The organism is Motilimonas thetidivivens (genome assembly GCF_046452435.1).
Classification (GTDB): Bacteria; Pseudomonadota; Gammaproteobacteria; order Enterobacterales; family CBDFNC01; genus Motilimonas.
Genome location: NZ_JBKFDK010000015.1, coordinates 1 through 57,671 on the forward strand (window position 1 = coordinate 1; position 57,671 = coordinate 57,671).

Genomic DNA, 57,671 nt, shown 5'->3' on the forward strand with positions numbered 1-57,671 from the left:
CTAACTTCGGCTTTAGTTAAAGGTACTTCAAATAGATACCGTTTGGATAAGCAGCAAAATTTCGTTCTCAAGGGAGAATACGCAGAGTATATAGCTGATTTTCAACGTAGTTTAACAACCGTGAATCACTATGTCTCAAATCAGCGTCGCGCCTAACGACCTGCGGCCAAGGCCTACAAATTCTCGCTGAACAAGCATCTTGAAGTAACTTGGGTATATAGGGACATATTCACTGCGTTTTTGCGGATTATTTATACGCTATGGCTTGTCTAAGGCTCAGGTTAGCTAGGCTAAACTATCAGCCTAGCTACCACATGCTTATGCCAGCACCACAAATAACGCGATACCCAATGCCAAACGATAAATAACGAAAGGCAGCATCCCCATCTTTTCAATCACTTTTAAGAAGAAGGTGATACAGATAAGGGCGCTGATATAAGCCAACAAAGCCCCCACTATCATGGCAAACCAATCAACCGCCTCACCAGAGGTGATTAGCTTCAAGGTTAAATAACTTCCCGCCAAAAAAATCAACGGGATGGACAATAAGAAAGAGAAACGCGCCGCCGCTTGTCGTGTCATGCCTAAAAACAAACCCGCCGTCATGGTCACACCAGAGCGAGATGTTCCTGGAATTAACGCCATGGCTTGGGCAAAACCAATCAGCAATACCGTTTTCCAACCTAGCTGATATTCAGTTACTTGTTGTTTAGCTAATTTATCTGCCAGTAACAGCAGTAAACCAAACACTATGGTAGTGGTCGCAATCACGTAGCCACTGCGCAAGTAAGTCTCAATAAAGTCTTTGCCAAACAAGCCAAATAGGCCCGCCGGGATGGTGCCTAAAATTATCCACCAAGCAAGCTTACTGTCTTGATTATGTTGACGCTTTAACACCGAGCCGGTCCACGCAACAGCCATGGTGGAAACCTCACGGCGAAAATACTGCACCACCGCAATCAAGGTACCAACGTGCACCGCAACATCAAACGCGAGGCCTTGGTCTTGCCAGCCTAAAATTTGCGAGGGCAATATTAGGTGCGCCGAGCTAGAGATAGGTAAAAATTCCGTTAAGCCCTGTACAATGGCCAGCACCACTATTTCAAGCATGGTCATGCTAATTGTTCCTTCCTGACGTGTTCCAAATAAAAGGGATTTTCCACAGTTTTTGTGAAGATTTGTCGTAATTTTGCCAGAGCGTGCGGTAATTTTTTCCTAAAATAGGATGAACGCTCTCCGGCGCTAACTCAGCAAGCGGCCACAGCACAAAGGCATTATGAGGAATTTCCTCACGAGGCAGTTGCACGCCTTGATCTGTGATCAAGTCGTCATACAGCAATAAATCGAGATCTAAAGTACGCGGCGAAAATTTACGTGAATCAGGCGTACGACCATGTTCAAGTTCAATTTGCTTGAGGTAGCTAGCCACTTGCGCCGCTGATAATTGGGTTTGTGCGCCCACCACCAAATTATAAAATGCACTGCCGTTAAAACCGACGGCTTCGCTTTCAAACACAGATGAAATGCTTAGCTCACCAAACACAGCGGCCATCGCGTCTATCCCCGCTTGAATATAATAAGCGCGGTCGATATTAGAGCCAACGCTAATATATATTTGCGCCATTACAAGGAGGTACCTTGGCCATTAAAGTTACCTCGGGTAATTTGCACGCCCACATTTGCAGCCATTGGCACCGCACCGGGTTTGCTTAAGGTTAACTGTAATCCGGGCACGTTAAACTCAGCCAAAATCATTGTCGCTACTCGCTCAGCCATGGTTTCGATTAACTCAAAGGTATGATTTTGGGCAAATTCAACAATGCGTTGCGATAACACGGCATAATCCAAGGCTAAAACTATATTGTCATCTTGGGCTGCGGGGCGATTATCAAAGGCTAACACCAAGTCAAATACCAGCTTTTGCTTAATGGTCTTTTCCCATTCATATACACCTATGGTGCACAAGACTTCCAAAGAGTTAATAAAAACGCGATCCATTTTGCTTTCCTGACTGTTTGATTTTTTTGGCCGAGAAGGGCTACCACCGCCCAATAATTAAGCGTATTATCGGTAGGCAATTTAAGAGCGGCGATAATAGCGCAAAAAGCCAAGAAGGAAAAACAGCATTTTATGACTGCCACCGTCATTGTCTTTATTTTTTTAGCCTACTTACTGGGCTCAGTCTCCAGTGCTGTTTTAATCTGCCGATTAAAAAAACTTCCCGACCCTCGCCTTCATGGCTCCAACAACCCCGGCACCACCAATGTACTGCGATTAGGCGGGCCACAAGCTGCGGCTTGGGTGTTGTTAGCCGATTTACTAAAAGGAACCTTGCCGGTTTATTGCGCTTATTGGGCCGGTTTTGAGCCCGTCTATATTGGCTTGGTGGGTGTCGCGGCTTGTTTAGGCCACATTTATCCCATTTTCTTTCATTTTAAAGGCGGCAAAGCGGTCGCTACCTCAATGGGAGCCATGTTACCTTTGGGCATGGATATCGCGGGGGCGTTGGTTGGCTGTTGGCTGCTAGTTGTAGCGCTAAGTGGTTATTCATCGTTGGCCGCAATTATCACCGCGTTGCTTGCGCCTTTGTTTACTTACCTTATTAAGCCTGAATATACCCTGCCCGTTTCTATGCTGGGCTGCTTAGTCATTTTGCGCCACCATGAAAATATAGCGCGCCTCTATCGAGGCACCGAGCTAAAGATTTGGCGTAAATTTTCGATGGACAAGCATGAAACTCAGCAAGAAACCAAATCGACGACAAATAAGCAAACGGATAAATCTCAATAAACGCCAACCGTTTGCTATCGGTTTAGTTCTAGCTTTAGTTTCAGCTATGTACCCGAGGCTATGCCAAAGGCGCTAAGGTATCAATCGGCCAACGAGGCTTGGCTTGAATGCTTAAACTTTCCACTTGCCCAGCCTTTAAACGCTGCATCCCCGCATAGGCAATCATAGCGCCGTTGTCGGTACAAAATGCAGGGCGCGGATAATAAACCTTGCCGCCACGTTTTTGCATCATCACATCCAATTGCTCACGTAATTGTTTGTTCGCGCTCACGCCGCCGGCAATAACCAAGGACTTTAAGCCGGTTTGATCTAAAGCACGACGGCACTTGATAGCCAAGGTATCAATCACCGCATCCTGAAACGCATAAGCAATATCGGCGCGGGTCTGCTCATCATCCCCTTCGCTGCGAATAGTATTAGCGGCAAAGGTTTTCAAACCACTGAAGCTGAAATCTAATCCCGGTTTATCTGTCATCGGCCTTGGGAAGGTAAAACGCCCCGGAGTCCCCTGCTCGGCTAACTTAGCCAATAACGGCCCACCTGGATAATCCAGTCCCATTAATTTAGCTGTTTTATCAAATGCTTCACCTGCGGCGTCATCAACACTTTCACCTAACACCTCATATTCACCTATGCCCTGCACGTTCACCATCATGCTATGGCCGCCCGATACAAGTAAGGCAAGAAAAGGAAACTCAGGACGCTCATCTTCTAGCATCGGCGCTAATAAATGACCTTCCATATGATGCACCGCTACAGCAGGGACATTCCATGCATATGCAATACTGCGACCTATGGTTGCTCCAACCAATAAGGCGCCAACGAGCCCAGGACCTGCGGTATAAGCAATACCGTCAATATCATCTTTAGTGCAATTTGCCTCGGCTAACGCTTCTTTAATCAAAGGAATGGTTTTACGAACGTGATCACGAGACGCTAATTCGGGGACCACACCACCATAATCAGCGTGCAGCTTCACCTGACTGTATAAACGATGAGCCAGTAAACCAAGCTCATCATCATAAATGGCCACGCCGGTTTCATCACAGGACGTTTCAATTCCTAAAATTCGCATTTTCACACCTCAAAAATAGAGTTAGCCATTCAACACATCAAAATTTGCATCCACATCAGGGCAAACACAGGCTAAAATTTGGCGCTAGTGTAACGATTCACAGCTTTTTTCTCCAGAGACAATTAATAGGGGGTTTACAAATGCCCCCTAATAGGATTAAAATTCCGCACCATTTTTAAACAGACTGGTCAATCTACGACCGGCTTCACACAACACCCTGAGGTGATGGGCATATGCCAGTAATAAAAGTACGTGAAAACGAACCGTTTGATGTTGCACTACGTCGCTTTAAGCGTTCATGCGAAAAAGCAGGTATCCTTTCTGAAGTTCGCCGTCGCGAATATTTCGAAAAACCGACTACCGTTCGCAAACGCGCTAAAGCTTCTGCAGTTAAGCGTCACTTGAAAAAGCTAGCTCGCGAAAACGCACGTCGCGTTCGTCTTTACTAATAAGGCGTTCGTAATGACCTTGAAAGAGAAGTTGCAAGACCAACAAAAAGCAGCGATGCGTGCCAAGGATAAAATCCGTTTAGGTGCAATTCGTATGCTAATGGCGGCCATTAAACAAAGCGAAGTCGATAACCAAGTTGAGTTATCTGACGAAGAAATTATCACTGTTATCACTAAAATGGTGAAACAGCGTAAAGATTCTATCGCTCAGTTTGAAGCAGCAAATCGTCAAGATCTAGCCGATAAAGAATCTGAAGAGCTGAGTGTTCTTCAAGAATTCTTACCTCAACCTCTTAGCGAGGAAGAAGTTGACAGCATTATCGCTGCTGCACTGGAATCTACCGGTGCACAAGGTATGCAAGATATGGGCAAGGTAATGGCGGCGATCAAAAGCCAAATTCAAGGTAGAGCGGACATGGGACAAGTAAGCGGCAAAATTAAAGCCAGTTTATCTTAATCTCATTCTAAGCTGATTGAACAAGCCGCGACTTTTTCGAAAGTGTGCGGCTTGTTTGTTTCTGACGTTTTATTTCTGCTGTTTTTACTGCTAGGTTATCAGCTTAACGCGATAATAGTGCAAACCAAAAGCACACCATATGGCTTGCTTAACATCAGCGGCTGATTGATTTCATTTAGTTTTTTGAGGGTTTATGGCAGGCAGGATCCCACGCGATTTTATCGATACCCTTCTCACTCGCACCGATATCGTTGATCTTATCGACAGCCGAGTAAAACTAAAAAAAGCCGGGCAAAACTATCAGGCTTGTTGTCCGTTTCACAACGAAAAATCCCCGTCCTTCACGGTTAGCCCCAATAAGCAGTTTTATCATTGTTTTGGCTGTGGTGCTCACGGCAATGCCATTAGCTTTGTAATGGAATATGATGGCTTAGAATTTCCCGATGCCATCGAAGAGCTAGCCAGTATGCATGGTTTAGATGTACCACGCGAACAAGGCACTGGCCCAGCCCCAACCCCCGCACAAATTCAAGGCAAAAAAGATCTTTACCAAGTGATGGAGCAAATTGCTCGCTTTTATCAGCAGCAATTGCGTGGTCAAGCTCATAGTCAACGCGTGATTGACTACCTTAAAGGCCGCGGCCTAAGCGGTGAAATTTGCCAACAATTTGGCATCGGCTTTGCCCCCGATGGCTGGGATGAAGTGAAAAAACGCTTCGCACCTAATCGCGATAGTCAGGCACAATTGATTGAAGGGGGGATGCTGATAGAAAAAGACGGCGGCGGTAGCTATGACCGTTTTCGTGATCGTGTGATGTTCCCAATTCGAGATCGCCGTGGTCGCGTCATCGGTTTTGGTGGTCGCGTACTGGGTGATGGCACGCCCAAATACCTCAACTCACCCGAAACCCCCATTTTTCATAAAGGGCGAGAGTTATACGCCCTTTATGAAGTAAAAAAAGCCCACAAAGACGTCGCCAAAATATTAGTGGTTGAAGGCTATATGGATGTCGTTGCCTTGGCGCAATTTGGCATCGACTATGCTGTCGCTTCCCTTGGTACCAGTACCACACCCGAGCACATGCAAACCTTGTTTAGAACCACCGACGAAGTGATCTGTTGTTATGATGGTGACCGCGCCGGACGCGCCGCCGCATGGCGCGCTTTAGAAAACGCCCTACCCTTACTTCAAGATGGTAAATCGTTGAAATTTATGTTTTTGCCTGATGGTGAAGACCCAGATTCCATGGTGCGACAAGAAGGTAAAGAAGCCTTCGAACAACGGCTCGCAAAGGCTACACCGTTATCTGACTTTTTGTTTGATAATTTATTACAGCAAGTGGATATGGGCAGTCGCGATAGTAAGACCAAGTTAGCCCAACTGGCCATGCCATTGATCGCGAAACTGCCTAATAACGTATTTAGCCATATGATGAAGGAAAAATTAGCAAATTTACTGGCTATCGATCTCGCTGGCTTAGAAAAATTATTACCTTCATCAGATACAACCGAGCAAGAAGTAAAGCCTAAACGAGCTCAGCAGCCTAAAGTGACCCCGATGCGAATGGCGGTGGCCTTGATTGTCCAATATCCACAATTGGCGAGTGATTTGCCGCCAATGCCAGAATTGGCTGAACTTAACCTAGCTGGCAGTGGCCTTTTTTCACAATTACTTGAAAAGTGCCAACAACATCCCCATATCACAACAGGTCAGTTATTAGAAGATTGGCGAGGCACAAAAGAAGGTCAACAACTGGCAAAATTGGCCATGTGGGACCATCATATTGAAGCACCACAAATTGAAGCGGTGTTTTTAGACACGTTAGATAAGTTACTCGCAACGTATATCGAGCAAAAAGAAGAAGCATTACTTGCTAAAGCACGAACAGGCCAGCTGAGCTTAGAACAAAAAAAACAGCTCAGTGAACTGATTCAAAGTAGAAAGTTATCATCTTCTAACTAGTAAATTTAGCGCAAAGGCATTATAATCGCGCCCTTGCATTTTTGCACCAATCCTTAAACCCTAATCGGATGGAGTCTATGGAGCCAACCCCTCAGTCTCAGTTAAAACTTCTGGTTACCAAAGGTAAAGAACAAGGCTTCCTTACTTACGCCGAAGTTAATGATCACTTACCCCAAGACATCGTCGATTCTGATCAAATTGAAGATATCATTCAAATGATTAACGACATGGGTATTCAGGTAGTAGAAAACGCACCTGACGCCGATGATCTTATGTTATCTGAAGATACCGCAGATGAAGATGCGGCTGAAGCAGCTGCTCAAGCACTTGCCTCTGTGGAATCAGAAATTGGTCGTACTACCGATCCTGTTCGCATGTACATGCGCGAAATGGGCACAGTTGAACTATTAACCCGTGAAGGCGAAATTGACATCGCCAAGCGTATCGAAGAAGGCATTAATCTTGTCCAAACTTCGGTTTCCGAATACCCAGAAGCAATCCATTACCTACTTGAGCAATGGGATCGCTACGAAGCGGAAGAAATCAAGCTAAGCGACATCATTTCAGGCTTTATTGACCCAAATGAAGCTGAAACCTTAGCCCCAACTGCGACGCACATTGGTTCTGAATTGTCAGATGATGATCTCGATGACGAAGATCTTGATGACGACGATGATGACGAAGATAGCAGTGACGATGATGAAGGCGATAAAGGCCCAGACCCAGAAGAAGCACGTGAAAAATTTGCAGCCCTACGTACTGCGCACGACAACTTACTAGCGGTTATCGAAAAATCAGGCCGTCAAAGCCCAGAAGCCAAAGCAGCCATTGGCGATCTAGCGGAAGTATTTAAAGAATTCCGTTTAGTACCTAAGCAATTTGACCGCATGGTAAGCAACATGCGCTCAATGATGGATCGCGTTCGTGTTCAAGAGCGTCTTATCTTAAAAATGGTTGTTGACCAATGTAAGATGCCTAAGAAAGCATTCGTATCCGTATTCCCAGGTAACGAAACTGACCGAACTTGGTTAGAGAATGCCATCGCCGAAGGCAAGTCTTATAGCGATTCATTAGCCGTACTACGCGACGAAATTTTGCGTTGTATCGTGAAAATGGCCTCGGTTGAAGAAGAAACCGGCCTAAACATTACCGATATTAAAGACATCAACCGACGCATGAGCATAGGTGAAGCGAAAGCTCGCCGTGCTAAAAAAGAAATGGTTGAAGCGAACTTACGTCTGGTAATTTCAATCGCGAAAAAATACACCAACCGTGGCCTACAATTCTTGGATCTAATCCAAGAAGGTAACATTGGCCTAATGAAAGCGGTTGATAAGTTTGAATACCGCCGTGGTTACAAGTTCTCAACTTACGCCACATGGTGGATCCGTCAAGCTATTACGCGTTCGATTGCAGACCAAGCACGCACCATACGTATTCCGGTTCACATGATTGAAACCATCAACAAACTGAACCGTATCTCACGTCAAATGCTACAAGAGATGGGCCGCGAACCAACTCCTGAAGAATTGGCAGAGCGTATGATGATGCCGGAAGACAAGATCCGTAAGGTATTAAAAATTGCCAAAGAGCCAATCTCAATGGAAACGCCAATTGGTGATGATGAAGATTCGCACTTAGGTGATTTCATCGAAGATACAACCATCCATTTACCAGTTGACTCGGCCACCAGCGAAAGCCTAAAAAATGCGACTAACGACGTATTAGCTGGCCTAACCGCACGTGAAGCCAAAGTACTACGGATGCGTTTTGGTATCGACATGAATACCGACCACACCCTAGAAGAAGTGGGTAAACAATTTGACGTAACCCGTGAGCGTATTCGTCAAATTGAAGCCAAAGCATTACGTAAACTGCGCCACCCAAGCCGCAGTGAACAACTACGCAGCTTCTTAGACGAGTAACTTCTCGTTATTTCTGTGATTAAAAATACCAGCCTAGCGCTGGTATTTTTTTGCCAAAATTTCAGCTCCAATAAGCTAACCAAACGATAACCTCCGTAAACTGAACATAAAATCAGCAAACGATCTGGCAGTGGTAGACACAGGCAAACTAGCTATATATAATCTCCCCCGCTTAATAAGAACAATAAAACGACCTTTTATCTCATCGGCTTGCAGCTCATTTGGCTGAGCTAAGATAAGGATGTCGAGACAGAAGTCTAGCGCTTCTGCAACCTTAAAGAGCAACAATAAGGCCCCTTAGCTCAGTTGGTTAGAGCACCCGACTCATAATCGGTAGGTCCACAGTTCAAGTCTGTGAGGGGCCACCAAATTTATCAAGCACTTAGCGAAAATCTCGCTAGGTGCTTTTCTTTATCTGGCTCTAACAGGTCGGGTTAAGCACAAGCCAAAATGTTTCGTGAATAGAAATTTCAATCTCCCGACTCGTAGAGGGAGGTTCAAGCAATAATTCATTCATATATCGGTGAATTTACTGAATATGTGGTTTAGCGCAATATTCTTCATCTTCAAATCTTTTAACTCCCATCTAGCTTTATGTAAACTGTGAATATTTTTATAATGAGTTAAAGTAATTATGCCCTTTAGAATTCAGAGTGTAACCATTGATAATAAAGAGCATGAGCTTTCTAGTCTCCCTGTTAATGATGAGAACTACATCACAGTAATCGACGCATCCGTCGCCTTTTTGAAAAGAGCTGAGGCAGCTTGGGAAACCGTGAAATGGTCTCTTAACTCGGGCGATAGGGGGTAGCCGCGCTGGTAGCGGTATAAATTGCCACTTTCCCTTTCATCTTTTATGCGCGTGAGCGCTCAATTAACCAGTTAACTGAGCGCTTAACTAATAAATCAGTAAAGCGAATAATTTCTATACATTAGGCACACTGAAGCTGCATTTTCTTCCCACGCCTCTTAATACGCAAACTGACATTAACTAATTTATCTAACTCGACTGGGAGATCACTAAATTTTTTATCGGAAATCTGCTGAAAAATAGCAAGCGAACCTGGGTAAACCAGAGTTTCATAGCCAGACGATATCATATAACAAGTCTCAGCTAGCTCCTCAAGGACATACTCTGACGACAGCTGAATTGCGCGATTGGGCTGCACTATATGCTGCCGTGCAATAAACTGGTCAGCAAAATGCTCAACGGCACTCCTAAACTCAATATCTTGTTCAAAGATCGTCTTTAACACCGAAAGGTAGCCCAGCACTTCAGGTAAATGATAAATTTCAGATCCACGAACAAGATCGAAAGGTTTGCCTGTTTTGCTATTTCTTAAAATATGCCCCTGAGAACTGAGAAAAGAATTTCCAAGGTTGATTGCATGGTTAAAGCTTTCCTCTCGAGTAAAATCATTATTCATTTGTAGCGTTAAACGGTGAACATGGTCACCGAGGAGAAAGCAGCAGTCAGAGTACCTATTTGACACGAAGTCAATTATTGATTGAAGTTTATGTCCAATGAAGACGGGGCTTTCTAGGCTTATGCCGACAAAACATTTTGTGTTGTGATTTGATGTGCCACGCGCAGACGCGGGTGAAACTAGACGAACTTCTGCTTTATAGCGAAACGAATGGTCGCTGGTTGAAAATGGTGAAGCTGTTTCATTAGCCATTAAATTGCCCTACATGTGTCCAAAACCTGATGGCACGTAGCATGCAGCTTCAAAACATACTGTACTATTACATTACTCTTAAGTGCCTTTCTAATAGCGTGCATACAATCATATAAAAAGGCTAAAAAACGACAAAAGAAATAACAAATTATAACTTTAAAAACAATTAATTAAATGTGAACACCAAGAAAATGCATTGGCACAGAAAGAGTTGCCTCAGAATGCAATCGCTGAGCGCACTATTTACTCCGCTCTGGTTCTTTTACTGTAACAAACTCAAGCTTAGTAACGGGGTGTTGCACCATCATCACCGAATCTTGATGAAATAGTTTCGCATATACTCGTGCGACAGCTTCAGCATCTGTCACTCTGTTTGCCTTTAGTACTATGGTCACAATTTTTGAGCGCTCAGGCTCGCCTTGCCAATATCCGACCGAATCCACTACGTTAAAACCTTCAAAGCGGCTGGCAATGTGCTCAGTCATAAATGTATCCCATTGCTTTAGCGACACCCCTCCACCCGTTGGTAAAGACAAGCCAAAATATAGTTGCACGCTGTAATAATCACTGGCAAAAACTCGCAATGGGCAAAAAACCAGAATGAATATCAGCGCAAGACGAACATAATGAGCTTGGTTAAGCATGGTTTTTCCTTTGTAAAACTTGGAAGGCACACACCAGCAAGCAGCCAGTGTGCGATGAATTAGAAAGGGGGGATTTAAATCCCTCTTAAATAGCCTCTTTTGCGGCCACACTCCATTTCCCATTGCACACCGTATTGATCACGCCAATAGAAAAATGACATGGGAAAAGGCGCAAGCACCATAGGTGGCCCTTGCTCATCATCTTCATGGCCATCGGGATAACGCACCATTTCAACACCTGGCTGGTCTTTTAGATAATTGAAAGCTTCCATAATATCGTTTACCTCAAGAGCGGTATGACGTACACCGCCCATATCATGGGTGTTTTTCTTGGTGATAGTTTGCTCACCTTTCGGTGTGTAATAACGCATTAGCTCAAGGTAAAGGCCGGCGGTCGGGTGACGTAAAAAGCGGATATCAACATCAACTTTACCATTGCTAAAACCTGCATCTTTAGCAAAAGAGGCCAATGTTAAATGCGGATAATCCATGATTTCACCCGCTTCATCATAGGCCTGTTCAAAGCCAAGGGTTCGCTGATAAAACGCGGTCGCTTCATCAACGTCGTCCACTATGATATTTAAGTGCGACACGGCAGCAATGTACTTAGCCGGATCATTGGGGTTAATGATCCTTGATAGCAGAGATTGCTTAAAGTCGCCGACCACATGCGTACAATAAAGCACCGAATAGGGGCTTTGGCATTCCGGGGATGCAATGAGATAAGGCTTATATTGCTCTGGTGTGCCAAAGCGGGCACCTTTGGTATCATCGGCGGCAATACGAAACTCTACCGCTAATTTTTGCCATTGGTATCGATTTGGGTTTATCGCAAACCCGGCAGCCAGTGCCGCTATCGGCGAAAATCCTTGCGCGCCATAATCTTGCGTCCATCTATTTAGCCAAGGCTGTGAATGCTCAGCTAAATATTCGCCAACGCCATGACTTTCCTCTAATGCAGTTACATCAGCTTGGGTTACACACACTTGGCTAGCTAACTCAAATGGCGTCAACACCACAGGAATATCACTTGCTAATACGACTCGCGCAGCATCCACATCTAACTCAAAGCCCATATCAGCAAATGGCGTTTGCTGTTTAGGGCCAGCAATAAAAGCCGAATGCTCACTGGCGCGTCCAGCCACCCAAATAAGCTGCTCTATCTTGTTGGTTAATTCAGGATAAAGCAGGATAAGCGTGGCAATATTGGTCAACGGCCCCAGTGCCACCAGCGTCATCGGCTCTTGACGTAATGATTGCGCTAAACGCTCCACCGCTTGATTAGACTTCACCTCGCTGATATTGAGGGCTTGAGCAGCACCTGTCGCAACAGGTAAAGCAACCGGGCCAAAACGGTTCGCTAACATTTTGGCAAGTTGAGATGCAGTGAGTGTATCTGTCTCGCCAAACACGCTACTTATGCCCTGCACCTTTACATTACTGCTATTAAAAAGACTAAGCAGCGCATAAGCATTATCTATCTTGCATGATTGCCCTGCTTCGTTTGCCGTGCCTATCGCGAGGTTAGTGTCTACCCACACCCGCTTTTTACTCAGTGCATCCAATAACGTTTTCGTCACCAGCGCAACAGAAGCGGGGTTTTGCCCGGTGATCAGGCCCTTTTCCGAACGTACAAATTGCGCATTCGGTTGCCCACACTGATAATTTGCCCCTTGCTCAACCAAGGCATCTTCTAAGTGATAAGGTAAGGCTTCAATATATTGCGGTGGAGTTAAGGTTTCTTCGGCGTCCGAGAAGGCGGTTAGTTTTAAGCCTGTAACCAACGCACTGCCATCCGGCTTTTTTGCTGACAGAAGTCCTGTTGGGCCATGGCAAACACCCGCAATTAACTTTTGCGCGGCGTAAAATTCACTCACCACTCTGGCTAAGCCACGACTTTGCTTAAAATCCCACAAGGTGCCATGGCCACCGCAAAGAAACAAAGTAGTGAAAGGGGTAACATTCACTTCATCAATCAGCAAAGTATCGTCTAGTAAAGACATAGCAAAATCAGATGCTAAAAAGCGCTTAACGGCTGGCGTTGCAAACTCCCCTTGGGCGCTAAGAGGATCTGCACTGGCTTTACCCCCTTTTATCGAAGCTATGCAGACTTCATATCCTGCATCGTACAGCCCCCAAAAAGGGGTCGCTAATTCATCAAACCAAAACCCTGTTTTTTGACCTGTATCGTCAAGTTCAGTATGGCTAGTGACAACTAATAGTGCTTTTTTGCTAGCTCGGCTGTTGTTATCTTGTTTCACTCGCACTTGTCTTCCTTACTCATTACTTAGTCCTACTCACCACTTGGTTACGCCCTAGATTTTTGGCTTCATATAACGCCTTATCGACGCGCACCAAAGCTGTATCTAGCGTATCTGTTGCTGATAGAGGGGTAACTCCAATACTAACTGTCACTGTGCCTGCTTGAGGGTGAGCATATTGAGCCAGAGCTTGCGCAATACGCTCGGCGTGCGCATTGGCACCTACGAGATCGGACTGGGTTAGCACCAAAAACTCTTCGCCCCCCCAACGCCCAGCCACATCCACTCGTCGAATAGCATGTTGGATCATTTTGGCAACATTAATTAATACCTCATCCCCTACATCATGGCCGTAACTGTCGTTAACTTGCTTAAAATAATCGACATCTAGCATCAAAACACAGGCAGGCTGCAGCGGCAATGTGGTTAAACTTGCTTGAAGTTGTTCTTCCATATAACGGCGGTTATAGATACCTGTTAGCTGATCTGTGATCGATAACAAATACAGTTCATTATTCTTTTCAACAAGCAACTGGTTAGCATGACGTAATTTCTGCGTTCGTTCATTCACCAATACTTCTAAATTTTTATTTAAACCTTGTAAATCAAGGTACATTCGCGCGTTTTCTAATGAAATAGCCGCCTGAGCTGCCAAAATTTGTAAGGTATACACCCGCTCCGGCATAAAAGCCTCAGCGAGGTGATTGTTTTCAAGATATATAATCCCCGTTAGCTTATTTTGGCGCACAATGGGCACACATATAATCGCAACACCATTATGCTTTTTCAGGTAAGGGCAACGATCAAATTGCTCATCGTGCTGTTTCGGCGAGTAAAGCACTAACTGTTTAGTATTAATCACAAAGCGCACTATGCTAAGAGACAAGCAAGTTGACTGAGCATAAGATTGCCCGAGTTCAATCTTTATCTCCCCTCCCTCCTTGGCACTGCTTGCATTCGAGATAATAAAATCATCTTCTTGATTTAACAGTAGTAACCCGCGCGTTGCGCCAGCATTTTCCACCGCTAAACTGAGCAACTGGTCGGTTAATACGTCAATATTGATGTGCTGAGAAATCGCCTGTGATGCTTTTAGCACTGTGCCGATATCAAGGGCAGTTGAAAAATCATGGCTCCCTAAGGTGGAATCATCCGTGCCAAACAAGCCAGATAAGCCTTGCAACTCGGGCGCTAAACCGGCGTAATTTGCCTTCATCCACTGAACTTTACCCTTAGCACCCCATTGTTCAAAACCCGCCATAGCCCGCTTTAAGTAGCTCACGGCTTGATAAGATTTATTTAAGGTCAGCCAGAATAAGCCGGTAAACTCATCACACAAGGCCGCATCAAACAAAAAATGCCCAGCTAGGGCTGCTTCACGCGCCAACTCATAATGGTCAAATGCGGCCATGGTTTGGCCATCTAAGCGCAGCCACTCAGCTTGAAGTAACAGGTATTTATGCTTGAAGTTGTGAGGACACAACTGCGCCCACACGGCAAACTTATCGACCAAATGCTGCAGCAAATTGAGCTGCTCAGCCTTGGCCTCACCGCTTAATTGATGACAAGTGGCACTTAATTGCAAGCCAACAAACCAACAACTATCTACCTGTATAATCTGCGCCTGTACGGTGGCTTCAATGACAGCTAAGCGTTGCATTAACAATTCGGCTGACTGGTATTGCTGAGCCAGTAAATCCAATCTCAACTGGGCATAATAAGTATGGCCAAGAAAGAAGGGCGCATCTTGATATTGGCTAAGTAATTCGGAGGTCTTAAAGCAACCATCATCCAAGGTGGCAAAGTACTGCGTTTCGCCGCGTAAATGCTTTAAAGGTTGGCTGACGATGATAGTAAGTAACTGAGCAACATCATCCAGTTTGTTGGTTTGCAGGTAATGCTCACTTTCCTTAACTTGTTCGGCCACTTCAATTAAGGGTGCCCCGGATGCAAACAGCAAATGCGGCTTTTGCAAAAACACCCAACCCGCATAAGGCGAGCCGGATTCTAATGACAATTTTGATGCCTGATGCCAATAGTGATAGCTCGATTTTAAAGGCTCAAGCCAGTGATTAATGCCTAACGAAAAAACATGATAGGTATAGTTTTGAAATGCAGGGTTTTGGTATTTATCGGCTAAACGCACGGCCAAGCGACCTATGGCATGACCTTCACGATATTGGCCACTTGAACACAAAATAGTAGCGTAGTTAATGTAGCCAGCAGAGGTTACAAAACAATTGCCTTGCTCCATAGAGATCCGGGCACTGATAGCTGCGGCAACCGACAATAACGGGCCACGACCAAGCAAATAACTGTCAACGAATAAATCAAACAACAATTCATGGGTTAACACAAAGTGCGCTTCGTCTACTTCACCTTGATGGTATAGCCGCTCCACATCATTGCGCTGTAGCAAAGCGTTTATTTGCTGCTGTTGCTCAGCAAACATAGTGAGCAAAGCATCATCATCATCGGGTAAATCGATGCCCAACAAGGCCAGCGCGGCGCGCTCTTGAGCGACTGACTCTAGGTATAAGCCTTGGTGATGATATTGTTTAGCTCTGATATTACAAAGCTTAAGCTTGGCCTCCACCGGCGTAACCTGCTGCTCTAAACTTTGATACAGGGCATGCGCTTGGGCAAAATCCCCCACGAGATAACAAGCCTGTGCTAATTGAGTTTCAAGCTCTATCATACGCTCGGTATTATCAGGCTCGGCTAATTGCACCAACAAGCTCTGAGCTTGTTTTAAGCAGCTATAAGTCACACTAAATGCAGCTGATGCCTTGGCTTTGGCCGCCGCTTGAATATTTAATTCAACCAGCTTGTCACGTTCAGTCTCAGTTGCCAGCGTACAACCTTGATTTAAATGCTCAACAGCATCAAATAGAGCTTCCAGCTCGATATTGTCTTGCAGTAACTGCCAACCTATTTGCCAATGAGCCTGAATTTTCTGCTGCTCAGACAAGCAGGTATAGGCGGCTTGTTGCACTCGGTCATGGCTAAAACTGAACGCAACATCCGGTAATGGGTTACCGGCCTCTGTGGTCAACAATTCAAAATCATCATCAAGGGGCTGGATCAACCCTACGCTCACGCAAGGTACCAATAAAGTAGCCAACTTAGCGCGAGCTAAATCACTCAAGCTAACCAGCAAATCCAAACTAAAGGTATTACCAATGCAGCTGGCCAAACGTAATAAGCCCAAGGTCGCTTCGGGCAACTCAAGCATATATGCTCTTAACATTTCCAACGAGCTATGCATTTGCGGCAGCTTGGCTACCTCTTTAAGTGAGCAAGCCCAAGTGTTTGTTTCCTTGTTGAAAGATAAGTGCCCTTGATGATGCAACGAGGCAAGCATGGTTCTGAAAATAAGAGGATTACCCTGCGCTCGTTGACGTAATATGGTCACTAGCTGTGCTATATCAACATCCGCAGGGGTCACTGTGTCTTGCACCAATTCAATAAATGCAGATTCTTCTAGCTCACCTAATGCAATCGACAACACATTCTCGCAAGTGGCCTTTAAATTGGGCATAGATAAACTCAGAGGATGAGTTTGGCTGACTTCGTTGTCTCGATAAGCGGCGATCAACATTAACGAAGAATCGGCCAAGGTCGGTGCCATAGCTTCAAACAAGGCTAAACTGGGCGGGTCTATCCACTGTAAATCATCAATGAAAATCACTAAGGGGTAACGTGTATGCCCTAAGCTGTGGATTAAATTATGAAACGTAGTACTAAATCGTGTGGATGCCGCCTCGACCGATAGGGTAGCCAGTTTAGGCTGCGGGCCTAGCAACAAAGCCAACTCAGGGATCACATCAATAATGACTTGACCATTGCCGCCCACGCCTTGCAGGATTTTATCGCGCCAATAATCAATCAAGGCCACCGGCTCTGCTAATAATTGCCTAACCAAGCTAGTCAGCGCCTGCAGCAAAGCTGAATAGGGCTGGTGTCGCATCACTTGATCATACTTACCGCTAACAATATAACCGCCCTTGCCTGCCAAAGGCCGGGATAACTCACGGATCAGTGATGTCTTTCCTATTCCAGCGGGACCAGAAACAAATACTAAATGGCCATTCCCTTCACTCACCTGATCAAAGGCCTTCAGTAACACCGAGGTTTCTTGCTCCCGACCATACAATTTGTCCGGCAGGATAAACCAGTCATTGACATCATCTTGAGCTAAGACAAAGTCATCAATTCGTTTATGCTGCTGCCACTGCGCTAAGCAATGGCGTAAATCAGCAGCGATGCCTTGCGCACTCTGATAGCGATCATCGGGCGACTTACTCATTAACTTAATGATAAGCCGAGCTAAAGCATGGGGGATCTCAGGGTTAATCCTATCAGGCAAGGGGGGCTCGACCGCAATATGACAATGAATAAGCTCATTGTTATCCGATGTGGTAAACGGCAAACGCTGGGTAAAGAGCTCGTAAAACAAAACACCTAACGAATAAAAGTCGGTACGAAAATCAAGCCCTCGATTCATTCGCCCTGTTTGTTCGGGCGACATATAAGGCCTTGAACCTTCAATAAACTTGGGCTTAATGACTTGCCGAGCGCGATTTGGCAACTCTAGCGCAGAACAAAAATCAATTAAGCTCACCTTACCCGTTGCCGGATCAATAATCACATTACCGGCCGAAATATCTCGGTGACAGAAATGTTGCTGATGCACGCAGCTCAATATATCTGTAAGCTGAATGGCGATATTAAGTGATTGAGTTAATGAAGGTTTAGTCTCTTGTTCATACTGGCGCAGTGAAATCCCCTCTAACCACTGCCTTACTAACACCAATGAGTTTTTGTGCTCTATACAGTCAAAGGCTTGAGGTAGGCCGTCACAGGTGAGGGTGTGTAAGATGCTATGTTCACGCTTTAATGCGGATAACTGACGAGGATCGGGAAAGTCTTGGTTAGGCGTTTTTAACATCACCTGAGCCTGATCTGTTTCTCGTAAAGCACGATACACTCGGCTTTGCTGCGCCAAGTGAACCAACTCAATGTCAGTATATCCCTTTAAATCCATTTTGTTTCCATATACAGCAATAGATTAACAACCTAATTGAACTAAATTAGTATTTCTTTTGGGTTAGTTTTACCAGCTTATCAGCTGATTGACTGTATCGGCAGGATCTTTGTTTTTTTGATCGCTAATTCATGCAGATCTTCACAATAATGCTTTAAGTGGATGTGCTCTTGTACTTGTGGGAGCTGCAGTCATGCAGCTATTATCTCTAACACTTAGTGTTTTTGTGGGAGAATTTATTCCGCGAATAGGGTGAGAATATTCGCGGTTTAAAAAAACCGATCCCACAGGTTCAGCACCTACCCTCCCCCCTAGCAACATAAACCAAGCATTAATGCCTCAATTTCACAAATGATTTTCCACCTTATGGGATAATCGCCCTTTCCTGCTTGGATTACACTTTAGGTACTACTCGGTATTGGTTTGGATTGGCTTAACACGACCTAAGTCCACTGAGATTTCACAGCATTCAACCTAAAGGTAACGTTATGGCTGCAGCCTTTTATCAGCATATCCAACAACAGCTTGTTGCACTTAAAGAACAAGGTTTATATAAATCAGAGCGCGTGATCACCTCGCAGCAGCAAGCACAAATCGCCATCAGCAGCGGTGAACAAGTTCTTAATTTCTGTGCTAATAACTACTTAGGCTTGGCCAATCACCCTGAGCTGATTAAAGCCGGCTGTGATGGCATGGAGCAACACGGTTTTGGCATGGCCTCGGTGCGCTTTATCTGTGGCACCCAAGACATTCATAAGGAGCTTGAGCACAAGCTATCGCAGTTTTTGGGCAAAGAAGACACCATTTTGTACACCTCGTGTTTTGATGCCAATACCGGATTGTTTGAAACCATTTTAGGCGCAGAAGACGCGATTATTTCTGACGCTCTTAACCATGCCTCCATCATAGATGGCGTACGCCTGTGTAAGGCCATGCGCTACCGCTATGCCAACAATGATATGCAGGCATTAGAAGAGCAATTAATCGCGGCCGATGCCGCAGGCGCAAAAACCAAATTGATTGTCACCGATGGCGTGTTTTCCATGGATGGCATCGTGGCTAACTTGCCTGCTATTTGTGATTTAGCCGATAAATATGATGCCCTCGTGATGGTGGATGATTCTCACGCGGTGGGCTTTATGGGCGAGCATGGCCGCGGCACCCACGAATATCACAATGTAATTGATCGCATTGATATTATTACCGGCACACTGGGTAAAGCCATGGGCGGCGCATCGGGCGGTTATACCTCAGGTAAAAAAGAGCTAGTCGATTGGCTGCGCCAGCGCTCTCGCCCTTATTTATTCTCTAACTCGTTAGCCCCCGCTATCGTCAATGCTTCAATTAAAGTAATTGATTTGTTGGCACAAAGTGATGACTTACGTGACCAACTTTGGGCTAATGCCAGCCATTTTCGCACTCGCATGGCAGCGGCGGGCTTTACCCTAGGCGGCGCCGATCATGCCATCATTCCAATCATGTTAGGTGACGCTAAAGTGGCCGCTGAATTTGCCGAGCGCGCCTTAGCTAAAGGCATCTACGTAATTGGCTTTTCTTTCCCTGTGGTGCCACAAGGACAAGCGCGCATTCGCACTCAAATGTCTGCCGCGCACAGCCGCGAACAACTCGACCAAGCCATTGACGCCTTTATTGCCGTTGGCCAAGACATGGGACTAATCAAATGACCATAAAAGCACTCGCCAAGCTTCACGCCGAGCCAGGTATTTGGATGACCCAAGTCGAAATGCCTGAGCTGGGTCACAACGATCTGCTGATCAAGATCCGCAAAACCGCCATTTGTGGCACCGACATTCATATTTACAACTGGGATGAATGGTCGCAAAACACCATTCCCGTGCCTATGGTCATCGGCCACGAATACGTGGGCGAAGTGGTGGGCATAGGCCAAGAAGTACGCGGCTTTGCCCTGGGCGATCGCGTATCGGGCGAAGGCCACATCACCTGCGGCCATTGTCGTAACTGTCGCGGCGGCCGCACCCACTTATGCCGTAATACCGTGGGCGTGGGTGTGAATCGCACCGGCGCGTTCTCTGAGTATTTAGTGATCCCGGCTTTTAATGCTTTTAAGATCCCTGCTGGCATTTCGGATGATTTAGCATCAATCTTTGACCCCTTTGGTAACGCCGTGCATACCGCACTATCATTTGATTTAGTGGGTGAAGACGTATTAATCACAGGTGCTGGCCCAATTGGCATTATGGCCGCAGCGGTAGCCAAACACGTGGGCGCGCGCCATGTGGTGATCACCGATGTGAACGAATACCGTCTTGAACTGGCCAGAAAAATGGGTGTGACACGCGCCGTCAATGTCGCCAACGAATCACTTGAAGATGTGATGAAAGAGCTTGGCATGACAGAAGGCTTTGACGTTGGCCTTGAAATGTCTGGCGTACCCAGCGCGTTCAACGCCATGTTGCAAACCATGAACCACGGCGGCCGCATCGCCCTCCTAGGCATTCCACCATCGGATATGGCCATTGATTGGAGCCAAGTGATCTTTAAAGGCTTAGTGATCAAGGGCATTTATGGCCGTGAAATGTTTGAAACTTGGTACAAGATGGCAAGCCTTATTCAATCAGGCTTGGATTTGACCCCAATCATCACCCATCATTTTAAGGTAGATGACTTCCAACAAGGCTTCGACACCATGCGCAGCGGGGCTTCGGGGAAAGTGATACTTGATTGGAGCTAGCGGCTATTAGAGGTTAATAACCATCTATTTAAGAGGCAACTGACTACTGTAAAAAACACTAGAATGGCGAAAACAACCCTAGATTGCCCATAAAAAAGCCCCAATTTAGCCCCAAAGCGCAAGTAAATTAGCCTCAAAAAACCTTGGGGCTAATTTTTCTTTTTTAATATTACATTTCAATTGGTTATATGAAAAAAGTAACTATTCAAACGCTAACTAACTGATCCACTAGATGACTAAATAGCCCCAACACGACTTGTCATGAGAAAAAGAATGTTTGCGGTGGCACAGAAATGAAGTAATAAATTAGCACTAAAGACAATGGAATGAGGCAGCTACACTCTCATCAAGTCTAAGAGTGCAGCTTATAGTTTATTTCAGTGTTTCTATATGGGCTTTTTCAAGCTCTTGCCAAGCACGGTCAGACTCTTTTTTATTCGATTCGGTAAGCCATTTACCGTAAATTTTGGCTACCATAGTAATATCTGCATGCCCCATCTGCTGTGCAAGATAGCTGATATTGACGTTAGCATGAGTGATCATCCAGCTCGCATAGGTATGCCGCAACTGATATTGATTTCGGTATTCAATGCCCGCATTATCACACAAGCTTTTCCACATTCGACCTAAGCCTCGATTTCCGTAGTAATCAAAATCGCTGCATTTTTGTGCTCGCACCACTTTGGGATTAAAAACAAAGTGCAGTTTTTCTTTCCTAAAAGTGTTACCGGGCAATTCAACATCATACTCTGCCACGGGAAGTGAACCAGTAAGAAGAAATTGAGACTTCAATGCTTCAACAGCGGGTGGCATTAGGTCAACATATCTTTCTTTATCAGTCTTAGTCGTCTTCAATCCTCGGTCTACATAGGTCGAACGACGGATATGAATTGTGCGGTTCTCTAAATCTACGTCTTCCCATGCCAACGCACACAGTTCTCCGGTTCGAATGCCAGTATATGCAAAAATAATAACGATATTTTTATGCTGAAGTTGGTAACTACTATCAATAGCTTTCTTAACTTCAACTAACGAGAAAGGTCTAGTGTCAACGTCGCTTTCTTTTACTCGCTCCAACACATGCGACAGGTCTTTCTCGATATACTCCATTTTGTATAGCCAAGCGATAAAAGCATTTATCGTGACAAGGTTTCGGTTGATGGTTCTTCCTGTACGATCTTTGACTAATTCATTTTTAAATAGAATTAATGAACGAGGTGATAAAGTGCCACAACTTCTGTTCTTGCCATACACTTCACAAAAATCCCGTAGCACCCATTCATAACGCTGAAAGGTAGAGCGCCTTACATCATGTGACTTTGATTGAAGAAATAGCTTTGCTGCCTCACTAATAGTTTGTGAGGCTGGCTTGCCGATAGCATGCCTAGAGTCAGGAAAGTGCTTTGCATAGCAAAATGTGCCAATTTTAATTTCATATAAAATAGTCTCTCGCTTGCTGTTGGCAAATTTTATATTTTGCTTGTTGATCTTCAGCCCTAGCGACTCTCTGTAACGCTTTCCTCGATAATAGAACACGATACGCAAGGTTAAGCCGTGGCATTCAATACCAGCTGGAAGATTCAGTGTTGAGTTCGATGCCATCGATTCCACTCCTCAATATCTGCCATCCATGTACCGTTCACTTTCATAAAAACGGTTGAAGGATAGACCCCTTCATATATCCGATTGCGCAATGTTTTTGCTGACAACCCAATTAGGCTCGCAGCTTTGTTTAAAGTGATAATGGCTACTTGTTGTTCTCGCATATCAGCCTCGACTAAATAAATGGATTAAAGTCATTCATGTCACTTCCGAAATCACTTAAGCCACTACATGCCAATGTCGGTGGTGTTGATTGATTAGATTTGAGAAGGCGTAAAGAAGATAATTGTGTTGAGATCGGCTACTCATCTTTACATCATCGAATAGATATATACCGCCCACAGTAGCTTTAGACAGGCTTGAAGAAAGGCATCGAATTTCAACATCTTTTACTGCTGAAGATCCAATTTTCTGTAACTGTAAACAAGACCTAGACTTGTCTTCATCTATGATTTTGTAATGCTCAGAAAGTAATGTTTTTGCAAGTAATAGGGCATCATAATCATCAACAGGGATCATCGTATCAGAAGTTCCAAATAGACTTACTGATGAGAATCGGGCGCCAGAATCTAGCTCGACTTTCAATCCAGCCTCTAGTCTATTTTGAACGGTGTGAAATTTACGAATTTCTTCAAAGAACATTTGATAGATTAGGTAAGGTATAGCAATTCCTACATCCGCTGAATAGCATAACCCTTGAGCAACCAACCAATCTGAAAATGAGTACTCAGATAGTCCCAACAAGCCTTTAAAATCATTAAGAGAGCCAATCGTGTTATTAAGCTCAGATAGACTCATGCCTTCAGACCGAAGTTCATCTAGAGTAAGGAATGGTGCTTTTTGTAGGATCTGAGATACATAGTCGATCATTCTTATTTGCTTTTCAGTTACTCCCAATTTTAAGATCGGCAGAAAACTAATTGGCTTTGCAAGGGCTTTTTGTTGCTCGAGTAAGCTCATGATTGTGCTGCGGTGGTATTGACTTAGTTTCATTATTTAAAGCCTCCGGATTACCATTTTAACCCCTCAAAAGGGTTTTAATAACACTCCATAGGTACATAATAAACCACTTAAGCATTCCGTCAAGGTGTTTTTTAACCCCTTAGAGGGTTATTTTGCTATGTGTGACGGTTGAAATAGATTCAGAAACAGATCTTGGGGTATAATTAGGTATTAATTCAATTAAGCTATAGCTATGATAAAGTGCCATCTATCGACCATTATGGGGTCGAAAAAACTAAAAATTGCTGATGTTGTTAGAGAGTCAGGAATCAATAGAAATACGATTACCCGCCTTTACCATGAAACGAACAACAGAATTGATTTCGATACGCTTGACACACTCTGTAAGTACCTCAATTGCAAAGTTGGTGACTTGTTAGAACATGTTGATGAAGAATAACTTCTGAATAGATCCCCCCACACGGCAATTTCTCACATAAATTGAGCACTAACCTCTTTAGTCTTCTTGTGTCTGCGTTTGCCTCAAAATACTGAGCCGTTAACCAATCCGTAAATGCGTATTCAGCCAACCCTAGGCTTTCTTTAACCCCCTTTAATGAGCCGATAGTGTCCTTAATATCCTTGGCACTAACCCCCTTAAATTGCAGCTCATGAAGCATTAGGAAAGGAGCTTTTTTAAGCGTTCGAGATAAGTAATCAATAATGCGGATTTATTTCTCACTCACCCCCATTTTGGGAACGGGCGTAAAGCTTATCGGTTTCGCTAGTGTTTCTTGCTGTTCAAGTAAGTACAAAATAGCATTACGCTGATATTGGTTTAATGGCATCATCTCATTATCCTTACCTTACAAGACGTTCGGTTTGGTGACAGAGTTAGGAAGTTGTAGACTGACAAAATTCATCGTACAATCTCCTATGAATAGATTTAATCTCCAAAAGAGCTTAATGCTCTCCTGTAGAACAGGACATAACACACAAATAATCTCCTGCAATACTTTTTTTATCTTCAGGAGATTATTTTTATCAGGAGCAGAACATGTTGAAGTGTCACTTATCCAAAATAATGGGTGAGAAAAGATTGAAGATTGCCGATGTTGCCAGAGACACGGGAATTAATAGAGGCACAATTACCCGGCTCTATAATGAAGAAGCCACGCGTGTTGAGCTTGAGGTGATAGAAAAATTATGTGCTTATCTTGATATTGAGGTAGGTCAGCTATTTGAATTTATTAAAGAATCTTGATTGAAGGGGATAGCCTTACCGAATAAGCGAATGATTTATAGAATATAGCCGCAGAGAGTAGTGATTGTGAAGTGCTCACCTCAAGCAACACCATCACCAACTGGAGCTAGCACTGCCCAAGAAAAAAACAAAGGGCGCCAAACCTTCATTGTTGACTGTGGCAACCAAGCAAACCGTGATCATACTAAAAGGGAAACACAACAATATATGCGTATTCTCCATTGGATCATTTCGTCAATACGCCACCTATGACAACAATTGAACGTCAAGCCAGAGAGATGAATTTGAAAGTACGGCCACCGTTTTTCACTGGGGGGTTAAACCTCAGCAAGCGGCCTGCTCTAACACCTGCTCTTCGGTATATGTCGCCAATTAGTTGGGTACTGCGGCGACAAATATTCGCGCCGCATATCCCACTTCTGCTCGATTTCCTCGCCTGCCAGTAATGTCTGGATTAAGCGAGGCTTTTTACCATATTCAGAGTAAAAAAAGCTGACACTTGCACTAGGCAAAAAATTCCGATTTTCATTCAATCGTAACCATTTCCAGCATATTTATAAGCTCAAGTGCTCCCCCTGACATGGATAAGCCCTATTTCTGATCTAGCTTACGACGAAACGCCACTAACCCTGCTAACGCTAACGCGAATAGACTTATTGTGGCAGGCTCGCTGACTTGGGTTACTGCAATCTGGCGGGTTAAATAGCTGCCATAAATAGAAGCACTAAAAAAACCAAGTGGATATCGACTACTAGTTCTTATATTGTCTACATTTCTATCAACAGGATCCCAAATATACTGTCCGTCATGTACCGATCCCATATAGTTAAATACTGCTGTATTATCAATGGAATGAATTGTACTGGTAAAACCAGTACTAGAGCCAATATTATCTAGATTTGGATTTGCATCTGAAACAAAGTACCCTGTGTCATCATAGCCTTCGTGAACAGTATCACCAAATAATCTAATATAATGCTCAACACTTGCCACATTTGCGTTAAAAAAATAGTTACTATTTGGGTTCATATTTATATTAAAAAACGCCGAGTATTGGTCTGCCACATCTTGGATGGTCGCATAAACCCAGCCGTCTTGTTCCTGTGTGCTTAGGCCTAGCACATCGGCTACTTGATTGGCATTGGCCAATGATGCCACCGAATGATTTAAGCGGTTGTCGTCGGCTAAATCAGCAACAATTTCATTATAAGAAAAGCCATTGGTGATGGTGAGATCCAACCATTCCCAAATTTCGGTTAAGCCGGTTTTTAAACCCGCATTATAGGCTCTTGTTTCTGTTGTGATATTGCCATTGTCGCTAAAGGTACTGGTGTAATCTAACGCATTGGCCGCAACAGGAGCTAATACAGCCATAGGTACAACGATAGCTTTAAACATTTTCATGATGCCTCCATAACAACCCTCCTAACAGCTGTTTCGGGATTGTATTGATACTAAGTGCATGAACATTAATAAATTAAGTGATTCATCATGGAGACAGCATGAATAATGCCAAGTATTTTTTTCTTATAAAATCATGCAACTGTACCAAAAACATCAATTTGATAAATTTAAAGTGTAAAAATAACTGACACCTGTGATAGGGCGAAATAAAGCGCTATCACAGGAGCTCACCATTACTTTATAAAACAATACAAATGGCTATAACGAATGCAGGGCGATCAAGCTGGCTAACCTTTGCTGCTGCAATTTATCCTTGAGCGGATATTGGTATATTTTCCGTTATGCCATTTGCAGCTTGCCGTTGAGTCATAATGCCTCAATGTAATTCACCACGGCTTGCTCAGGAATATCGCCGCTCGACTGTTTTTCAAGTAGTGCAATGGCTTGGGCAAAATAATCTAGGGCTATTTGCTTGCTGCCTCGCTGTAACATTATGAAAGTCACTTAACTATCATCGTGACTTAGCCAAGTATCCGCTTATGTAGCTACATTAAACAAATTAACAGACTAAGTCATATGGCAGAGCATCAGGGAACAAGCTCAATTGACGCAGGCTCACAATGGGGCAAAACCTTCTCAGAGCAAAAGGTAAACTACGAGAGAATGAAGCGAAAAGTTTCGAGCTTTAATGTGATTCACCATTTTGTATTGTGCTAGCTTGTGTTATCACATCTAGCACAAATATAAGTTGTGTTAAGATTTTTAGCACAAATCGACATTGTGGTAGATCTTTTAACACTGCACCATTGGAGAATTGAATTTCCGTACAGGGGCTAACAATACACTGAACAACCAAGTGCAAGCACCACAGAATAGCCCTGCTCTCCCTCTTGAAAAATCATTCTGCGGTTCACAAGATCAAAACCCCAGCGAATAGCCTTACTTCCTTGAAATGCGCCAAGCACCTTGTTTAGCGCAAACAGATTCAATGAAATAGGATCTTTAAGTACCGAAGGACAGATGGGCAGCTCAATGGTTAGCTCTGAGGTCACCTGATCTTGGTTGACGCTCAAATAGGTAGCGCTTGAATCGGAGCAAAATTGAAAATATAAACGCGTGGTCTGCTCATCATTGGCGATGTTTAGCACAGGCAACACATCCAATAGCGGCTCCACAGCTAACGGGTAAAGCATTTGACTACCAAAAGATCCAACAGCATCAGTTAATAGGCGGTAATCCCAAGCGCAATGAGTTTGAATGAAGGTACATTGCCAGCCTCTTTTTTTAACTACAATGTGACTATCAGTAAAATAGACATCAATATCACCACGAGCCGCACTCAACAAACCCGCTAATCGTGACAAATGAGCCATGCTAATATAAGCACATCGTTCAGTTTCTATGCTTGTATCCGTCTTAAAACAGTTCTCTACTGTCATCGGCAAAACGCAGTGCCACTCTGAGCGCTGAGCAAAAATAGTTAATGTCGAATCATTTGAAGATTCAGTCAAACGCAATGTGACGCCAAAGCGGCTTTGTAGCTCACTTTGTTGCTTGCTCAGGTCTTTAACCAGTTGAAGTAAATGATGAAACAACGAAGCTGATACTCTAAACCCACAACTATAATTTGAAGGGGCGCGCTGATAATTACTCTGAGCACCATCAGTCATTATACGGACTTTGTGCTTTACCTGTTGGTGACTAATAAGGGCTTGGGCTGACTTCTCCATGCCAAAAAGTGTCATTTGAATTTCCTCCGGCTCAACAAAACTGGCGAGTTCAACTCGATTATCAGAGCAAAAATTCATCCTAACTGGCTTACCTTTGTCTAAATTATTCAGAATATTGACGAAGCCTTTGGCTGGTAGTTCAAAAAAACAGTCTTGCTTAATGTTTAAATCTTCAATGTCCCAAACGTATGAAGCCGTAACACCCGAGTTAACGGCAAGATGGTTGCTCAGTATCAATTTTTTGTTTTGAACATCAAGATAGGCACCAAGATGAACATGATCTTTGTCATTACCAATAATGCCATTAACAATAAATGTTAAAAACTTCACCCGGCAACAAGATGAGAGAATCAAACTACCTTGCATAACCCCTCCTCGCTTTTGATGACCAACGAATATTCGAGATAGTGAATAAACAAACGAACGATAACGTCTAAGTCCTGCCACAGTGGCCAATGATGCCCATGGGGCCTGATAACCGCTTTCAGTTTGCCGTTATGAGGCACAGGTATGCAGACCACATCAAAACGCTTCATCAAGGTGAGCCAAGGGTGGGACGCTATAGCCTCTTCTGGCATTAATGTTTTGATTTTAACTGCGTGTAAATTAAACAATTGGTAAACCGTCAGCACATTATGAAGATCGCGGTAACGCGTTAGCTCTTTGCGTTCACTATACAGCTGCAAAAACTTACTCATGCGTTTCTTCATTGTTCGTAATTGGCTTGCTGGCAAGGTAGACCATTTATCCACCGTCAGGCTCAATTTCAGCCATGATGACGCTTGGCGAGAATTAGCCATAAAGGGAGTTGGGGTATGATTATTTGACACAAGCCATTGGCTAATTGCAGGGTGACACTTGTCATCCGCTAGCCCTAATTTTTGCTTTTCTAGCTCTCTAGCAAATTGTGAAAACGCCAATAAAGCACCGCCTCGCCCTTCCCTTGTCGAAGTCGGCAGTGCTTTAACAGATATACAATTCGCTTCTCGCCAATATTTTTTAACCCAATCGTTTAGCGATATGGGATTGACCACACCCGTCTGTTTTGTTTGCAGATCCTCAAAAAGCAGTTGTTTTTGCCGCTCAAAGCCATAATTAGAATCAGCGCACCAGTATCGAAGCGCGGCCTTCGTAATCGCTTTGGGTCTGGAAGTGATAACCAACGTAATCCAGTCCAAAATATGCAGGTAGCTACTCAACGTCACCTTCACACTACCATGGCCTAGCTTATCACTGACCCAATCTAGCACCGGAAAATACGGTGTTAACTGGATACCACATGCGACAAATGCTTGGTGAATAAGTTCCCTTTGCTCTTTTGAAAACAGCGGATGCTGATTAAAGTATAAGGCCGGCTCCGATCTAGGCTGAAAGGCCTGCGTCGCTAATAAATAACACCAATTGTTAGCTGCGCAGTGACGAAATGAGTGAGTGACAATACTATCGTCCTTGAGCACTGAACGTGCTAAGTCGATAAATTCTGCTTCCATCACAATGTAATATGCTGGGTCGATCAGCGTTCTTTCATGATACTCCACGTCTTGCTGAGCAAGGTTTTGCTCTTCAATATACAAGCTGATTGAGCTGAGTATGTGCCGAGGTATCAATGCTAATGGCACTTTTCTCACCGCATGGGCTGATTTACGCTTTTTGCGATGAGTGACATAAAGCATGCCCGTATTAAAATCAATATCTTGGATATACAAGGATAAGGCTTCGTCTTCCCTTAAACCTGCGTAATAGCAAAGCTGCATCACCACAATAACCGGAATAGGGTGCGATCCATGACTTGGGCAAAATTGCAGGCAAATATCATCGAACAATGCTGGCGGGATATAATGCGCTCGCGTGATGTGCTTGCGATTAATCAACTCCAAAGCGTCTGTATCAATGCGAGGGAATCGCTCATATTGCAAGCAAAAGCTTAAAAAACGCAGGATCGTTCTTTGCTCATCAGCGTTTTGATTATTGTTAATGCCATGCTGACAGCAGAGCTCAAAATCACTGACAGACAAGGCTAAACAATCTTTATCCCGCCAAGCAGCCTTAATAAATCGCTGGACTGTGGAGTGGTAATTAAGCAAAGAACTCACAGCAAGTTTGTTCTTCCACGGTGAGCCAACTAAAAACAACGACGTGATCCACTGCGTTAACAGCGCACTCGCCCAATGGGTTTTCGTGTCGATAAGCGCTTGAAGCTGGCGTTTTGCATTAGCAAAATGCGCATCATTTCGTTGCTGCTTAGGTGAGTGTAATGCGTAGTTATCAAGAATCTGCTTGATGGGTGCTCTATCACTAAAGCTAACACTGGATGCTGTGCCCTGCTCCCAATCTAATCCATCTTGATTAAGTGGTTCGTTGCTTGCTCGTTTTGGCGTTGAGTGTGGCGTAATTCGCCCCGTAAATGCGCGGATAAAAGTATGCGCTTCAGCACTATTATGCAAAGGCCATAAATGACTCATTCCTGCACTGCGTTGCATAAAAGATAAATAACGAACGAGACAGGCTACTGACATCTGCTCAATCAAACAAGCAATGTGTGGTCGTGACATCGACTGAGCGTAAGACTTCCAATGCTCTAGGGCTTCATAAAGCAGCTGTTTCTTTTTGGCCGTCGACAACCCACTTATTACTCGAATGACTCGGTACATTGCCAGAATAGACTCTTCAGTCAGATATACTCGGCGCGCAAGGCTTGGAATAATGACGCTGGCAATAGGATATTTGCCTGTAACCACATGCCAGTCGCCCATAGATAGCAGCGTTAGTGCTTCCACTTCCTTTAATTCTGTTAATCCGCAGCGAAACACAACCGTTAACATGGCCTGACCTAAGTTTGCGGAATCTAGATTAACACCCTGACAATGAAAGCCATTCACCGAAGGGTGAGTGAAATAAAGTAGCGATTGCAACGCTTCAATAACGCCAAGCGGAGGTGTCTTGTTGTCGAAAAGTGCCCACTCTTCTCGCAATGGCAATGAAACGTTTGGTTTAACTATCTCTTTATTTTGTTCGATGTGAACTTGGTACAAGCAATTCAACACATGGGCGGTGGCTTCTAACTCATCTGCCGTTGTCGCCTTTAATGATAGAGGCTTGGCGAGATCTCGAAGCAGATACTTATTAAGCACGGCTAATGAAAATACTTTTGGCTCTATATCATTTAAACGCTGACACACAGTGATGAGCGCATCCGTTAAAGACGCAGAGCTTTCCTCTGGTAGCGCATCCGCAAAGTCGAGTATCCAATCGTCTAGCCCTTTAGTCATCCACACTCCTTTTGCGTGTAATGGCCCATCCATTGCAACAACCACTGATCCCATTTCTTCATCGCAGCCCAAACCTCGCGAGCGTGATACGACGGATGCACGTCCATTAAATGCTGCTGAGCCTGCTGTTGGCGCTCAATAACATGCTCAATCGAACAAAGAGAATACTCCCCTAACACCTGTTGTCCGCGCTTGTAATGATTCATTTTTTGATTAAGTGTTTGCTGATCAAATTGACTTGAATGGGATAAGCAAGATTGAACTAATTGATGCGCACTAAGATGACGAAAACAGCCGGGATCAATGGGGGCGATGTAACGCTCACATAAGGTGGTAAACATCTTAGGATCGAGCGCTTGCCAGGCTTGGCCATCAAAAACACACAGGCAAGCTGAAGTAGCAATACGATAGCCACAGCCTAGCTCAGCACAGAATGCTTGATAACCTTGTAATAGCTCTGCAAGTGAAGCTGAAAGTACTAATAATCGTTGCTCCTGCGAGTGATGAACGCGCTTGTCTTGCACCGTCATAACACCCGCTAACCAAGCCACTTGTTGATCCAATGGATAAGGCGCTTTGACGGGACGCAGTGCAAGTTCGATTGCAGAGCGAATATGTAAGTACAAAGCAATCCGCTGCGCCACTTCAACCCTATTCGAAGGTGATAATTTCAATGTAGTGAGTGGCGAGAGCAACGCATCAAACACCTTAGGTAAAACCGATTCACGCAGTGTTATTGCGCTGCCAATCTGCTCGTGGAATGATTCCAGAGTCATCGCGCCGATACTTGTTTCCTGTGACCAATCACGCCCTTCATTGAGTCCAACTGCATTTAAAAATGCAAACCAATCACGTCTTGCCAAACTGGCTACATCGTCCCGTTCCATATTCACGTAATGCATCAATACACTGCCTTGCTGCTGTAAATAGTCAGCGCAGACCGATGGCAGTGTTTGCACAGAAAAACTGCGAAAGGCATTTGAAATAATACTGGGAGTCACCTTAAAAGGCAGTAACGCTTTGGTTTTGTTAATACAACCGGCCAACCATCGCCTATGTTGTTCAAGTGTTGTACCGATAGCATCATAAAGTGAAATCTTATGCCGCTTGTTAGTTGGAATGTTCCTCAATATAAGATTAAGCAGTGAACCCAGAGGCCAAGGCAGTGCTACATCAAAGTATGATTGTGTTGACCAATATTGCTTTGCGCTTTCTGGAGCCTGCTTGCCTTTAAATAAACGACTGCTAAGCCTGAGGTCAACTTGACATGATGCCTTTCTATCGAGAGCGTAAACGATGCTCAAACAGGATGGCTGTTCATTACTGGTCGTTGCGCCATTAAACAACCTCAGCCCGTTATCAAGCTTGCCGAGAAAAATATTTAGGAAGAACAAAAACCAATGGGCCCGATCTTCTTTAGGTATTCGATCAAGCTGGTTATTGAACAATTCAGGGCAATGCAGGTTTAGCCATGCATTGAGCTCATTGGGTGTTAATGCACTGTTTGACATCGGGTGCATCTTATTCGCCCTTGCGATGGCCGATTCAACTCCCGCCCGTTGCAACTGATATTTACGCTGCTGCTGTTGGTGCGTCAGTGCCTGCTGTTTAATATCGTCAACATTGGTATCAAATTGAAAGTAAGTGCTTTTCTCATTGCCATCGAGATCAACAGGAGTAAACAAATCGACCTTGATGTCGTCTGACAATGATAACAACTGCACGTATTCGTTGTCTGATTGATACGGCAAAAACCTTGGTTTAGTGGAGCGGTTGATAGGTGGCCTAGTAAAAAAATGGCTGAATTTGGCTAGCTCTGAAATGCTAGTACAAAACTTTGCAAGCGCGACGTTACTCCCATTAATCAACTTATCCAAAGCGAAATCGGGGTAACTCTTTAAAGTGCGCCTTGCATTATCGAATGCTAAACACTGCTCATAAGTCATCACACCAACACAGCGTTGCAACCGAACTAATAACCAAAACCACCAGCGCTTTTCCTGCACATCAGCAATGGATTCAATGAAAAGTAAGGTCGAGAACATCGGGTAATCGGTCAATACCGAGTTTAATGATGAGCGCGTTGCATCAGCGGGAATACAGCTGATGGCTTCATCGCTTTTCAAAGCAATCGCAACCAGTTGCTCAATCAGCGATTCAAGCTGGGCTTTTTCATTACGTTGTAGCTGATTGAGCTTACCCGAGCGCTGAACATGTGCTTGTAGCCATTGAAGAATAATTCGTCGATATGAGCTTGGATAAAAAAGCGCAGGCGGTGTTGGGCATAAGCACCAAAGCATATCCAAAGATTGATCAAGTTGACAGTCATCAATCGCGAAACCAGCCTCAGGTAATTGAGCTTGCTCGATATACTTGGCATAGATGCCTTCAAGCTTGAGTTCGCGAGGGAATATTTCGGTTTGAGTTACGGGAATCAACCAAGCCATTGTTGCACTTCCCTATCACGAGGTGATCCGCTCGGGAATATGCCCAGTCACATCAGCCCAATCAAAGTCATTAGCTATTTCACTAGGTGGTTCAAGATGAGTTGACGTGGCATCGACTAAACGCTTTTGATGCCGATTTAGTGTGCTGCGATCGCATCCATACAATTGTGCATAATGTTTCTGATTTAAGTAACAAGGTCGGCTGGACTGTTGATTCCAGATACTTTCTAGCGCAGGCAAGTCTAAGTTATTTATGCTAGATGAATGCTTAAAGTAATAATGCTCAAAAATGGCATGCTCGATTTCTTCAATACTCCGCACCTTGTTAACCACATAAATCTCAACATTCAAATTGGGATTGAGTGAGCGCAACCAGTGCAGCTCATCAAGACTTTGTACTGGGTAAAGTTTGTTTTTGCACTGAATGAGTTTGATTGGCTGGAGAGCATTAAGTAATGAATCAACAACAGGACGGTGAGAGTGCTCGAGCAGGTATTGAAGATGTTTGGCGACCTCACCATCTGGATAAGGCGAAGCTAAAAGTTCGAGTTTTGATATCGCTATCGCCTGCCCCATAAAGGCCCCTGCACACAGTCAACAAATAATAAAACAGTTAATAATCAAGCTAGCAGAGCGTTTCACAACATGAATAACTGAATCATCAAAAATGTGAGCACAACTAGGATAAATAGCTCAAAAACACACAAATAAGGATAAGGCATTAAATTAGAGTAAAGTTCTAGCCTAAGGTCGTAGCCCAAAAATGGGAGGATTACCGGCAGAGCAACTACTAATATTTCGATCTCGCTGTTAGCCCCCTCATTCAGTACTCTTTACTTCAGTGACTATATTCATACGGTAAGATGAAATATGTTACCGAAGTAACTGTATTAGCTATTTTTTTAGCTTAAAAATGGAATAGTCATGGTTGGTGTGATAGATAATAAACGAAAATATTGTTTGTTATTTATGAACTTTAAGGTTGGTTATGGAACGCTCTCTCGGTGATACGTTTAGAAAAATTAACGATCAAACTTTGTTATTGCCTGACTTCCAAAGGGATTACAAATGGGGAACTGCAAAACAGCAAAGCTTACTAGCTTCAATTCTGCTTAAGTTCCCTGTAGGGAGTTCTTTGATCCTTGAAGGGCTGTCAGACGATTTTGCTTTGCGTAAAATCGGAGAAACAGTTCAACACACCTCAACGGATTCCGATCCATGCGAGTACCTGCTCGATGGTCAGCAGAGAACAACTACGCTGTACAACGCATTTAATGATGTGTTTGACTTCTCTCAGTTCTCTGACCAAGCCGAATTGTCTGAATTCATTTCGAAAAAAGCCAACCCGATGAAAGTACGCTGGTTTATCCGTGTACCGGTTGTAGGTAAAGCGAATGAAAGCGTTACAGATGTGTTCAATGCCACCAAAGTCGTGTTTGACAAGGACGGCCTTGACCACTTTGAGCCCAATGACATCGTCGATATCTTTAACTGTGAAACGTTCAACGAACGCAACAGTAAAGGAGTCTCAAAATGGTTCTCTCCTTACAACCAAGTGAAAGCCATCGAATCGGGTAAGACCAAACCGCAAGTCATCACTCAGTTTGTCAACGATTGTGTCGAATATGGCATGATCCCTCTGTTTATGATTGGTACCAAGTCGATCGTTGTTAATCGAATTTTAGAAGGGATTGCTGAAATCAACATGCAGGCAATTCGTGATAAATACGAAGACGATTTTGCCTTCATCAAAGAGCACTATGATACGGCACAGCTTTTTGATGGCATTGATTCCATTGAAGAGTGTGAAGACAGTGGCATCGTTTACGCAGAAGAAATCGAGAAAATTTTCATCACTTGTAAGAGTGAGTGGAAAAACAACGTTTCTAACTACCTAGTTCGTGACATTTTTGATGACTATAAGCTCAATAGTCTGGTGACCAATGATATTCGTCGTGCTATCCCTATTTTCTGTCATTTGAACGATGGCGGTATGAAGCTCGATGACTTTGACTTAGTCTCAGCGAAAGTGGCAAAGAGCGTCGCTGGCGATACGTCGACATACTCACTTAGTTCGAACATTCGCTCGATGTTTATTAAGCCAGTGACGCTTTGCTCTTCGCTCCAGCACGCGAGTGGGGCGTCTGATCGTTTATACCTCAATGAACTCGATAGTTTGTCTGATGGTTTGCCTTCTGGGTACCTCTCTAAAGCGATTCTCGCTATCTGTACTGCATTAGCTCGCCGAGAAATTGAGCTTGAAGCAGGTAACGCATTTGAAGTGAAGAAAAAAGACACCAGTTCAAAGACGTTGCTGAGTCTGGATACCGAGATCATTCGAAAGTACATTAAAACCGCAACTCTGGCCGTACAGCGTGCATACTCGTTTCTATTGATTCGCTGTGGTGTGTACAACTCCAACAAGTTGCACTACAAGCTAATGATTCAGCCTATCGCTTATATCTTCGCGGAAGATCGCTTTTGGAATGATGCAGCAGTGCATAAAAAAGTCGAATTCTGGTACTGGACGAGTGCGTTCTCTGGTCGTTATCTTTACGATCAAAGTGCCGTTGTTATTGATGATATTAACCAGTTGTACAACTGGGTTGCTAATGGCGACGGACAGGTGATCTTGGACAGAGAAACCCAGATTTTCCAAGATGACAAGTTTGCGTCTAGAGATCTGTTGATGCAGCGTCTAAATGAGTACCCGAAAGAAAGTATCCATAACCTGATCCTGCAATACGTTTTGAGTGTGACACCAAGCTACGATTTGGACGCAAAAGAAACTAAGCCACTCAATGCATTCAAAAAGAATGATCTGAACGACGTTGTACTGTGGCCGGCAAACGCGTCAGATGGCTTGAACGATCACCACATTATTCCGCTTGGGTCTGTAAAAGGTCTTGGACAAAAAACGGATGAGATCCGTCAGGACCCTAACCACATTTTGAATAGCCCGCTAAACCGAGTGCTGATTTCTGGTGCGGCGAATAGTGTGATTAGCTCAATGGAATCATCACGCTATTTTGCTGATATTCCACACAATAAGATTGTCATGAAATCTTTGTTGATCGGGGATACGTTTGGTCGCGTCTGTGAGCAGTCTGGTAAAGTGGATATCGAGAAAGCGTTGTCTGAACGTTTCGATATTCTTGAAGAGTCGGTGAAAACTCGTCTGTTGAGCTTACGCATCTAGTCTTCACCAGCCTTAGATAATGCAAAAGGCTCTTTGTGCAACACACAAAGAGCCTTTCTTATTGCTGGTTTTTTCTCTTATTTGTAGCAAGTGATACACGCACCACCGCCCTCTTCAAGGTCATACATCGCGTCCATATCTAACGTGTCGATGAGCATGCTTTCATCGACCATTGCATGCATACCTAAGCGACGTTTTCTTTCACGCTGCTTTTTCTTTTCGAATCGGGCCTTTACCTTCTCGTGGTTTTCTTTGATTTGCTTGATACGCTCAGGATCCTCAAGCGTTTCTAGTGGTTCATTAGGACCCATCCAGAAGAAGGTTTCACCATTGGCACTGGTTTCCGCTCTTTTCTCGTATGATTTAGCTTCTTCAAAGGCTTCTGGGTGCTCTTCACGTAACCGTACCCATTCAATCTTGCGTTGGAAAAAGCAGAATGTACAACCTGAACGAGAACGCCAGTCGTAGTACTTGGGTAAACCTAACCCGGCACTATCGAGAATATCGAGCACTCCCTGTTTTTTTATACCGTCTTCTGCAAACGGCATTTTAATGGTGAGGTACTTTTGATTCTCATTCGGGCGGTAGCCATCGCGCCACGGTTCATCTGCGCGAATACCGACATAAGAAATGACTTCATAGCCATCATTCAGAAAAGGTCGAATCCATTTTTCAAAGGGTTCGAGTTTCATGCGGATCGTACACCACCGTTGCTGGCCCGCAGGAAGAAAATTATTGTGTTGCTCTAACCAATAATCGAACCCTTTCTTGTCATTGATGTGTAAGATGGGCTTACCTAGTACAATTTCTAGTTGTTCTAGGTATTCATACACTTCGGGTAGCTCTTTGCCGGTATCGGTAAAGAAATACTCGATATCAAGTTCAGGATAGTTCCTAGCCATGTACACTGCGAGAGCTGCACTGTCCTTGCCTCCTGATAGGCCAAGGACATGTTTTACCTTGCGTTGATCACTCATTCATAATACCTGCGTGCGTTAACTTTGCGCTTCGAGCGATTTTTTGAGTAGTTGTTGTAATAGGTTGATTTTATGGAAATTATCAAGCTCTGAGAGCTGGCGTTCAATGCTGCTCATAGTGCTTTTCAGCTCTTCTGTTTCTACAGCTCTGATTTCTCGTTTGAACGATGTCAGTTTGCCATCTTCCCCTTCTAAAACGAGAGAGACCAGCTTTGTTTTACCTGATGGGGAGACTGAATCACTACTACTGCGCTGTGACTTCACGACACTTAAAAAGTCTTGGGCGTAATCACTGATTTTGTTTGATGCGGTTTGAAGTATGCCTTCGTTCCAGTTCTGTTTTCCGCGTCCAATGACGATTTGAATCATGCTTTCCAGCCATTGTAGCAGCCCGGTGTCACTTTTCGCGAGTTCGCGAGCAAACGCTTTTAAGCGCAAGTCGCCAGAGTTTTGCTCAACGTACTGGCACATTTCCGCAAGCTCTTTACCGCTTTCAGGGAAAATGGTTTTCACCTTGTTTTTAATCGCTGCAAGCATCTGCTCGTGCTTTTGTCTTAATGTCTTAAAGCAGTCTTCTAACACATCGATTTGACTCGTAAAATCATCGGCACCAAAGACGACTAATTCTTTACGCAGGTCTTTGATGAGTAGTGTATGCGGGTCATTCGCTTGTAAAAATAGGTCCCGAATTCTCAAGTAAGTTCTGTTGCGTTCGTCGTTGTCTGGGACAATATGGTGCGCATTTTTCACCCAGTGTGGCAGGTTGTGCAAGGTCGTGACTAACGGCGTTGCGACAGAGAGGATGTTATTGGAAACATCGCGATTTGTTTCAGACGCCGCGAAAATGGCAAGATGCTGCAGCCACTCTTTTTCATCCTTCGCTAACACAATGTATTTGACGGCAAGGTCGCCCGGATTCTTTATCAACTTATGCACATAGTCACTGTCAGGTTCTGCAATGAAGGCAAATTCACCAGACATGTCTTTCTCGTAATAGGCGATTTGTTCGCCCATCGATTTCAAAAACGCGAGCAAGAAGATGGGAATGACCCCCTTTGTTAAACCAAAAGGCGCATTTGCCCAAAGCTCTGTAATTTCCGATAAATCGACCTCGTTGCCCTTGCGATCTTTTAGACTCTTTTCCGCTGCAGCAAATACGGCATCTAAGTTTTTGTCTAGATGGTCTCTAAACCAATGCAGCCCCTTTTCACCTTCCGCTGAATGAATATCGGTATTTTTTAAGCAGCTGATATACATGGATTTCTCAGGCGGAAATCCTTCAATACCCAAGTCCTCTTGCTCCTCTTCATCAAGCATCGCTTCTAGCAACTTTTTCAAAGCAGAAACAGCCGTACCAGAAAGCTTGTTACGGTTAACGAGTTCGTTAAGTATTCTAGGGGTTTGATGAAAAATACTGTCAGCGGCAAAGGTGGCGATTTCACTCATTGTTTCTTTGTCGTAGACCGCGCCATTGTGTATCCATCGTGCGTGATTAAAGGCGGTCGACAACGCGGCGTCTAAAGCGGATTGAGCGTTGAACGAGCGAGCCTTGTGCTCTTCTCTTGCAACCTTGTCGTGTGTCAGAGCGGCGCCGGTGGTTTTGTCACTTTTGATGAGATCTAGAGCATACTTTTCATTGGCTAAACCAATAATCTCATTTGCATTAGGCGCGCATGCGATCATCAATGATTTGTCATTGCGTGTCAGCTCTAGTAGGCGCTCTTCGGGTTCTGCTTTGAGTAATAACAAGAAGTTTGCAAACTCACCATTTCGCGAGCCGGTTAGGGTCGGCATATCGATATGACTCAGCTGCATGGCTACGGTTTGAGCGGCCCATCTCAATGTACCAAATTCGTGATAATGGCCTTTGGCAATCACTTGGGAGCTAAATTGAATACGCTCAACGGCTTCGTAGCTGTTATGCAGTTGTTCGACTTTTTCTTCCACCAAGCCGGCAATATCGAGATCGGAACCTTCAAAGACAACCCAAGCCGATAAGTACTTTCTAAAAACGATGCACGAGGCCTCCTTGAGCTGCTGTAAGCACTCTTTAAGCTGCTTTTTATCGGTGATCTCGGTGGCGGTAAGCAGCAAACACTCCGTCGCGGTTAGATTGGCAGACTTACCAAACAGGGTAATTAACGAGATCGCTTTAAGTAAGGCGATGCATTGTGGAGAAAAATCATGTTTGAGTGCTTTTCTTATTGCGTCAGCCGCTGTTGCCCAACCATGCCCATCCGGGGAGCCCAATATGGCGTGTTCCATGTTGGCTTCAAGGTAATCCCACAGATGGTTCAGATCGTATCGCGCGTTTTGGTCACTCGTTTGTTGCAAGAAAAGTTGGAAACTGAATTGCTCGTGCGAGTTCAAAAAGCTAAACGTGCTGCGTTCGTTTTGACTAAAGCGTCTCTTGGCAATAGGCCCTAGGAGCAATGCGGTTAATGGATGAAGGGGAACACATTGCTCTAGGCGCGTGAGTAACAACTCTTTACGCTGTTGCTTGTCTTCTAGTGCTGCGAGTACACGTTGTACAAGCTCATCACCACTGCGATGTGGCGACGTTGTTTTGATTGAATTACTGATAAGCGCGACGGTTTCATCCGTCGAGACATTGTAAAGAATGTCGCTGTAGCGGCCTTGAATTTTAGCCCATTCATCTTGCAGCTTAGTGCCGCGCTCTTTGGCATATTCACTAAAGGCTTGGTGTAACAAACCTAAAAAGATGACCGGGGTATCAATGCGAGAGAGCTCTTCTGCAATGTCTTGGAATAAGTGTAAATCTCCGCCGCTTCGATTGATAAACTCTAAGCTTTTACCCATTTCATCAGCAATGATCAGCACGCCATCGACATAAGGTGCGGCATCGTCAAAGAGAGCCTTCCAAGTGCTGATTAGTTCACTATCACTCTTCACACTGGCTTTACGGTACTTGTTAAGCACTATGGCCGGAGACGTCTTTGGGTGCTCCTCAATCGCTCTCAGCGTGGCATTCCAAAAAGATTCGACCGGGCCACTAACACCACCTACTGCACGTATTTGTAACCACCCTTTTTGATAGGGAGCACTCTCTTCTAATAGCGAATGTGATTCTACATTAATAGTGTCGATTGCGGCACTGCGGATATCCGAGTCAGCGTGCAATAGACCCGCCATAAGTAGCGCCACCGTCGATTTACCAGAGCCGTAGGCGCCCGTTAATGTATAGGCACTTTGTCGGGTTTGGCCGTACTGGCGAAAGAGCGTTTCTAAGGACGCTTGTGCAGTGCCGTGGTAAACCAATCCAGGAAAAAAGTCGGCGCTCAAGTCACTATCGATACGGGTAGAACGTTGATGGCGTGTAGCGATAGAGTATTGTTTACTGAGAGTCACGCTTATTTTTCCTCTGGTTTGTAGTAGTGTTTAAGGTACAGGCTTGGGTCTATGCTATCGATGCTGTCAAAAGAGTGCTGCACTTGTCTTAAACCCTGTGTATCGGTCCAAGCAATTTTACCGTCGGTGAGTGTCTCAACTTGATCCAGTTTGTCACTCAATCCTGCTGAAGAAAGACGGAAGACTCGGCCCGGAGAGCCGACATCATTTAGCAGCGCATCAAAAGATAATGTGTTCACCTTGCTATCTTGATGTTTGCGCTTCATATAGTCGATCAATGCATAAGTGAAAATTTCAACCGGTAACGAGGGACGACGAGCAAGTTCGGCAAGGTAGCTCTTTGCGTCCTCTTGCTTGAGCAAACCAAGCTCTGTAAAAGGAGAAGTAAAGCTGTCTTCGTTGACTTTGCTCGATTGCAAGGACTTGTGGGCATACATTTGCAAAAGGCAATCGATGTCTTTACTCAAAGTTACCTCTGTGAGTTCTTTTTCGTGATTGGCTAGAGCGTCTTTAACCTCAGTCGCTAAAGAGTCTTTTCTCACCTTTATTCCATTGAAATAATTAAAGAAAAATCTTGACGCATTGAGCTCAGCTTTAGTTGATTCGATCGATTGCAGCAACCAATGTAGGAGCCAAGTTGTGCCTATTTTGTCGAGGTACTCGTCATATGCGGTATGACCATTTTTATTCGTGAACAGTTGCTCAGCAAGCGGGGTCAGATGATAAATTTGCTGCTTGTTATCGATACAAACCACCAAATTCAACGCACGAATCCAATGTCGTACAGACAATACCATATTTTTGCCCATGCCCATCGATTGCATCTGTTGCTCGATGTTCGACTTACTAGAAAGGGACTCACCTTTTACAACCTCTTGAATAATCTTGTAAATCCACCCATAACGGATAGGAAAAGTCTGATGTCCGGAAAATTTCAGTGTCGTAGATTCGATGTTCAATGTGTATACCTTGCTGAATTGGAGATTTTATCCAAACAAGGATTCTCACAGATAGAGTCTCTTAGGTCTAGTTACTTTATCAATAAATTCCTCCTTTCTACTAGGAATATGCATTATTCCTAAAAAGAGGTAGTTCTTCGATTCTTACATGTTGAAGCCATGTTATTATCCTAGAGCTTGAAACTAGTGCCCGATCAAAAAACAGCATTTACAATCACACATTTTTTTGTAAATCACCTTTAGAATCAAGTACATTACATTGTTACACTGCTTATTAATCGATTTAAACAGAGTAAGCTAATGCCAACCATATAAGTATTCACGACTTTATATGGTAAAAGAATAAAGCAAGAGCAGTTTTAGTAATGTGTATAGCTTGTTCATTTCAAAAATTTTGTCAGCTGGAATATACCTTTTATGCAAAAGTCTCTAGACATTTTTAAGGCAGAACCTCAATCAGTTTTTGATGTGATCTGCGAACGTAAAAACACAGGTTTTTATATGCCTGCTTATCAGAGACCATATTCATGGGAAGAAAGCCATATTAGAGACCTGTTTTCTGATTGTGAGAATGTGTTTAGAAATCTTCTTGAGTCGCCAGATGCGATTATATTCCTTGGCTCTATACTGAGTGTTGACGATAGTTCTGCGCTGACAGTTTACCCATTAATAAAAAAAGATAAGCCTACACACATCAAACTGATCATTGATGGACAACAGCGTCTCTCTACGCTAATCCTGATGATTCTTTGTCTCAATGAAAGGTTGAGAATTCTCTTGCCAAGTTTGAAGCAGGCGATTGCCTCTGAACAAGACGAAGACATTAGAGATGTACTTGATGAGTTGCGGCAAGTGGTTTCTCAATTGGAAATCGATACTTCTAATACTGTCATAGAGACAACTGCAGAGCATGAAGTTTACAAATATCTTCCTAAAATTATTCGTTCACAAGTCGATTGCTGGGGACGAAGTGAAAAAAAGGCGCAATATGACAGTCCTATATCTGAATTGTTGAGTGCTTATCAGCGTCACATTGTTGAGCAACGTGATAGCTCTGTATTTAACCCTTTAGATCTATCCTCTATGAACGTTACTGCTAAACGTGTAGTAAAAAACGTTGAGGAAATTAGAAAGCAGCTTGATTGTGTCCAAAAAGGATTTCAATTTAAATCGCCTGACGGTGAAATAGAAGAAAAAATCAACATTAGTGATTTGGTCGATATTGAAACATTAGATATATGTTTAGATTTTCCTATTGATGGAGACTTAGAAAAGGCCTCTGAGGCACATCCTAAAGTGGCAGAGGTAATTTATATTGCAGCATTTGCAAAGTTTTTACTTCACCGAGTCTGTCTTACTTATGTCGAAGTCAACAATGAGTCGTATGCATTTGATATGTTTGAAGCTCTGAACACTACGGGGGAACCTCTAACTGCCATTGAAACATTTGTTCCTAAGGTCATTGAACACATCGGGAATAAACGTAGAAATGGAGCCCCCGAAGAAGAGCTTGAAGTATCAATGGAAGTTCTCAATACCATAACCGAGCGCTTTGAAGGCATCATTAAGAGCAAAGAAAAAAACCTTAAAACGAAAGCATTAATACTAGCATTTGTTCGTGCTTATGAAGGTAAAGTCAAAGTTACTAGCTTGAGAGATCAGCGTGATGCAATGCTCAAGAGTTATGACAATTGTCACTATGAACTTAAAGATGAATATTTAGCTCAGCTTGCTACTACGACAGATTTTTTGTTTGATCACTGGCAAGCTGCGGTGCCTGATGTTGGGAGCTTAGTGGCGCCAAGCGACCAAGATATTTCGAACCTATGTCTACGTTATCTTGTTGATATGAAGCATGACATCGTTCAAAGCCTATTGATACAGTTTGTACTAGTTGATGAAAAGTTTGAAGCAGCCGGAACGGAATATTCTGATTTCACACAAGTGCTTAAGGCTGTAACTGCATTTAGTGTACTTTGGCGCGCAATGAGCGGTGGTGCTGATGGTATTGATACGGTGTATAAAAAGCTGTATGAGCGTGGTATTCGTGATGACCAAAAAGGGTACCAATTAAGTAATGGCCCGCTGACGTCTGATCGATTTAACGCTGACGCTATCAAGACTTATTTTAGGGAAGAGCTTGAAGCCAAGATTAACTCAAAAGGTTCACTGAAAGATGCAGTCGAAGATAAATGGCTGGATATCTGTTCTAAGCAGCAAATATTGATCAATTTGAAGAGCATCAAGTTACTTCTATTAGCTTGTATGCACGGAATAGAGCTTGAAGGTGTTAATCACGTGCTTTCAAATAAGCCAAGTGCTAACTATCTGACTACTATGATGTGGGAATTAATTTCTAGAAAAGACGCAATTAAGAAAGTATACAAAGGTGGATCCACTGAGGGATGGGGTGATAAGGAAATCGCCCCCCCAGAAGAGTTCAACAAGATAGGTAATGTTTTAATTGATGCTCGAAACGGTGTTTCGATTATTAATCCCCCTTCTTGGTATAACCTAAAGCAACATTTGCTCCAAGCTTTAGCTAATGACTCAATCAACAATATTGAAGATATCTTGCAAGCAAAAGGGCAAATTACTGATGCAGCCAAGCGCCATGCTTCCTTATTGATGCTCGAGAAAAAGTTTTCTGATATTACATTTGCTGATGAATGGGGAAAGCAACAAATTAATGAACGAAGTACTCTACTGCTAACTAATGCATGGCGAAATCTTACACAATGGCTTGATTGGGAATAACAATGAAGCTCTCAGAACTTGATCTCAAAACTAAATATGATTCAGATGAAGATAATATACTAGATTGTGTACACATCCCCTTGCTGTCTCTTGCAGAACGTTATGATAGAGCCGTTGGGTACTTCTCATCAGATGTATTAGTTTCTGCAGCTCAAGGCCTCGATAAGTTTATACTTAAAGAAGGTAAAATGAGGCTAATTATTGGTGACCCTTTATCTGATAATGAGTATGAAGCGGTTATGGAGGGGGTATCAACCCCCTGTAAAACCAGATCATTTAAATTAGCTGACTTATTACTAGAAAGTGAAAATAAAAATTTAAAGCTGCTTACATATTTAGTTGCTAAGGAACAACTTGAAATAAAATTTGCCTTTACTCATCGAGGCATGTTCCACAAAAAAATTGGGATCTTTTACCAGCAAGATGAAACTGTCGTTTTCAGTGGTTCAGCAAATGAAACCCTTGCTGGTTTGTCTAAATACAACTCCGAGGAAGTCTCACTATTTTTCAGTTGGCGTGAATCTTTTTCCGACTATGGACAAGTAGAAATTGATAACTTCAATGCTCTTTGGAACAATAACAAGAAGAGAGCAAAAGTTGTCACTATCGATTCAGAGGCTTACAAAAAAATTCAATTCGGTGTTGATATTGAAGCGTTAAGTCGAGAATTATTTCCAACATCTAGCCTTCCTAAGGCTACAAAGGCTTTCTTTTCATATAGCTTCCCTAAATCGGAACAACAGCTAGCAAAACTAAACATTGAAACTAAGACCCCCCGAAAACCCTTGATGATAAAAGGTCGGGCATTTGAGTTATTTCCACATCAAATCGAGGCGATAGAGAACTGGCGAAAAGCAGATTACAATGGCTTATTTAAACTGGCAACAGGTTCAGGTAAGACATTTACATCTATCTCAGCTCTGGTTGAATTATATGAAGAGCGTCATAAGAATGGTGAAGCCACTTTTGCCATTATTAGTGTTCCTTATATAGAATTAGCCAACCAGTGGGTAAAAGAGTTAGCGCCTTTCAACATCGTCCCTATTCAGTGTTACGATGGCTCTGATAAGTGGGCAACCGCATTAGATAAAAAATTGTTGCGATTTCGTACAAGGACTTTAGATTTCATTTGTGTTATTGCTGTTAACAAAACACTGTCATCAGATATATTTCAATCTAAGATAGTCAAACTATCTCCTCAAGATATATTAATAATTGGTGATGAATGCCATCACCTTGGTAGTCAAGGCTATTTTGATTCATTGCCTCCCGCTCGTTATCGTATAGGATTATCAGCCACCCCTTTTCGAACTGATGATGATGAAATAGAGGGCTCTCCATTCCCGGATACGGTTAGGCAAAATCTACTTTCGTATTTTAAAGGAATAATTAGTGAATATTCGCTAAATGATGCAATCAATGATGGCATACTTACCCCTTACCGATACGACCTTGTTCCAGTCTATCTGAATGAGGAAGAACAAGATTCCTACGAAGATTATTCCGCAAAAATTCAGAAGCTGATCCTCAAGGCTAAATCTGCAAAGCTATCAAGCGATGAGCAGTCAATGCTAACCAATATGTGTGGTGCAAGATCTAGAATTCTAGCGACGTGCTCAGGAAAACTGCCGGCTTTATTAGGTTATTTAAAAAACAACCCTAATCTATCACTAACACATTCCTTAATTTATGTCGGTGAAGGCTCCGCTCCAGGAGAAAACACCCCTTATATAACCAAAGTAACCAACTGTCTGCATGAATATGGTTGTAAGGTTTCTAAGTTTACATCTCAAGAGACAGCGTCAGAGAGACGTAGGATTATGAATAGCTTCAAAGAACAGCACATTGATTCTTTGGTTGCGATGAAAGTTCTTGATGAAGGAATTGATGTACCTGTGTGTCAAAGTGCATTTATTTTGGCTAGTACTCGTAATCCGAGGCAGTATGTGCAGCGAAGAGGTCGTGTTCTTCGAAAAGCAGCAGGAAAAAAAGAAGCCTTAATAGTGGACTTTGTTGTTCTCCCCTTACCAGGGGTTGTAAATAACTTTAGTCAGAATTTGTGCCGTGCTGAGTTGCAGAGAATAGAGGACTTTAAATTAACAGCGCTCAACCCAAAAGAAATTGAGAAAAGAATCATTGAATTAGGAATCTATTAATGAACATTGATGATTTTAAAGCTTTATTGAAGGAAGTTGATAAAGAAACACAGATTGCTCATCAGGATTATTCAAAGAAGTCTGCTGTTCATAAAGCGGCACTGCAAGTGATGCAGTTTGAGAAAGAGCTTTATTACGGGGATTTGGTGCAAGCGCGCCATATCCAAAAAATCAAAGAAATTATTGAAATGAATGCGGAAGATATCGTAAATGAAGCTAATAAAGATTGAGATCAGTAACTTTCGCCAATTCTATGGTAAGCAATCGATAGATTTTTCGGTAGATCCCGAGCGCAGTGTGACACTAATACACGGAGAAAATAATGGCGGTAAAACAGCATTACTCAATGCTCTGCGCTGGTGCCTCTATGAGGAAACCACTGAAAACTTACTCGATCCTAAGAACCTTCTAAACAAGCATGCCGCAGCCCAAGGTAGCAATACCTTTTCGGTTAGCGTACAACTAGAACATGAAAACCGTATACTAGAGATTCAACGGACTCAGACAAGAAAAATTCCATCAAGTACTACCCTCCGTGTATATGAGATAAAAGATGGTTGTTATGCCGAAAAAGCGGAAGATAACCCAAATACACTAATTAATACCTTCTTACCGAAAGAAATGTCCCAGTATTTTTTCTATCAAGGTGAAGGAACTGGTACTTTAAGTAGCCAAAATGATTTCTCTCATATCAAAGATGCTATTGAAAAGGTATTAGGCTTAACTGTTGCTAAAACAACACTGAGACACTTAAACACGGTAAAAACAGGTTACCAAAAAGATCTGAAGCAATATGATACAAACAATGAAATCGAGACTTTGTTGGCAAACAAAGAAAACTTAATTTCAAGTCTAGAACGAGACAAGGATCTCCTAGAAAAAAAGAAAATTGAACACGAGAGTGTTAATAAAGAATATGAAATTCAGATAGCTAAGCTCGCCCATTTTGATAAAACAACGATCGAAGAAAAGCTCAAAGTTCGCAATAAACAGATGCAATTGCTGAGTGACTTCGAGCGAGAGTATAATAAATTACTGTCTGATAAAAATAAGAAAACACCAGATTGGGCACTAAATACATTTAGCCAGAAACTTGCTACGGTTGACCTTTCAGCCATAAACACTGAAGAACTAAACAAGTCGTTACGTTATACAGTAGATAAGCAATTGCTACGCGAGATCATGGATAATAATGAATGCATCTGTGGTTCTCACATTGGAAAAGAGAGTCAAGCTGCACGACTTCTAGAAGAACTAGGTAAACATGCTGTAGACCCAGATCTTAAACGTCGGTGGAGGCTAGCTGTTAAATTACAAGAAAAGCTTAACAATCTGTCACTGCCGAAATCCTGTATGGAAAAGATATTGGCTGATATTGATGATCGCGAAGATGCAATCCATGAACTTGAACACAGTATAAAAGATTTAAGTCATACGATTGTTGAGTCTGACATTGATGATATCAAAATAATCGAACAAGCCAAAGATTCAGCTAAATCTAAGTATGACCAACTAAGCCGTCAGGTACCACTATTGGAGCAGAGTATTCGAAAAAAAGAGATTGATATAAAACAGATTGATGGCCGTGTGAACATTTTATCCTCAAGCCAACCCAAAGCTAAAAAAGTCCGTAACTTGATTATAGCGACAGATAAGATAATCGAGCTGTATGAAGATGCTATAACCTCCTCACAGCAAGGTGTTGATCAAATTCTTTTGAACAAGATGCAATATTTGTTTAGCCAGGTCGCCTTTAATGGTTATACAGTTAAGAAAGACTCTAACACCCACGGCGGAAGTTTTACCTGGTCTATAGTGGATAAAGAGGGTAAGCGAGTAGCTGCTGGTAACGGTTATCAAGCTATGCTTGCTATTTCGTTTATTGTCGCTCTAATTGAGTTCTCAAAAGACAGAGCTAATAGTAAGCAACATCTACTCACTCCTGGCACTACCGCTCCATTTATAGCAGACTCTATACTTGCTTTTATTGGCCCCGATAATGGGCGAGAGCTTGTTCGTTATATTGCAGATAAAGTAGATCAATCTATCTTCATGTTCTCTCAAGCTCAATGGACTGAAACACATACCGACAAAGGAATTCGTCATAAGCTAGGCAAGGAATATAACCTAGTTCAGCATACAGTCTTAACTGAAACTGAATTCAAAGGCCAATATCCTACAAAACTTTGCGTGAATGGTAATGAATACGATGTTGTGCGATTTGGCAGTGATTTTGATAAGGTAACCATTGAGGAGATTCCAATCCATGGCTGAAATGATTGATTGGCGTAAGCAACCAATAAGAAGGGATGCTCGTTTTGAGGGCTTAGAAGAGCGGTTCTGCCAAACCAAAGGAGCAAAAACTGACACTCAAATCTTTAGCACTGTAAAAGAGTTGATGGTTTTTGCTGCGCTAGTAGGATATCAGTTTGACGACTATTGTCCGATTGAGTCAAAGGCAAAAACCACACCAATTTTGTTGGAGACTTATGCTACCACCGGGCATGATGCTTATATATACCTTATAGCACTTGCTAAAGAACCTTCTCTGGATATGCTTAAAGATGAAAATTTAAAGGATGCGATTGGCATCTTTGAAGGATATTGCAATAGCGGTTTAAAGCACATTGATAGCTGGATAATGAACAATATAGGAGAATCATTAGTATCCAATATATTATTTAAGCAAACATTAGAATACTTAGTTGAAAATGAATAATTATTTCGATTATGCAGCTTCTACGCCTGTCTCGCAGCACGTTCAAGATGCGATGAAGCCTTGGGAGAGTGACAAGTTTGCGAACCCGTCATCGACTCACCAAGCCGGGCGGCTCAGCGCTCAGGCAATCCAACAAGCAAGAGAGTGTATTGCTGAGAAGATAGGAGCGCTACCGAGCGAGATTATATTTACGAGCGGGGCTAGCGAAGCGAACAACCTGGCTCTAAAAGGCATTGCTTTCAAACATCTAGATAGAAAAGGCCACATAATTACTTCAGAAATTGAGCACAAGTGTATTCTTAATACTTGTGCATTTCTCGAGTCAATCGGCTTCGAAGTGACTTACCTTGCACCCGACCGGGATGGGCGCATCTCGCCTTCATCTCTTGCCGCAGAGATACGAAGTAACACCATTTTAATTTCCATCCATCATGTCAACAATGAACTCGGGACAATTCAATCTATACAAGATTTTGGTGCGATAGCTTTTGAGCACAATATCCCCTTTCACACTGACGCTGCGCAGAGCTTTTGCAAGTGTAATATCGACGTAGACGATATGGATATCGACATGCTCTCGTTATCAGGTCACAAAATCTATGGTCCGAAAGGCATAGGCGCACTTTACGTACGGGACGCCAGAGACTCTGAACTTGTCCCACTGATCCACGGCGGCGGCCAAGAAGCAGGGCTGCGAGGCGGCACCTCCCCTACCCCATTGATTATAGGGCTCGCTGCGGCAGTTGAATCGTATCCAACAAAATCAGCTCCCATCGAAAAGCAATTTCTTGAAGTCATTGCTCAGTTTGATTTTACAAGGAACGGCGGAGCATTCGTAGTGCCGTCGACGTGGAGTGTGACATTCCATTCTGATGAAGAAGTGAAGCGCTTTACGAGCGAGCACCCTTGGCTAATTTCCCAAGGTTCTGCGTGCAATGCGCTCTCAAATGTGGCTTCACATGTCCTGACAGCGATTGGCATGTCCGAAGAAATTGCACGACGCACTTATCGAATTAGCCTCCCGCCATACCAACTCAGCGAGAGTTAATCCGAAAACCAGAAACGGTTTTTCCAGCTTGAAGCAATCGCTCTTCAAACATTTGCCGATGTAAAATTACTTCGTCGGTTGCCGTTGTCCCTAAGAGCTTTGATAGCCGAAGATCAAAGCGCTTTTGCTTGTCATACTGCTCACTCTGTTTATCAAGCAACAAATGTTTATTGAGTAAGGGGGGGCATCGTCCTTTATCAACATAATCAAAAAAATCGATATCTTGATCTGCCATCTTTATCTTCGTTCTTTCGACTAAATACGGGACTGATTTTTCGAAATCATCGTATTGAGTCAAGGTAAGCTTTCCAGAGTTGATATGTATTTTGATCAAGTCAATGGCGTCATCGAGCTCACCGTACATCTGCAATGCTGCGCCAACATAAACGCGTAAAAGAAGCGGTAACTTTTCTATATAGCTCTTGTGAAAAATGAGAGAATGTCCTTCATTGAGGATGCTCGCCGGTAATTGCTGATGAGCTTTGACACACTGCTCTCCAATGAGCTCCGTATCTGCGATCGCAAATAGCAACTCGGTCGCGAGATTAATGGCCGTACGATAATCATCGAACAAGGCTTTAATATCGCGCTTTAAGCTTTCAGGCTGTTGTGTGTAGGGTTTCCGTTTGTCAAATAACCCCATAGAGAAATAGACAAGTAGGTCCTCTTTTCGAGATTTCTCTGCATTAGCAAATTCCTGGGTATCAAACATTTCCTGAAGTAAACCAAACACTTTTTTATGAGAACCAATCAAGCTTCTCACTTCTTCAGAACGGCTAAATTCGTCATTCGCCGGTACCCGGCCAAGTTCTAGGCATACGTTCCAAAAATCATCAAAAAGAGTGCTATTTTGGCTGATGACCAATTTGGATTTATCTTTACTCTCTATAGGTTGAGGCGATGTCAGTTGTTGCCAAGTATGGTGCCGTTGGTACTTACTTTGGAGGTAACGTTGTTCTTCTAGTTTATCTTTGAATATGTAAAAGATGCCCGGTGCGACAGCAATAGCATCCTCTTGCAAAGAACGTTCTAGGTACCCTTTGAATTCTGATTGTGCGTAGTATTTTTGGAATGTGTTTCTCGACGTAATCACCCCGTCTTTATAGGGCTGGAATTGCGCGATATACGAATCATTAGCCAGCATAACAGAGACGACCAGTACTTTGTTTGCGAGCTCCCAAGCGCTCAATAGTGCTTCAAGGCGTTCATCTTGGTCTTCGATAACATTTAGGACAAACCCCAAGTTCACAACGTCTGAATTGACTTTATCATTATCAGGCGAGAAAACAGGGTCCCAGCCCAGCACATCGATACCATGCGCTTCCAGCTCTCTAAGGTCATCCCCTCGGCCACATCCGTAATCGAAAATAGAAAACCGTCCATCTAGGTAACCCTGCTTAGCTAATGTCTTCATTGGGCCTGATAGCTCATGACGAACAATTGCTGTTTTGTAGCGATCGATCCCTGGCTCTTCATCAGCGAAACTCGATACATGGCCCTCAGTTTTTATCAACCGCCCTTCAACTAGCTTATACCCCTTTTTCTGAATCAAATTCAACCATGAACGTTTAAATCCAATGATGCGGGTATTTTCATATAAACCAGCTCTCTCTCCTTCTTCTGTCAACGCGGTAAAGTGCTCCAGATACTCACTATCCGGCAAAATCATTGTTTCTTTTCTATGTAAAATCGGAGGGTTTTCTGAAGAGTGATAGCTAGTCACTTTATGGCTTAGTCTACTTAAATCTACGTTTAGACTCTGCTGCAGTGTTGGATAGGATTCAACATAAAAATCTGGATAATGGAGCAATGATATACGAAACTCAGTCTTAAACAGCTTGATGAGATTCCATTCTCCATCTGGTAGTTTAAGCGCTCGTGCAACAGCTGGAATAAACTCTTGCAGTTCAGAAGGAAGTGCGTTAATTGCGTCCCTGTGCAGATAAACGGCGTCAGGGAGTTGTTTTCCAATATTTACCTGTCTGACTAGTTCCTTAAATAATTGAAAGTTCATCTTCTAGCATTTGTTCCAAGTCTTAAGAAAAAACTAATTCTTCATTTTTGTCTATTAAGCAGTTAGCGTAACCACTCAATGCTCATAGTTTCATCACTAAGAGAGTTTAAGTTTAATACTTAGCTTACATGAGTACAAAGAATGACATAAGCTCCACAATTTGTCCGGTAGTTAAAACCATAGACTTGTTATTTGGCAGCTATAAAATCCATAACTCCTCCGACTCGAGCTGGTTATTCATCAAGATTTACATTACCAAGCGAACAAGAAAAGCCGTTCATTACTCAGGGACTAAGAACTGTTGAAGCTAAATACAGCACTTATTCAACACCTGAAGAGAATATCGGCTTCGCTACTGCAACTTTATCTGCTAAGCACTGTTACCAAAACCTATTTTGAAGAGCCGGTATCTCTAGTTGTAAATCATCTGAAAATTCAAAAATTAATCTATCATCATCAGATAAATATGCTTCGGTTGAATATGAGCGCAACCATAATTTTCTATCTTCTGCAGAAAGAACATACCCTTTATATTCATCTTTTCCTTTTAGGCGATCAGGATATGCCCACCCCTTTTTTTCAAGCTTAGAAATAGTAACAATTAAATGAGCAAGTAATGGTTGTTCAGGTGACACGAACTTATGAAACCAAGGCCAAAATTGTTTATCACCTTCCGAAGCTCTCCAACCTTTAATTTCATTAACTATACTCAAACTTTCATATGGGTGTGAATGAAATGTCCCCACTAATTCAATATTTGGCCAATACTTTTCAAAAAACTGTTTTTTTGTAGTTATCGAGTTTAAATCTGGTCTAACCCAATCTTGATGCCTTAAGGCAGATGTTTCAACTGTCGCCATAGTAGCAACTACGCGTGCTGGTAACTCTCCTTTTTGAGGAATTGAGTATCCCCATAAAAGCCCAAATGTTTCTAAGTTTTTATATGCTTTACCATTTTTATGAGCCTTATGTTCGAACTCATAAGCCTCAATAGCAGTTGTAAATAACTGAGGTACAACATGATCTTCTATAACTAGATTTTTTGTCATTTTAACTCCCTTTATCAATAACCGATACCAAACAAACAAGAGACCTCTCTAGATGCTCCTATTTAGTTTTCACAAAAAAGATGACAACACGATACCTAGAATTGACATCATACACAAAAAGCTACAAAATCAATTGTCTTGCACTCACAAAAAGCAGCTGAAATTCCGCACTTTTTCTACAACATTGCTATCACGAGCCTTAAAGCTTACTCAGATGCTCTTAACATCCTTACAGATGTGAGAACACGCACTATTTTTAAGCAACTTTACTCAATTAGCCCTGCAGGCCGATGAACAGCAGAAAGCGAGCATGATTACAGAAATCATAGATTAGCTTGTCATCTCACAAAGATATCGCTACAGAGTTTCAGTGTTGTGCCATAACATCGTTTAACACTCACTTTAGAGGAAGATAGTCAACACTTGCTATTTTACATCTATATCTTATATTACACAGAATTTGGCTACTTCTGCAGATCTGACGTTGCACTTTTGCAACATAAAAACTCAGAAAATATAGAGAATGTGATTATTCTTGTTATATTCAAGACGCCCCAATTTAGCCCCACAAAGAACAACACAACACTTAACCATCTGAAATAATTGAAAATTAAAACATTGGCCGTAAGATGTTTGAAACTTGGTACAAGATGGCATCATTGATCCAATCAGGCTTAGATCTGACCCCAATCATCACCCATCACTTCAAGGTGGATGAGTTCCAAAAAGGCTTCGACACCATGCGTAGCGGGGCTTCGGGCAAGGTTATCCTTGATTGGCGCTAACGGTTATTAGGTGTCAATCTCAGGGCTCCATAAGTCTTGGAGCCTCTATCATTCCTAGCCGCTCCAGTCATGGAAGATGGCTTTATCGCAAAATAACTTCTGCTCCGACTAGTTCTTTGGGCTTATGCCTTAACCGCTAAATGCGCTAATACAAAGTCAATAAACACCCTAAGGCGCATTGGCATGTATTTGGTTTGTGGGTATTGCATGGCAATGGCACCGTGGTAGTTACTGCGCAGGGTCCAGTCGCCTAATACCTTAATTGCGGAGCCTTGCGCGAGGGCATCGCGCACCACAAAGTCGTGAAAAATGCCAATGCCTAAATGCTGGTGCACCGCGTTTAAGCGCATTTGTGCATGGTTAACGGCGTAGCGCCCTGTTACGGCGACGCGATGAAAATCATCACCCTTGAGAAACTCCCATAGGTTGTCGCGGTCGGTTTCCGCTAGGTATAAACAATCATGCTCCACCAGCTCGGTGGGATGGGTTGGATAGCCTCGCTCGGCAAGGTATTGCGGGCTGGCGCAGAGCACCAAATTGGTTTTGCAAATTTCCCTTAACACTAGGTTTTCATCGGGTTTATCCGTGAGTCGAAATGCCACGTCAATGTTATGTTTAAACACATCAATGGCGCCATCGGCCGCGCGCAATTTCAATTGAATTTGCGGATATTGCTGTAAAAACGGTAACACCAACGGCTGTAACACCGAGTTTAGAAAGGCTTCGGGCGCGGCCACGGTTAATGAGCCCGAGGGCTCGGTATGCTCGAGCATGGAACCATCCACGGCTTGCTGCGCGGCATTCACCATCACTAAGCTTTGCTCATAGACACGCTGACCTGCAGGGGTAATTATCAGGGTGCGGGTGGTGCGTTGAAACAGCTTAACCGCTAAGGCGGCTTCTAAGCGGGTCACTAATTTGCTTAGCGCTGATGGCGTCACCCCCAATTTATGGGCAGCGGCGGTAAAGCTGCCTTCTTCGACCACATAGATAAACGAAGCCAGATCCGGCAGGAGTGGAATTAACTTAGGCTGCATCTGCAAAAGGCTCCGTGACTAGCAAGACTTAATCTTGTGGCGGCTTAGCGACCAAAGCGGTAATTAAATCCAAGATCTCTTCGGCAGCGCCAAAGTGCGGCAGCAATTTAAATTGCAATTCAGGGTATTGCTGGCGGTAGGCATCTATGGCGCTTGGAATATCTTTTTTAACGTGCACGCCTGAATTTAAGAAATAAGGCAAAATCACCATTTCATTGACACCTTGGGCGATCAGCTCATCCAAGCAGGTGCTAATGGTCGGAGTTGCCAGCTCTAAAAAGCCCGCTTTAAAACAATCAAAGTGAGCATTTTCAGGCTGTTCGCTCAGCAAGCCGACCATTTTTTGTAGCTCTTCATTGGCTAAAGGATTACGGCTTCCGTGAGCGATGACGACAAGTGCTTTCATAGGGTTGTATCTCGTGTGATATCCAAAGACAAGGTTTACGAAAAGACAGGATAACCCGATCTCTGCACTTTTCATATCAACAAAAAAAGCTCCCGCAGGAGCTTAATGATCCGTCAGCAGGCTCTAGCTTTGTGGGCTGATCTCTGTGCTGTTATCGGCCTTGGCATTTTGGCCAAAGCCCATCTTCACAGCAACATAAAATGCCAAACCTAGACACAAGAATATTTGAACTAAATTGTGGCCAATATCGGGAAATTCAGCGCGTAAAAACGAGGAATAGCCCAGAGCCCCAATAAAAAACATGGCTAAGGCACAGCGCGGTGTTTCTCCAGACATAGGCCCAGCCACATAAGCTTGCCAAAGTGCTGAAATAGCAAAAGCGAAAGCAATAATAGGAAAGATTGAAAAGGAAACATGCGCTGAAGTCAGCACAGCCAGCGATGCATTACCACATAAGCCAGTTAGAAAGGCGAGTAACAGCGGTTTACGTTCAATAGTATTAGTCATAAGGCAGTATCCTGAAAAATGGAACATAAGTTGATGGCGAAATAGAGCACCAAACCAAGGCGTCTTAACCAAAACATCCCTATAGAGAATAAACCGGATCCCTTACCCTGTCCTGTGAAATTCGCATTATTTTACGTTTAAGCACTTGACGCTTGATTAGCTTAAACCATTCGTGAGTTTAGTTTTTGATCTCACCACAAACTCACTAAAATTAACAAAACCTCTCGTCTCGTCACTAACCCAGTAGTGGCAATCAGCTAAAATCAAACCAGTTAAGCCCAAATTGGGCTCACTTCGACCTTAGGCCAATTAACTTAACTGCAACAGCTTGTTAAACTGATCTCAAAATAGCGATAACAATCAGTATTCAAGCGTGAAATTTGCTATTTTGGCCAAGCTGTCGAGGGTTGCGCTTTTTCCTTCTCCTGCCTTAGAAGGATTGCCTTGGCGAATGCCAAATCGTTTCTTTCACCTACTCGACACAGCCAAATGTGCAGCATAATAAATAAAAGGACATCCCGTGAGTAAAAAACCCAATACAGCAACGCCATTTAAAATAGCGGCGCATTATGATGCCATCGTGATAGGTACCGGCCCAGGTGGTGAAGGGGCAGCGATGAAACTCGCCAAACGAGGAAAAAAAGTCGCCATCATAGAAAAAGCCCACTCGGTCGGCGGCGGCTGTACTCATTGGGGAACCATCCCATCAAAAGCCCTGCGTCATTCGGTAAGCAGACTGATAGAATTCAACTCAAACCCTATTTTTGGTGAAGACCAGCCACGCAAGCACCTCACGTTTGCAGAGATTTTAAGCCATGCGCAATCGGTGATCCGTAAACAAGTGCACATGCGCAAAGGATTTTATGATCGCAACAACTGTGATCTATTTTTTGGTGAAGCCTCCTTTGTTGATAAAAATACCCTGCAAGTGCGTAAAAATGATGGCTCTCTCGATTATTTAAGCGCGGAAACTATCATCATCGCGACCGGCTCGCGGCCTTATCGCCCCGCGGATATCGACTTCTCGC

The 57,671-nt window shown here is 43.3% G+C and carries 42 protein-coding genes, 1 tRNA gene and 1 pseudogene (1 of these 44 running past the window's edge); 19 read left to right on the plus strand and 25 right to left on the minus strand.

Annotation, left to right across the window (positions count from 1 at the left end):
* Positions 1–318 precede the first annotated feature (318 nt).
* From ACK8OT_RS12160 to folB, 3 genes are read right to left on the minus strand one after another with little or no spacing between them, the layout of a single operon-like run.
* Positions 319–1,116 carry an undecaprenyl-diphosphate phosphatase gene (locus ACK8OT_RS12160; RefSeq protein ID WP_410196790.1) on the minus strand — a complete coding sequence of 266 codons (798 nt, stop codon included), beginning with the start codon at positions 1,114–1,116 and terminating at the stop codon, positions 319–321.
* Position 1,117: 1 nt separating this feature from the next.
* Complete coding sequence (gene folK / locus ACK8OT_RS12165) at positions 1,118–1,624, minus strand: 2-amino-4-hydroxy-6-hydroxymethyldihydropteridine diphosphokinase (RefSeq protein WP_410196791.1); 507 nt, start codon at positions 1,622–1,624, stop codon at positions 1,118–1,120.
* Positions 1,624–1,998, minus strand: a complete 375-nt coding sequence (folB, locus tag ACK8OT_RS12170) for a dihydroneopterin aldolase (protein WP_410196792.1) — start codon at positions 1,996–1,998, stop codon at positions 1,624–1,626. Before folB ends, folK begins: the two co-directional genes overlap by 1 nt.
* Before the next feature lie 132 nt (positions 1,999–2,130).
* On the opposite strand from folB, the gene plsY reads away from it, so the two are divergent.
* Complete coding sequence (gene plsY / locus ACK8OT_RS12175) at positions 2,131–2,790, plus strand: glycerol-3-phosphate 1-O-acyltransferase PlsY (RefSeq protein WP_410196793.1); 660 nt, start codon at positions 2,131–2,133, stop codon at positions 2,788–2,790.
* A gap of 58 nt (positions 2,791–2,848) precedes the next feature.
* On the opposite strand, the gene tsaD is transcribed toward plsY, so the two are convergent.
* The gene (tsaD, locus tag ACK8OT_RS12180) at positions 2,849–3,865 is read right to left on the minus strand and encodes a tRNA (adenosine(37)-N6)-threonylcarbamoyltransferase complex transferase subunit TsaD (RefSeq protein WP_410196794.1); all 1,017 of its coding nucleotides are present in this window, start codon (positions 3,863–3,865) and stop codon (positions 2,849–2,851) included.
* A 233-nt stretch (positions 3,866–4,098) separates the two neighbouring features.
* On the opposite strand from tsaD, the gene rpsU reads away from it, so the two are divergent.
* The 5 genes from rpsU to ACK8OT_RS12205 all read left to right on the plus strand — a co-directional run bounded on the left by rpsU (position 4,099) and on the right by ACK8OT_RS12205 (position 9,027).
* Positions 4,099–4,314, plus strand: a complete 216-nt coding sequence (gene rpsU / locus ACK8OT_RS12185) for a 30S ribosomal protein S21 (RefSeq protein ID WP_119912023.1) — start codon at positions 4,099–4,101, stop codon at positions 4,312–4,314.
* Between the two features lie 13 nt (positions 4,315–4,327).
* Positions 4,328–4,771 (plus strand): GatB/YqeY domain-containing protein, encoded by a 444-nt coding sequence (locus ACK8OT_RS12190; RefSeq protein WP_410196795.1) that lies wholly within the window; start codon positions 4,328–4,330, stop codon positions 4,769–4,771.
* Positions 4,772–4,964: 193 nt separating this feature from the next.
* Positions 4,965–6,734: a DNA primase gene (gene dnaG, locus ACK8OT_RS12195; protein ID WP_410196796.1), complete on the plus strand. Its 1,770-nt coding sequence runs from the start codon at positions 4,965–4,967 to the stop codon at positions 6,732–6,734.
* A 77-nt stretch (positions 6,735–6,811) separates the two neighbouring features.
* Positions 6,812–8,659: an RNA polymerase sigma factor RpoD gene (gene rpoD / locus ACK8OT_RS12200; RefSeq protein ID WP_410196797.1), complete on the plus strand. Its 1,848-nt coding sequence runs from the start codon at positions 6,812–6,814 to the stop codon at positions 8,657–8,659.
* Between the two features lie 291 nt (positions 8,660–8,950).
* Positions 8,951–9,027: transfer RNA gene (locus ACK8OT_RS12205), tRNA-Ile, on the plus strand.
* Between the two features lie 564 nt (positions 9,028–9,591).
* Here ACK8OT_RS12205 and ACK8OT_RS12210 read toward each other — a convergent pair.
* The 4 genes from ACK8OT_RS12210 to ACK8OT_RS12225 all read right to left on the minus strand — a co-directional run bounded on the left by ACK8OT_RS12210 (position 9,592) and on the right by ACK8OT_RS12225 (position 18,290).
* A complete protein-coding gene (locus ACK8OT_RS12210; RefSeq protein WP_410196798.1) occupies positions 9,592–10,338 on the minus strand; it encodes a tRNA-dependent cyclodipeptide synthase in 747 nt (248 codons plus the stop codon).
* A 239-nt stretch (positions 10,339–10,577) separates the two neighbouring features.
* Positions 10,578–10,982, minus strand: coding sequence for a DUF3574 domain-containing protein (locus tag ACK8OT_RS12215; RefSeq protein ID WP_410196799.1), 405 nt, complete (start codon positions 10,980–10,982; stop codon positions 10,578–10,580).
* Between the two features lie 74 nt (positions 10,983–11,056).
* Positions 11,057–13,249 (minus strand): nucleoside hydrolase, encoded by a 2,193-nt coding sequence (locus ACK8OT_RS12220; protein WP_410196800.1) that lies wholly within the window; start codon positions 13,247–13,249, stop codon positions 11,057–11,059.
* 16 nt (positions 13,250–13,265) lie between these two features.
* Positions 13,266–18,290: a diguanylate cyclase gene (locus tag ACK8OT_RS12225; RefSeq protein WP_410196801.1), complete on the minus strand. Its 5,025-nt coding sequence runs from the start codon at positions 18,288–18,290 to the stop codon at positions 13,266–13,268.
* A gap of 488 nt (positions 18,291–18,778) precedes the next feature.
* Between ACK8OT_RS12225 and ACK8OT_RS12230 the strand changes: the two genes are divergently transcribed.
* The gene (locus ACK8OT_RS12230; RefSeq protein ID WP_410196802.1) at positions 18,779–19,975 is read left to right on the plus strand and encodes a glycine C-acetyltransferase; all 1,197 of its coding nucleotides are present in this window, start codon (positions 18,779–18,781) and stop codon (positions 19,973–19,975) included.
* Positions 19,976–19,977: 2 nt separating this feature from the next.
* Entirely contained in the window at positions 19,978–21,003 is a 1,026-nt protein-coding gene (tdh, locus tag ACK8OT_RS12235) for an L-threonine 3-dehydrogenase (protein ID WP_410196867.1), read from the plus strand.
* Between the two features lie 372 nt (positions 21,004–21,375).
* Here tdh (ACK8OT_RS12235) and ACK8OT_RS12240 read toward each other — a convergent pair whose 3' ends face one another.
* Positions 21,376–22,605, minus strand: coding sequence for an Arm DNA-binding domain-containing protein (locus tag ACK8OT_RS12240; protein ID WP_410196803.1), 1,230 nt, complete (start codon positions 22,603–22,605; stop codon positions 21,376–21,378).
* A gap of 219 nt (positions 22,606–22,824) precedes the next feature.
* The gene (locus ACK8OT_RS12245; RefSeq protein ID WP_410196804.1) at positions 22,825–23,598 is read right to left on the minus strand and encodes a hypothetical protein; all 774 of its coding nucleotides are present in this window, start codon (positions 23,596–23,598) and stop codon (positions 22,825–22,827) included.
* 202 nt (positions 23,599–23,800) lie between these two features.
* Between ACK8OT_RS12245 and ACK8OT_RS12250 the strand changes: the two genes are divergently transcribed.
* Both ACK8OT_RS12250 and ACK8OT_RS12255 read left to right on the plus strand, forming a co-directional pair.
* Complete coding sequence (locus ACK8OT_RS12250) at positions 23,801–24,007, plus strand: helix-turn-helix domain-containing protein (RefSeq protein WP_410196805.1); 207 nt, start codon at positions 23,801–23,803, stop codon at positions 24,005–24,007.
* Positions 24,008–24,604: 597 nt separating this feature from the next.
* On the plus strand, positions 24,605–24,811 hold the full coding sequence (locus tag ACK8OT_RS12255; RefSeq protein ID WP_410196806.1) for a helix-turn-helix domain-containing protein: 207 nt from the start codon (positions 24,605–24,607) through the stop codon (positions 24,809–24,811).
* Between the two features lie 341 nt (positions 24,812–25,152).
* Here ACK8OT_RS12255 and ACK8OT_RS12260 read toward each other — a convergent pair whose 3' ends face one another.
* From ACK8OT_RS12260 to ACK8OT_RS12290, 7 genes are all read right to left on the minus strand, one after another.
* Entirely contained in the window at positions 25,153–25,344 is a 192-nt protein-coding gene (locus ACK8OT_RS12260; RefSeq protein ID WP_410196807.1) for a DUF4113 domain-containing protein, read from the minus strand.
* A 58-nt stretch (positions 25,345–25,402) separates the two neighbouring features.
* Positions 25,403–26,215, minus strand: a complete 813-nt coding sequence (locus tag ACK8OT_RS12265) for a PEP-CTERM sorting domain-containing protein (protein ID WP_410196808.1) — start codon at positions 26,213–26,215, stop codon at positions 25,403–25,405.
* A 366-nt stretch (positions 26,216–26,581) separates the two neighbouring features.
* The gene (locus ACK8OT_RS12270) at positions 26,582–26,719 is read right to left on the minus strand and encodes a hypothetical protein (RefSeq protein ID WP_410196809.1); all 138 of its coding nucleotides are present in this window, start codon (positions 26,717–26,719) and stop codon (positions 26,582–26,584) included.
* Positions 26,720–27,048: 329 nt separating this feature from the next.
* Positions 27,049–28,311 carry a hypothetical protein gene (locus ACK8OT_RS12275; RefSeq protein ID WP_410196810.1) on the minus strand — a complete coding sequence of 421 codons (1,263 nt, stop codon included), beginning with the start codon at positions 28,309–28,311 and terminating at the stop codon, positions 27,049–27,051.
* Positions 28,296–31,214: a tyrosine-type recombinase/integrase gene (locus tag ACK8OT_RS12280; RefSeq protein ID WP_410196811.1), complete on the minus strand. Its 2,919-nt coding sequence runs from the start codon at positions 31,212–31,214 to the stop codon at positions 28,296–28,298. The genes ACK8OT_RS12275 and ACK8OT_RS12280 overlap by 16 nt, the downstream gene beginning before the upstream one ends.
* Positions 31,211–33,661, minus strand: a complete 2,451-nt coding sequence (locus ACK8OT_RS12285; protein ID WP_410196812.1) for a hypothetical protein — start codon at positions 33,659–33,661, stop codon at positions 31,211–31,213. Before ACK8OT_RS12285 ends, ACK8OT_RS12280 begins: the two co-directional genes overlap by 4 nt.
* A 15-nt stretch (positions 33,662–33,676) precedes the next feature.
* On the minus strand, positions 33,677–34,237 hold the full coding sequence (locus tag ACK8OT_RS12290) for a hypothetical protein (protein WP_410196813.1): 561 nt from the start codon (positions 34,235–34,237) through the stop codon (positions 33,677–33,679).
* A gap of 412 nt (positions 34,238–34,649) precedes the next feature.
* On the opposite strand from ACK8OT_RS12290, the gene ACK8OT_RS12295 reads away from it, so the two are divergent.
* Positions 34,650–36,860 (plus strand): DUF262 domain-containing protein, encoded by a 2,211-nt coding sequence (locus tag ACK8OT_RS12295; RefSeq protein WP_410196814.1) that lies wholly within the window; start codon positions 34,650–34,652, stop codon positions 36,858–36,860.
* A gap of 77 nt (positions 36,861–36,937) precedes the next feature.
* On the opposite strand, the gene ACK8OT_RS12300 is transcribed toward ACK8OT_RS12295, so the two are convergent.
* The 3 genes from ACK8OT_RS12300 to ACK8OT_RS12310 are packed head-to-tail and all read right to left on the minus strand — an operon-like array spanning position 36,938 to position 42,165.
* Positions 36,938–37,837, minus strand: coding sequence for a phosphoadenosine phosphosulfate reductase domain-containing protein (locus ACK8OT_RS12300; protein ID WP_031430830.1), 900 nt, complete (start codon positions 37,835–37,837; stop codon positions 36,938–36,940).
* An 18-nt stretch (positions 37,838–37,855) separates the two neighbouring features.
* Positions 37,856–41,206 (minus strand): hypothetical protein, encoded by a 3,351-nt coding sequence (locus tag ACK8OT_RS12305; protein WP_410196815.1) that lies wholly within the window; start codon positions 41,204–41,206, stop codon positions 37,856–37,858.
* A gap of 2 nt (positions 41,207–41,208) precedes the next feature.
* Positions 41,209–42,165: a DUF4007 family protein gene (locus ACK8OT_RS12310; protein ID WP_410196816.1), complete on the minus strand. Its 957-nt coding sequence runs from the start codon at positions 42,163–42,165 to the stop codon at positions 41,209–41,211.
* A gap of 417 nt (positions 42,166–42,582) precedes the next feature.
* Between ACK8OT_RS12310 and ACK8OT_RS12315 the strand changes: the two genes are divergently transcribed.
* Genes ACK8OT_RS12315 through ACK8OT_RS12340 form a run of 6 tightly spaced genes read left to right on the plus strand, consistent with a single transcriptional unit; the run spans position 42,583 to position 50,845 of the window.
* Positions 42,583–44,922 carry a DUF262 domain-containing protein gene (locus tag ACK8OT_RS12315; protein ID WP_410196817.1) on the plus strand — a complete coding sequence of 780 codons (2,340 nt, stop codon included), beginning with the start codon at positions 42,583–42,585 and terminating at the stop codon, positions 44,920–44,922.
* Positions 44,923–44,924: 2 nt separating this feature from the next.
* Positions 44,925–47,078 (plus strand): DEAD/DEAH box helicase family protein, encoded by a 2,154-nt coding sequence (locus tag ACK8OT_RS12320; RefSeq protein ID WP_410196818.1) that lies wholly within the window; start codon positions 44,925–44,927, stop codon positions 47,076–47,078.
* Positions 47,078–47,308 carry a CxC ATPase DNA modification system associated small protein gene (locus ACK8OT_RS12325; RefSeq protein WP_410196819.1) on the plus strand — a complete coding sequence of 77 codons (231 nt, stop codon included), beginning with the start codon at positions 47,078–47,080 and terminating at the stop codon, positions 47,306–47,308. The genes ACK8OT_RS12320 and ACK8OT_RS12325 overlap by 1 nt, the downstream gene beginning before the upstream one ends.
* A complete protein-coding gene (locus ACK8OT_RS12330) occupies positions 47,289–49,352 on the plus strand; it encodes an AAA family ATPase (protein ID WP_410196820.1) in 2,064 nt (687 codons plus the stop codon). The genes ACK8OT_RS12325 and ACK8OT_RS12330 overlap by 20 nt, the downstream gene beginning before the upstream one ends.
* Positions 49,345–49,797, plus strand: coding sequence for a hypothetical protein (locus ACK8OT_RS12335; RefSeq protein WP_410196821.1), 453 nt, complete (start codon positions 49,345–49,347; stop codon positions 49,795–49,797). Before ACK8OT_RS12330 ends, ACK8OT_RS12335 begins: the two co-directional genes overlap by 8 nt.
* Entirely contained in the window at positions 49,790–50,845 is a 1,056-nt protein-coding gene (locus tag ACK8OT_RS12340; protein ID WP_410196868.1) for a cysteine desulfurase family protein, read from the plus strand. The genes ACK8OT_RS12335 and ACK8OT_RS12340 overlap by 8 nt, the downstream gene beginning before the upstream one ends.
* On the opposite strand, the gene ACK8OT_RS12345 is transcribed toward ACK8OT_RS12340, so the two are convergent.
* Together ACK8OT_RS12345 and ACK8OT_RS12350 are read right to left on the minus strand one after the other, a co-directional pair.
* Entirely contained in the window at positions 50,832–52,859 is a 2,028-nt protein-coding gene (locus ACK8OT_RS12345) for a DNA phosphorothioation-associated putative methyltransferase (RefSeq protein WP_410196822.1), read from the minus strand. The two genes, ACK8OT_RS12340 and ACK8OT_RS12345, sit on opposite strands and share 14 nt — an antisense overlap.
* 380 nt (positions 52,860–53,239) lie before the next feature.
* On the minus strand, positions 53,240–53,908 hold the full coding sequence (locus ACK8OT_RS12350; protein WP_410196823.1) for a hypothetical protein: 669 nt from the start codon (positions 53,906–53,908) through the stop codon (positions 53,240–53,242).
* Positions 53,909–54,528: 620 nt separating this feature from the next.
* Here ACK8OT_RS12350 and tdh (ACK8OT_RS12355) point away from each other — a divergent pair.
* A pseudogene (gene tdh, locus ACK8OT_RS12355) lies at positions 54,529–54,693 on the plus strand (L-threonine 3-dehydrogenase); the annotation flags it as partial.
* A 122-nt stretch (positions 54,694–54,815) separates the two neighbouring features.
* Here tdh (ACK8OT_RS12355) and ACK8OT_RS12360 read toward each other — a convergent pair.
* The 3 genes from ACK8OT_RS12360 to ACK8OT_RS12370 form a co-directional block, all read right to left on the minus strand.
* A complete protein-coding gene (locus tag ACK8OT_RS12360) occupies positions 54,816–55,730 on the minus strand; it encodes a LysR family transcriptional regulator (RefSeq protein WP_410196824.1) in 915 nt (304 codons plus the stop codon).
* Positions 55,731–55,758: 28 nt separating this feature from the next.
* A complete protein-coding gene (locus ACK8OT_RS12365; protein ID WP_410196825.1) occupies positions 55,759–56,136 on the minus strand; it encodes a sirohydrochlorin chelatase in 378 nt (125 codons plus the stop codon).
* Between the two features lie 123 nt (positions 56,137–56,259).
* Positions 56,260–56,643 (minus strand): YijD family membrane protein, encoded by a 384-nt coding sequence (locus ACK8OT_RS12370; RefSeq protein ID WP_410196826.1) that lies wholly within the window; start codon positions 56,641–56,643, stop codon positions 56,260–56,262.
* 520 nt (positions 56,644–57,163) lie between these two features.
* Here ACK8OT_RS12370 and sthA point away from each other — a divergent pair.
* Positions 57,164–57,671, plus strand: partial view of a Si-specific NAD(P)(+) transhydrogenase gene (sthA, locus tag ACK8OT_RS12375; RefSeq protein ID WP_410196827.1) — the 5' portion only. It continues 923 nt past the right edge of the window; the window shows 508 of its 1,431 coding nt (coding positions 1–508); the start codon lies at positions 57,164–57,166; the stop codon falls past the right edge of the window.

Bases quoted from the DNA above. Each gene is read 5' to 3' on its own strand.
- ACK8OT_RS12225 (WP_410196801.1), bottom strand. From the start codon at position 18,290: ATGGATTTAAAGGGATATACTGACATTGAGTTGGTTCACTTGGCGCAG.
- ACK8OT_RS12370 (WP_410196826.1), bottom strand. From the start codon at position 56,643: ATGACTAATACTATTGAACGTAAACCGCTGTTACTCGCCTTTCTAACT.
- ACK8OT_RS12290 (WP_410196813.1), bottom strand. From the start codon at position 34,237: ATGGGGCAGGCGATAGCGATATCAAAACTCGAACTTTTAGCTTCGCCT.
- ACK8OT_RS12240 (WP_410196803.1), bottom strand. From the start codon at position 22,605: ATGGCATCGAACTCAACACTGAATCTTCCAGCTGGTATTGAATGCCAC.
- ACK8OT_RS12315 (WP_410196817.1), top strand. From the start codon at position 42,583: ATGCAAAAGTCTCTAGACATTTTTAAGGCAGAACCTCAATCAGTTTTT.
- ACK8OT_RS12230 (WP_410196802.1), top strand. From the start codon at position 18,779: ATGGCTGCAGCCTTTTATCAGCATATCCAACAACAGCTTGTTGCACTT.
- ACK8OT_RS12280 (WP_410196811.1), bottom strand. From the start codon at position 31,214: ATGACTAAAGGGCTAGACGATTGGATACTCGACTTTGCGGATGCGCTA.
- rpsU (WP_119912023.1), top strand. From the start codon at position 4,099: ATGCCAGTAATAAAAGTACGTGAAAACGAACCGTTTGATGTTGCACTA.
- dnaG (WP_410196796.1), top strand. From the start codon at position 4,965: ATGGCAGGCAGGATCCCACGCGATTTTATCGATACCCTTCTCACTCGC.
- ACK8OT_RS12160 (WP_410196790.1), bottom strand. From the start codon at position 1,116: ATGACCATGCTTGAAATAGTGGTGCTGGCCATTGTACAGGGCTTAACG.
- ACK8OT_RS12210 (WP_410196798.1), bottom strand. From the start codon at position 10,338: ATGGCTAATGAAACAGCTTCACCATTTTCAACCAGCGACCATTCGTTT.
- ACK8OT_RS12320 (WP_410196818.1), top strand. From the start codon at position 44,925: ATGAAGCTCTCAGAACTTGATCTCAAAACTAAATATGATTCAGATGAA.
- ACK8OT_RS12285 (WP_410196812.1), bottom strand. From the start codon at position 33,661: ATGGCTTGGTTGATTCCCGTAACTCAAACCGAAATATTCCCTCGCGAA.
- ACK8OT_RS12295 (WP_410196814.1), top strand. From the start codon at position 34,650: ATGGAACGCTCTCTCGGTGATACGTTTAGAAAAATTAACGATCAAACT.
- ACK8OT_RS12335 (WP_410196821.1), top strand. From the start codon at position 49,345: ATGGCTGAAATGATTGATTGGCGTAAGCAACCAATAAGAAGGGATGCT.
- ACK8OT_RS12360 (WP_410196824.1), bottom strand. From the start codon at position 55,730: ATGCAGCCTAAGTTAATTCCACTCCTGCCGGATCTGGCTTCGTTTATC.
- folB (WP_410196792.1), bottom strand. From the start codon at position 1,998: ATGGATCGCGTTTTTATTAACTCTTTGGAAGTCTTGTGCACCATAGGT.
- ACK8OT_RS12265 (WP_410196808.1), bottom strand. From the start codon at position 26,215: ATGAAAATGTTTAAAGCTATCGTTGTACCTATGGCTGTATTAGCTCCT.
- ACK8OT_RS12365 (WP_410196825.1), bottom strand. From the start codon at position 56,136: ATGAAAGCACTTGTCGTCATCGCTCACGGAAGCCGTAATCCTTTAGCC.
- ACK8OT_RS12330 (WP_410196820.1), top strand. From the start codon at position 47,289: ATGAAGCTAATAAAGATTGAGATCAGTAACTTTCGCCAATTCTATGGT.
- ACK8OT_RS12300 (WP_031430830.1), bottom strand. From the start codon at position 37,837: ATGAGTGATCAACGCAAGGTAAAACATGTCCTTGGCCTATCAGGAGGC.
- plsY (WP_410196793.1), top strand. From the start codon at position 2,131: ATGACTGCCACCGTCATTGTCTTTATTTTTTTAGCCTACTTACTGGGC.
- ACK8OT_RS12325 (WP_410196819.1), top strand. From the start codon at position 47,078: ATGAACATTGATGATTTTAAAGCTTTATTGAAGGAAGTTGATAAAGAA.
- ACK8OT_RS12350 (WP_410196823.1), bottom strand. From the start codon at position 53,908: ATGACAAAAAATCTAGTTATAGAAGATCATGTTGTACCTCAGTTATTT.
- ACK8OT_RS12245 (WP_410196804.1), bottom strand. From the start codon at position 23,598: ATGAAACTAAGTCAATACCACCGCAGCACAATCATGAGCTTACTCGAG.
- ACK8OT_RS12250 (WP_410196805.1), top strand. From the start codon at position 23,801: ATGATAAAGTGCCATCTATCGACCATTATGGGGTCGAAAAAACTAAAA.
- ACK8OT_RS12190 (WP_410196795.1), top strand. From the start codon at position 4,328: ATGACCTTGAAAGAGAAGTTGCAAGACCAACAAAAAGCAGCGATGCGT.
- ACK8OT_RS12340 (WP_410196868.1), top strand. From the start codon at position 49,790: ATGAATAATTATTTCGATTATGCAGCTTCTACGCCTGTCTCGCAGCAC.
- ACK8OT_RS12255 (WP_410196806.1), top strand. From the start codon at position 24,605: ATGTTGAAGTGTCACTTATCCAAAATAATGGGTGAGAAAAGATTGAAG.
- tsaD (WP_410196794.1), bottom strand. From the start codon at position 3,865: ATGCGAATTTTAGGAATTGAAACGTCCTGTGATGAAACCGGCGTGGCC.
- ACK8OT_RS12215 (WP_410196799.1), bottom strand. From the start codon at position 10,982: ATGCTTAACCAAGCTCATTATGTTCGTCTTGCGCTGATATTCATTCTG.
- ACK8OT_RS12345 (WP_410196822.1), bottom strand. From the start codon at position 52,859: ATGAACTTTCAATTATTTAAGGAACTAGTCAGACAGGTAAATATTGGA.
- rpoD (WP_410196797.1), top strand. From the start codon at position 6,812: ATGGAGCCAACCCCTCAGTCTCAGTTAAAACTTCTGGTTACCAAAGGT.
- folK (WP_410196791.1), bottom strand. From the start codon at position 1,624: ATGGCGCAAATATATATTAGCGTTGGCTCTAATATCGACCGCGCTTAT.
- ACK8OT_RS12275 (WP_410196810.1), bottom strand. From the start codon at position 28,311: ATGCAAGGTAGTTTGATTCTCTCATCTTGTTGCCGGGTGAAGTTTTTA.